Origin of the sequence: Streptomyces sp. P9-2B-2 (genome assembly GCF_030406865.1) — a bacterium.
GTDB lineage: Bacteria > Actinomycetota > Actinomycetes > Streptomycetales > Streptomycetaceae > Streptomyces > Streptomyces platensis.
Genome location: NZ_CP129126.1, coordinates 5539914 through 5597584, shown reverse-complemented (window position 1 = coordinate 5597584; position 57671 = coordinate 5539914). Strand labels below are relative to the sequence as shown.

46 protein-coding genes, 1 pseudogene and 1 riboswitch (2 of these 48 cut by a window edge) are annotated in these 57671 nt (G+C 72.5%); of the genes and pseudogenes, 23 read left to right on the top strand and 24 right to left on the bottom strand.

The genetic code is table 11. The annotated features are described in order from the left end of the window. Nucleotides 1-328, top strand: the 3' end of a protein-coding gene (locus QT196_RS24650) for an SWIM zinc finger family protein (protein ID WP_290355701.1). The gene continues 1034 nt to the left of window position 1, outside the view; the window shows 328 of its 1362 coding nt (coding positions 1035-1362); its start codon lies beyond the left edge, outside the window; the stop codon is at nt 326-328. Nucleotides 329-396: 68 nt separating this feature from the next. Next, nucleotides 397-2199, top strand: a complete 1803-nt coding sequence (locus QT196_RS24645) for a DUF5691 domain-containing protein (protein WP_290355700.1) — start codon at nt 397-399, stop codon at nt 2197-2199. A 96-nt stretch (nt 2200-2295) separates the two neighbouring features. On the opposite strand, the gene QT196_RS24640 is transcribed toward QT196_RS24645, so the two are convergent. Continuing rightward, entirely contained in the window at nt 2296-2754 is a 459-nt protein-coding gene (locus tag QT196_RS24640) for a cobalamin B12-binding domain-containing protein (RefSeq protein ID WP_042147443.1), read from the bottom strand. 372 nt (nt 2755-3126) lie between these two features. On the opposite strand from QT196_RS24640, the gene QT196_RS24635 reads away from it, so the two are divergent. Both QT196_RS24635 and QT196_RS24630 read left to right on the top strand, forming a co-directional pair. After that, complete coding sequence (locus tag QT196_RS24635) at nt 3127-4059, top strand: alpha/beta fold hydrolase (RefSeq protein ID WP_290355699.1); 933 nt, start codon at nt 3127-3129, stop codon at nt 4057-4059. A gap of 257 nt (nt 4060-4316) precedes the next feature. After that, nucleotides 4317-6077 carry a peptidoglycan DD-metalloendopeptidase family protein gene (locus tag QT196_RS24630; protein WP_290355698.1) on the top strand — a complete coding sequence of 587 codons (1761 nt, stop codon included), beginning with the start codon at nt 4317-4319 and terminating at the stop codon, nt 6075-6077. A 57-nt stretch (nt 6078-6134) separates the two neighbouring features. Here QT196_RS24630 and pcrA read toward each other — a convergent pair whose 3' ends face one another. Continuing rightward, nucleotides 6135-8636 (bottom strand): DNA helicase PcrA, encoded by a 2502-nt coding sequence (pcrA, locus tag QT196_RS24625; protein ID WP_290355697.1) that lies wholly within the window; start codon nt 8634-8636, stop codon nt 6135-6137. 290 nt (nt 8637-8926) lie between these two features. Next, a riboswitch (cyclic di-AMP (ydaO/yuaA leader) is annotated at nt 8927-9111 on the top strand. Between the two features lie 7 nt (nt 9112-9118). Here pcrA and QT196_RS24620 point away from each other — a divergent pair. Continuing rightward, on the top strand, nt 9119-10279 hold the full coding sequence (locus QT196_RS24620; protein ID WP_290355696.1) for a C40 family peptidase: 1161 nt from the start codon (nt 9119-9121) through the stop codon (nt 10277-10279). A 119-nt stretch (nt 10280-10398) separates the two neighbouring features. Here QT196_RS24620 and QT196_RS24615 read toward each other — a convergent pair whose 3' ends face one another. Next, nucleotides 10399-10752: a hypothetical protein gene (locus QT196_RS24615; protein WP_168481005.1), complete on the bottom strand. Its 354-nt coding sequence runs from the start codon at nt 10750-10752 to the stop codon at nt 10399-10401. 324 nt (nt 10753-11076) lie between these two features. Between QT196_RS24615 and QT196_RS24610 the strand changes: the two genes are divergently transcribed. After that, a complete protein-coding gene (locus QT196_RS24610) occupies nt 11077-12249 on the top strand; it encodes a C40 family peptidase (protein WP_290355695.1) in 1173 nt (390 codons plus the stop codon). A 155-nt stretch (nt 12250-12404) separates the two neighbouring features. Here QT196_RS24610 and QT196_RS24605 read toward each other — a convergent pair whose 3' ends face one another. The 4 genes from QT196_RS24605 to QT196_RS24590 all read right to left on the bottom strand — a co-directional run bounded on the left by QT196_RS24605 (nt 12405) and on the right by QT196_RS24590 (nt 17740). Continuing rightward, nucleotides 12405-13529 (bottom strand): alpha/beta hydrolase-fold protein, encoded by a 1125-nt coding sequence (locus tag QT196_RS24605; RefSeq protein WP_168481003.1) that lies wholly within the window; start codon nt 13527-13529, stop codon nt 12405-12407. A gap of 185 nt (nt 13530-13714) precedes the next feature. Continuing rightward, nucleotides 13715-14425, bottom strand: a complete 711-nt coding sequence (locus tag QT196_RS24600) for a response regulator transcription factor (protein ID WP_085926938.1) — start codon at nt 14423-14425, stop codon at nt 13715-13717. Nucleotides 14426-14514: 89 nt separating this feature from the next. Next, nucleotides 14515-15813, bottom strand: a complete 1299-nt coding sequence (locus tag QT196_RS24595) for an ATP-binding protein (protein ID WP_168481002.1) — start codon at nt 15811-15813, stop codon at nt 14515-14517. A gap of 130 nt (nt 15814-15943) precedes the next feature. Beyond that, nucleotides 15944-17740 carry a serine/threonine-protein kinase gene (locus tag QT196_RS24590; protein ID WP_290355694.1) on the bottom strand — a complete coding sequence of 599 codons (1797 nt, stop codon included), beginning with the start codon at nt 17738-17740 and terminating at the stop codon, nt 15944-15946. A gap of 250 nt (nt 17741-17990) precedes the next feature. Here QT196_RS24590 and QT196_RS24585 point away from each other — a divergent pair, with 250 nt between their 5' ends. After that, the gene (locus tag QT196_RS24585; RefSeq protein ID WP_290355693.1) at nt 17991-19430 is read left to right on the top strand and encodes a PspC domain-containing protein; all 1440 of its coding nucleotides are present in this window, start codon (nt 17991-17993) and stop codon (nt 19428-19430) included. Beyond that, nucleotides 19427-19666: a hypothetical protein gene (locus QT196_RS24580; protein ID WP_290355692.1), complete on the top strand. Its 240-nt coding sequence runs from the start codon at nt 19427-19429 to the stop codon at nt 19664-19666. The genes QT196_RS24585 and QT196_RS24580 overlap by 4 nt, the downstream gene beginning before the upstream one ends. A gap of 91 nt (nt 19667-19757) precedes the next feature. Here the strand turns inward: QT196_RS24580 and QT196_RS24575 are convergent, their stop codons facing one another. Beyond that, a complete protein-coding gene (locus QT196_RS24575; RefSeq protein ID WP_168480998.1) occupies nt 19758-20303 on the bottom strand; it encodes a TQO small subunit DoxD in 546 nt (181 codons plus the stop codon). 308 nt (nt 20304-20611) lie between these two features. Then, nucleotides 20612-21889, bottom strand: coding sequence for a hypothetical protein (locus QT196_RS24570; RefSeq protein ID WP_168483949.1), 1278 nt, complete (start codon nt 21887-21889; stop codon nt 20612-20614). 406 nt (nt 21890-22295) lie between these two features. On the opposite strand from QT196_RS24570, the gene QT196_RS24565 reads away from it, so the two are divergent. Next, the gene (locus QT196_RS24565; protein ID WP_290355691.1) at nt 22296-22988 is read left to right on the top strand and encodes a hypothetical protein; all 693 of its coding nucleotides are present in this window, start codon (nt 22296-22298) and stop codon (nt 22986-22988) included. A gap of 9 nt (nt 22989-22997) precedes the next feature. Beyond that, nucleotides 22998-23756, top strand: coding sequence for a DUF4239 domain-containing protein (locus tag QT196_RS24560; protein ID WP_168480997.1), 759 nt, complete (start codon nt 22998-23000; stop codon nt 23754-23756). A 99-nt stretch (nt 23757-23855) separates the two neighbouring features. Here QT196_RS24560 and QT196_RS24555 read toward each other — a convergent pair whose 3' ends face one another. Then, nucleotides 23856-24746 carry a class II aldolase/adducin family protein gene (locus QT196_RS24555; RefSeq protein WP_266734022.1) on the bottom strand — a complete coding sequence of 297 codons (891 nt, stop codon included), beginning with the start codon at nt 24744-24746 and terminating at the stop codon, nt 23856-23858. Nucleotides 24747-24783: 37 nt separating this feature from the next. Here QT196_RS24555 and QT196_RS24550 point away from each other — a divergent pair, with 37 nt between their 5' ends. Further along, a complete protein-coding gene (locus QT196_RS24550) occupies nt 24784-25281 on the top strand; it encodes an SRPBCC family protein (protein ID WP_266734024.1) in 498 nt (165 codons plus the stop codon). Between the two features lie 88 nt (nt 25282-25369). On the opposite strand, the gene QT196_RS24545 is transcribed toward QT196_RS24550, so the two are convergent. The 4 genes from QT196_RS24545 to guaA form a co-directional block, all read right to left on the bottom strand. Further along, entirely contained in the window at nt 25370-26311 is a 942-nt protein-coding gene (locus QT196_RS24545; protein WP_290355690.1) for an ornithine cyclodeaminase family protein, read from the bottom strand. Then, entirely contained in the window at nt 26308-27441 is a 1134-nt protein-coding gene (locus QT196_RS24540; protein ID WP_290355689.1) for a pyridoxal phosphate-dependent aminotransferase, read from the bottom strand. The genes QT196_RS24545 and QT196_RS24540 overlap by 4 nt, the downstream gene beginning before the upstream one ends. Nucleotides 27442-27446: 5 nt before the next feature. Then, the gene (locus QT196_RS24535; protein WP_168480992.1) at nt 27447-28091 is read right to left on the bottom strand and encodes a PAS domain-containing protein; all 645 of its coding nucleotides are present in this window, start codon (nt 28089-28091) and stop codon (nt 27447-27449) included. 137 nt (nt 28092-28228) lie between these two features. Then, complete coding sequence (gene guaA / locus QT196_RS24530; protein WP_168480991.1) at nt 28229-29815, bottom strand: glutamine-hydrolyzing GMP synthase; 1587 nt, start codon at nt 29813-29815, stop codon at nt 28229-28231. 242 nt (nt 29816-30057) lie between these two features. Here guaA and QT196_RS24525 point away from each other — a divergent pair, with 242 nt between their 5' ends. Next, nucleotides 30058-30360 (top strand): chorismate mutase, encoded by a 303-nt coding sequence (locus QT196_RS24525; protein WP_168480990.1) that lies wholly within the window; start codon nt 30058-30060, stop codon nt 30358-30360. Between the two features lie 889 nt (nt 30361-31249). Next, entirely contained in the window at nt 31250-32341 is a 1092-nt protein-coding gene (locus QT196_RS24520) for an LPXTG cell wall anchor domain-containing protein (RefSeq protein ID WP_168480989.1), read from the top strand. A 71-nt stretch (nt 32342-32412) separates the two neighbouring features. On the opposite strand, the gene QT196_RS24515 is transcribed toward QT196_RS24520, so the two are convergent. The 3 genes from QT196_RS24515 to QT196_RS24505 form a co-directional block, all read right to left on the bottom strand. After that, entirely contained in the window at nt 32413-34170 is a 1758-nt protein-coding gene (locus QT196_RS24515) for a GMC family oxidoreductase (protein ID WP_290356716.1), read from the bottom strand. A 288-nt stretch (nt 34171-34458) separates the two neighbouring features. Next, nucleotides 34459-36156 (bottom strand): succinic semialdehyde dehydrogenase, encoded by a 1698-nt coding sequence (locus QT196_RS24510; RefSeq protein ID WP_266734033.1) that lies wholly within the window; start codon nt 36154-36156, stop codon nt 34459-34461. A 130-nt stretch (nt 36157-36286) separates the two neighbouring features. Then, a complete protein-coding gene (locus tag QT196_RS24505; protein WP_290355687.1) occupies nt 36287-38242 on the bottom strand; it encodes a serine/threonine-protein kinase in 1956 nt (651 codons plus the stop codon). A gap of 403 nt (nt 38243-38645) precedes the next feature. On the opposite strand from QT196_RS24505, the gene QT196_RS24500 reads away from it, so the two are divergent. Next, a complete protein-coding gene (locus tag QT196_RS24500; protein WP_266734037.1) occupies nt 38646-39683 on the top strand; it encodes a hypothetical protein in 1038 nt (345 codons plus the stop codon). A 73-nt stretch (nt 39684-39756) separates the two neighbouring features. On the opposite strand, the gene QT196_RS24495 is transcribed toward QT196_RS24500, so the two are convergent. After that, nucleotides 39757-41229: an MDR family MFS transporter gene (locus tag QT196_RS24495; protein ID WP_168480986.1), complete on the bottom strand. Its 1473-nt coding sequence runs from the start codon at nt 41227-41229 to the stop codon at nt 39757-39759. Nucleotides 41230-41825: 596 nt separating this feature from the next. On the opposite strand from QT196_RS24495, the gene QT196_RS24490 reads away from it, so the two are divergent. Both QT196_RS24490 and QT196_RS24485 read left to right on the top strand, forming a co-directional pair. Then, nucleotides 41826-42488, top strand: a complete 663-nt coding sequence (locus QT196_RS24490; protein WP_168480985.1) for a response regulator transcription factor — start codon at nt 41826-41828, stop codon at nt 42486-42488. Further along, a complete protein-coding gene (locus tag QT196_RS24485; RefSeq protein WP_290355686.1) occupies nt 42482-43831 on the top strand; it encodes a histidine kinase in 1350 nt (449 codons plus the stop codon). Before QT196_RS24490 ends, QT196_RS24485 begins: the two co-directional genes overlap by 7 nt. Before the next feature lie 48 nt (nt 43832-43879). On the opposite strand, the gene QT196_RS24480 is transcribed toward QT196_RS24485, so the two are convergent. After that, nucleotides 43880-44254, bottom strand: coding sequence for an STAS domain-containing protein (locus tag QT196_RS24480; RefSeq protein WP_042147378.1), 375 nt, complete (start codon nt 44252-44254; stop codon nt 43880-43882). Nucleotides 44255-44719: 465 nt separating this feature from the next. Between QT196_RS24480 and QT196_RS24475 the strand changes: the two are divergent. After that, nucleotides 44720-45256: pseudogene (locus QT196_RS24475) on the top strand (sigma-70 family RNA polymerase sigma factor); the annotation flags it as partial. 182 nt (nt 45257-45438) lie between these two features. Next, nucleotides 45439-46770, top strand: coding sequence for a zf-HC2 domain-containing protein (locus QT196_RS24470; protein ID WP_290355685.1), 1332 nt, complete (start codon nt 45439-45441; stop codon nt 46768-46770). 197 nt (nt 46771-46967) lie between these two features. Here the strand turns inward: QT196_RS24470 and purU are convergent, their stop codons facing one another. From purU to QT196_RS24455, 3 genes are all read right to left on the bottom strand, one after another. Then, nucleotides 46968-47858 (bottom strand): formyltetrahydrofolate deformylase, encoded by an 891-nt coding sequence (purU, locus tag QT196_RS24465; RefSeq protein ID WP_168480981.1) that lies wholly within the window; start codon nt 47856-47858, stop codon nt 46968-46970. Between the two features lie 32 nt (nt 47859-47890). Beyond that, nucleotides 47891-48349, bottom strand: coding sequence for a hypothetical protein (locus tag QT196_RS24460; RefSeq protein WP_085926913.1), 459 nt, complete (start codon nt 48347-48349; stop codon nt 47891-47893). A gap of 209 nt (nt 48350-48558) precedes the next feature. Next, complete coding sequence (locus QT196_RS24455; RefSeq protein ID WP_290355684.1) at nt 48559-48681, bottom strand: hypothetical protein; 123 nt, start codon at nt 48679-48681, stop codon at nt 48559-48561. Between QT196_RS24455 and QT196_RS24450 the strand changes: the two genes are divergently transcribed. After that, nucleotides 48680-49867: an ABC transporter substrate-binding protein gene (locus QT196_RS24450; protein ID WP_290355683.1), complete on the top strand. Its 1188-nt coding sequence runs from the start codon at nt 48680-48682 to the stop codon at nt 49865-49867. The two genes, QT196_RS24455 and QT196_RS24450, sit on opposite strands and share 2 nt — an antisense overlap. Nucleotides 49868-49906: 39 nt before the next feature. On the opposite strand, the gene QT196_RS24445 is transcribed toward QT196_RS24450, so the two are convergent. After that, nucleotides 49907-51673, bottom strand: coding sequence for a hypothetical protein (locus QT196_RS24445; RefSeq protein ID WP_290356715.1), 1767 nt, complete (start codon nt 51671-51673; stop codon nt 49907-49909). 272 nt (nt 51674-51945) lie between these two features. Next, on the bottom strand, nt 51946-53340 hold the full coding sequence (locus tag QT196_RS24440; RefSeq protein WP_168480979.1) for a transcriptional regulator: 1395 nt from the start codon (nt 53338-53340) through the stop codon (nt 51946-51948). 450 nt (nt 53341-53790) lie between these two features. Here QT196_RS24440 and QT196_RS24435 point away from each other — a divergent pair, with 450 nt between their 5' ends. From QT196_RS24435 to QT196_RS24420, 4 genes are all read left to right on the top strand, one after another. Further along, nucleotides 53791-54462, top strand: coding sequence for a bifunctional DNA primase/polymerase (locus QT196_RS24435; RefSeq protein WP_168480978.1), 672 nt, complete (start codon nt 53791-53793; stop codon nt 54460-54462). A gap of 260 nt (nt 54463-54722) precedes the next feature. Further along, entirely contained in the window at nt 54723-55478 is a 756-nt protein-coding gene (locus tag QT196_RS24430; protein ID WP_168483946.1) for an ABC transporter ATP-binding protein, read from the top strand. Then, complete coding sequence (locus tag QT196_RS24425; protein WP_168480977.1) at nt 55475-57112, top strand: transporter; 1638 nt, start codon at nt 55475-55477, stop codon at nt 57110-57112. The genes QT196_RS24430 and QT196_RS24425 overlap by 4 nt, the downstream gene beginning before the upstream one ends. 114 nt (nt 57113-57226) lie before the next feature. Then, nucleotides 57227-57671, top strand: partial view of a hypothetical protein gene (locus tag QT196_RS24420; protein ID WP_290355682.1) — the 5' portion only. It continues 1676 nt past the right edge of the window; the window shows 445 of its 2121 coding nt (coding positions 1-445); it begins with the start codon at nt 57227-57229; its stop codon lies beyond the right edge, outside the window.

Genomic DNA, 57671 nt, shown 5'->3' with positions numbered 1-57671 from the left:
GACCCACGGGCCGGTACCCCCCGGCGGTGGTATCGACGCCGCCCTGGCCGCGTACGGCGACGCGCTGCGCGACGACCCGTGGCTGGATTCCTGGCCGGTGGTGCTCAGCGAGGTCACCCCGATACCGAGCCGCGACGGGGCGGGCTGGCAACTGGCCGACGCGGACGGCGAGTCGGCGCTCCCACTGGACCCGCGCTGCGTCGGCCGGACGAGCCTGTGGCAGCTCGTCGCCCTGTCGGGCGGGGCCCCGATCACGGTCTTCGGCGAATGCGGCCATCGCGGCTTCCTGCCGCTGACCGCCTGGGACCCCACCCCGGTGCCCCTGTGACCCGCGCCCCGGCCGTGACACCCCGGCCCACCCGGACGCCGTCCACCCCCGATGCCTGGAGGAAGGGCATGACGCGCACCACCCCGACAGCCGCACCCACCCCCACCACTTCACCCGCCCCCTCCACTTCGCCCCTCCCCGCCACTTCACCCGCATCCTCCGCCGTGGCCACCCCGGACGCCCCCGCCCCCTGGTCCGAGCTCGTGAGCGCCGCGCTGCTGGGGACCGAGCGGCGGACACCGCCGGTGGCGGCGCGGCCGGGGCAGGGCGCCGCGGCCGCGCTGCTGGACGCGGCCGCGGTGAGCACGGTGCGCCGCCGGGCCGCGCTGCGCCCCGCGTTGGCCGGTGAGCGGCCCGCTCCGGCCCCGGCCGACCCGCGGCCCCCGCTGCCGCCCGCGGCCCGCCGCCGGCTGTCCCTGCTGCTCGCCGACCGCGGCGCCGGCGCGGGCGGCAGCCGCCGTGGCACGGCCCCCGACCTCACCGAACTGCTGCCCCAGTGGCTGTCCGCCGCCGTCGACCACGGCTACCGCGCCCCGGAGGTCCTGCTGCCCGCGCTGCTCGACGCGGCCCGCGCCCGTACGGATCTGCGGCCCGCCGCGCTCGCCCTGGCGGGGCCGCGGGCCCTGTGGCTGGCCCGGCTCAACGCCGAATGGAAGTTCGCACTCCGGGGCACCGGCAGCCGGGCCGGGCTCCCCGGCGACGGTGACCCCGCGGCAATACGGCGCACATGGGAGGAGGGCCTGTTCGCGGAGCGGGTCGCCCTGCTGACCGCCCTGCGCCGCCAGGACCCGTCCGCGGGCCTGGCGCTGCTGACCACGACCTGGTCCACGGAACGGGCGGAGGACCGTCTGATGTTCCTCGACTCGCTGCGCGAGGACCTCTCGGCGGCCGATGAGCCCTTCCTCGAACAGGCCCTGTCCGACCGCAGCCGCAACGTCCGCGCCACGGCCGCCGAACTGCTCTCCACGCTCCCCGGCTCCGCCCTCGCGGCCCGTATGGCGCAGCGGGCGCACACCTGCATCGGCCTGGACCGTACGGCCGGCACACCGGTGATCGCGGTGGAGGCGCCCCATGAGTGCGATCCGGGGATGCAACGGGACGGCGTGGCCGCCAAACCGCCCTCCGGTAGGGGCGAACGGTCCTGGTGGCTGAGCCAGTTGGTGGAGGCCACACCACTGGACGGCTGGCACGCACGCTTCGGGGGCCGGGGCGCGGCGGCGATCATCGCGCTGCCGGTGGGCGACGACTGGCGGACGGAGCTGCACGATGCCTGGTGCCGCGCCGCCGTGCGCCAGCGGAACACCGACTGGGCACGGGCGCTGCTGGGCGCCCCGGCCGCACCGTCCCAGGCCGCCGAGGTCGCCCCGGCCGGCTCGTCACGGGACCTGACGAAGCTGCTGACCGTACTTCCCGGGGACGAACGGGCCCGGTGGGTGGCGGAGTTCATCGCGGCGCACGGCCTGTCCGAGGCCTTCCGGATGCTCGGGGTGTGTGCGGTCCCGTGGGCCGAGCCGCTCGGCGGAGCGGTGGTCGACGCCCTGGACATCGCCCGGGACGCGGGCAGCTACCCCTGGAGCTTCAGCGGGGTGATGGGCCTGGCCGAGCGCTGCCTGGACCCGGCCGCCGCGGACCGTCTCGACATGCTCACGGCCGTCACGGACGAGCCGGAGGGCGCCTCGCCCGGCTCCGGCGGCTACTGGTCCGAGGCCTTCCAGCGCCTCGTCGGCACCCTGCGCCTGCGCGCCACGATGCGTACGGAACTCACCCCGCCGCCTAACGGGGACGACGCCGGTGCCGGTCCCGGTCCCGCGCCCACCAACGCCGACGGAGCCACGCCAGGCCCCCGCGTACCAGAACCCCGCGTGCCATGACCGCGCCCACCAGGCCCGCCGCCCCGGGCCCCACAACGGCCCGGCCGCCGGGGGGCCGGGCCGCCGCAACAGGGGCCGCTCCAGCCCCCCGGTGTCTCAGACCGCCAGCGAGCGGACGTTCGCGTGGACCCACTCCACGATCGAGGCGGTCGTGGCGCCCGGCGTGAAGATCTCCGCGACGCCCTGGGCCTTGAGCGGGGCGATGTCCGCCTCGGGGATGATGCCGCCGCCGAAGACCTTGATATCCGCCGCGTCCCGCTCCTCCAGGAGGGCGATGACCTTCGCGAAGAGGGTGTTGTGCGCCCCGGAGAGGATGGACAGCCCGATCGCGTCGGCGTCCTCCTGGATCGCGGTGTCGACGATCTGCTCGGGGGTCTGGTGCAGCCCGGTGTAGATCACCTCCATACCGGCGTCGCGCAGCGCCCGCGCGATGACCTTGGCGCCCCGGTCGTGCCCGTCCAGGCCCGGCTTGGCCACGACCACACGGATCGGCCCCGACCTGCCCGCCGCGCCCTGGCTCCCCGCTTGCGCTCCGTCATGCCGAGCCACACTCATCACTGCCTCCAAGCCATGCACGGCACTGTGGTGCCGCCGAGCCGACAATCGATCGCGCGACCGCGATCCGGCGGCCACGAGCGTGAACGAACGTTATCGCCAGCATCCCGTACCCAGCCGTTTCGTGACATCCGGGGAGGGGGAAATCACACATGGGACACGTTCGCTACGCGCCGCGTCCCGCGTGTCGTGCCGCCGGAGCCGGGCGGCGCAGGGCGCGGGCCGGGCGCACGGGGAGCCACCGCCGGGCCACCGAGCCGCCGGGCACGCATCAGCGCGATCAGCCGCCTGCCCGTCATCGCCGCCCAGGGCTTCCCACGAGGGCATACGGGGGTCGACGCCGCCTTCCGCGTGCCGTTCGGGAGGTCGGCCATGCAGGCCCTGCCCTTTCTCTCCGCACCTCTGCTGATCGCGCGCCTGGTTTCCACACCGTTCCGGTGCGCGCGCCTGCTCCCCAACCGCGCCTCTTCGCTTCTCCTGCGCAGCGCGGTCGTGGACCTGGCGATCCTCGCCGGCCATCTCCTGCTCTATCCGACCGGCATCTCCCAGGAACGCCCCCTGCCACTGCCCGCACCCCACCCCGCGGCCGGGCCCCCGGAAGGGCTCCTGGAGCCGGGGATTCCGCAGCCCGCCCCCGGCGCGCCCACGATGCTGCCGACCGAGGGCCGGGCCCATCCGCCGGTCCTCCTGCTCCACGGCTTCATCGACAACCGCTCCGTCTTCCTGCTGCTGCGCCGCTCACTGCACCGGCACGGCTGGCGCCATGTCGAGGCGCTCAACTACTCCCCGCTGACCTGCGATCTCCGTAAGGCCGCCGAATTGCTCGGCCGCCATGTGGAGGAGGTCTGCGCCCGGACCGGCCATCGCCGGGTGGATCTCGTGGGCCACAGCCTCGGCGGGCTCATCGCCCGCTATTACGTACAGCGGCTGGGCGGCGACATCCGCGTCCGTACGGTGGTCACGCTCGGCACCCCGCACTCCGGTACCCGTATCGCGCCCCTGCTGTCGGCGCACCCCCTCGTCCGCCAGATGCGCCCCGATTCCGAGGTGATAGCGGAGTTGGCGCGCCCGGCGCCGAATTGCCGCACGCAATTCGTGGCTTTCTGGAGTGCGGAGGATCAGGTGATGGTTCCGGCCACAACAGCGAAAATCAGTCACCCTGATTTGCTCGCGTACAACGTGCATGTCGCCGGTGTCGGACATCTCGCCCTGCCGGTCAATGGCACCGTCGCCGCCGGAATACGAGAAGCGCTGACCGCGGCGGAAACGGCGGAAGGAGCCGCGGACACCATTTCGGTGGCCTGACCGGCCGGCCGCGACGACCTGCCAGGCGTCCGCGGAAGGCCGTCACGACGCCGCATCGAGGCCGCATCGACGACATGATCTTGACGTGGAGTCGAACAAACATCGAACGAGGCGCCAAGAGCTCGCATGGGGACTGCCGAAAGGCGGCCAAATGCCCGATCTGGCCTAGCCCAAAACCAGTTGAAGATTGTCGCCGTCGCGTACCGCCGGGTACAGTCGCCGCTAATTCTCCTGCTGCCGAGGCGAAAGAGAAGTTGGTGAACGACCGTCACCCCTCGGAGGCCCAGCCTCCGACCGGCTCTCCTGCCGACGCCTCGTATGCGCATTACCCGGCTTACGACTCCTATGCACAGCAGGCCCCGGCCGGCGTCGCCGAATACGGCAACGGCGACCCCCTCTTCGGCTCGCTCCCCGGCTCGTACGAGACCGGTATGTACGACACCGGCACCTATGACACCGGGATGTACGACACCGGTACGCACGCGGCGGGCGCCTACGGCATGAGCGTCTACGGCACCGGCAGCCACGGCGCCGACACCTATGACACGGGGACGTACCCGGCGGGCGGCGGCTACGCCACCGGCGCGTACGACACCGGCGGCTACGCCTCACCCCAGTGGGACACCGGCGCATGGGAGACCGGCGGGTGGGGCACCGGCGTCTATGCCGCCGTCGACCCGCAGGTGTCCGACGCGGGCTACGACCCGTACGCGCACACCACCTACGACGCCTCGGCGCACGACGCGACCGCGTACGCCCCGTCCGGGCACGAGACAGCCGGTTATGACGCCACCGCGTACGGTCACGGCGGCTACGACACCGGGAGCTACGCCACCGGCACGTATGACACCGGCAGTTACGCCACCGGCGCGTACGAGGCCGCCGACGCGTTCGACGCCTTCGACCGGCAGGCCAGCGCGCTCCAGGAGACCGCGAGCTACGAGGCCACCGCGATCTGGTCGACCACGGACCAGGACCTGATCGCCAATATCCCGGCGCAGGCCGGACCGCCCCCGACCGACACCCTCCAGTGGGACCGCGCCACTTGGGACGAGGCCGGGCACTTCAGCAACGGCGGCCCCGACAGCGACCGGCCCGCGCACGACCCGTACGACACCGGCCGGACCGAGGCCGACGAGCACTCCCCCGGCGACGCCGAGGGCTACAGCGAGGCCGCGGCCGTGGCGGACGCCATGACGCAGGCCATGCCGATCACCCCCGCGGCCCCCGCCCCGGCCGGCCGGCGGGTCGCCGGGCCGGACGCCGGGAAGGCCGTCCGCGGCCGGGGCCGGCGGCGTACGGCGAAGCGGTCGGCGCTGCTGACCGTCGCGGTGCCCTCGGTCGCCGCCATGGGCGTGTGCGCCGCGGCCGCCGCTGCCGTCACCGATTTCGGCGGCGCCGACAAGGACGAGGCGACCACCCAGGCCGCGCCCGACGCCGGGGCCGTCAAACCGGCCGCGGCCAACAACAAGCTCGACACCCAGCTCGCCGGACTCAGCGCCAGCGCCGACGACTTCCGCGACCGGGCCAGCCGTACGCAGGAGCGGATCGACCTCAAGGAGCGCCAGGCGCAGGAGCGCAAGCGCAAGGTGGAGGAGGCTGCCCGCAAGGAGGCGGCGCGGCCCAAGTTCCTGCTGCCGGTCAAGCAGCACGGGCTGAGCGCCCAGTTCGGCCAGGCCGGGGTGAACTGGATGTCGCTGCACACCGGTATCGACTTCCCGGTCAGCTACGGCACCCCGGTCATGTCCGCCACCGACGGCACCGTGCGCACCCAGTGGAACTCCGCCTACGGCAACATGGCGATCGTGACGGCGCCCGACGGCACCGAGACGTGGTACTGCCACCTCAGCAGCACCAAGATCCGCTCCGGGTCGGTCAAGGCCGGTGACCAGATTGCCTATTCGGGCAACTCCGGCAATTCCACCGGACCGCATCTGCACTTCGAGGTGCGTCCCGGCGGCGGCGCGGCGGTCGACCCGCTGCCGTGGCTGCGCGACCACGGCCTCGACCCGAACTGACCTCCGACGGCTCCGTCGAAGCCCCCGAGGTATGTCCCCGGGGGCTTCCGGCTTTCGTTACAGCTTCTCCACCGGCGCATACCGCAGCAGCAGCCGCTTGGGCTTCTCGCCGCCGAAGTCGATCGTCGCCTCGGCGTTGTCGCCGCTGCCCTTGACGCCGACGACCGTGCCGAGGCCGAAGCTGTCGTGCGTGACGCGGTCGCCGATGGCCAGCGAGGCCGCCGGGCGGTCCTGGGAGCGGCGGGTCGCGAAGCCGCTGGGGCCCTTGGCGCGCGACGACGAGAAGGAGGAGCCGAAGCCGCCTCCGCCGCCCGCCGACAGGCCGCCCATGGAGGCGGAGGGCGTCGCCGGGCCCGTCCGCTTCCACTCCACGTAGTCGACCGGGATCTCCTCCAGGAACCGGGAGGGCGGGTTGTACGAGGGCTGGCCCCAGGCGCTGCGCATCGTCGAGCGGGTGACGTAGAGCCGCTCGCGGGCGCGGGTGATGCCGACATAGGCCAGCCGGCGCTCCTCCTCCAGCTCCTTGGTCTGGCCCAGCGAGCGCATGTGCGGGAAGACGCCGTCCTCCATGCCGGTCAGGAAGACGGTCGGGAATTCCAGGCCCTTGGCGGTGTGCAGCGTCATGAGGGTGATGACGCCGCTGCCTTCCTCGTCCTCGTCCGGGATCTGGTCGGAGTCGGCGACCAGCGCGACCTGCTCCAGGAAGTCCGAGAGGGTGCCGGGACCCGGGGCGGCAGCCCCCTCTGTCGCGGCCTCGCCGCGGTCCTGCTCGAACTCCAGGGCCACGGCGGCGAGTTCCTGGAGGTTCTCGATCCGGGTCTCGTCCTGGGGGTCGGTGGAGGCCTGGAGCTCGGCGAGGTAGCCCGTACGCTCCAGGACCGCTTCCAGGATGGTGGCGGGGCCGGCGCCGGACTCGACGATGGTCCGCAGCTCCTCCATGAGGACGTTGAAGCGCTTGACGGCGTTGGCGGACCGGGCCGCCATGCCGTATGCCTCGTCGACCCGGCGCAGTGCCTGCGGGAAGGTGATCTTCTCGCGCCCCGACAGGGCGTCGATCATCGCCTCGGCGCGGTCGCCGATGCCGCGCTTGGGCACGTTCAGGATGCGGCGCAGCGGGACGGTGTCCTCGGGGTTGCTGAGCACCCGCAGATAGGCGAGCACATCGCGGACCTCCTTGCGCTCGTAGAAGCGCACCCCGCCGACGACCTTGTAGGGCAGCCCGACCCGGATGAAGATCTCTTCGAAGACCCGGGACTGGGCGTTGGTGCGGTAGAAGACGGCGACATCGCCGGCCTTGGCGTCCTTGGCGTCCGTCAGCCGGTCGATCTCGTCGGCGACGAACTGGGCCTCGTCGTGCTCGGTGTCGGCGACATAGCCGGTGATCTTGGGGCCGGCGCCGGCGTCCGTCCAGAGGTTCTTGGGGCGGCGGTTCTCGTTGCGCTCGATGACGGCGTTGGCGGCGGACAGGATCGTCTGCGAGGAGCGGTAGTTCTGCTCCAGCAGGATCGTGGTCGCGTCCGGGTAGTCCTCCTCGAACTGGAGGATGTTGCGGATCGTGGCGCCGCGGAAGGCGTAGATCGACTGGTCGGCGTCACCGACGACGCACAGCTCGGCGGCGGTTTCCGCGGGGCCGACCAGTTCGCGCACGAGGGTGTACTGGGCGTGGTTGGTGTCCTGGTACTCGTCGACGAGGACATGGCGGAAGCGGCGGCGGTAGTGCTCGGCGACGTCCGGGAAGGCCTGGAGCAGATTGACCGTGGTCATGATGATGTCGTCGAAGTCCAGGGCGTTGGCCTCGCGCAGCCGTGCCTGGTATATCGCGTACGCCTCGGCGAGCGTCTTCTCAAAACCATCGGCAGCGGTGCCGGCGAAGGTCTCCTCGTCGATGAGCTCGTTCTTGAGGTTGGAGATCTTCGCGCTGAAGGACTTGGGCGGGTAGCGCTTGGGGTCCAGATCCAGATCGCGGCAGACCAGGGCCATCAGGCGCTTGGAGTCGGCGGCGTCGTAGATCGAGAAGGACGAGGTGAAGCCCAGCTTCTTGGACTCGCGGCGCAGGATGCGGACGCAGGCGCTGTGGAAGGTGGAGACCCACATGGCGTTCGCGCGCGGGCCGACCAGCTCCTCGACGCGCTCCTTCATCTCACCGGCGGCCTTGTTGGTGAACGTGATCGCGAGGATCTGGCCGGGGTGTACATGGCGCTCGGCGAGCAGATGCGCGATGCGGTGGGTCAGCACCCGGGTCTTGCCGGAGCCGGCACCGGCGACGATCAGCAGCGGACCGCCCGTGTGCACCACGGCGGCCTTCTGCTCGTCGTTGAGCCCCTCCAGCAGCGCCGCCGGGTCGATGGCGGGGCGGGCGGCGCCGTCGCGGTAGTACGGCTCCCTGGGCGCGGGCGCGTCGAACCTCCCGCCGAAGAGGTCGGCGGGGATCTCCTCCGGGGCCGGGCCGTGCTCGTCCTCCGGGGCCGGGCCGTGCTCGTCCTCGGGGGGCGGGGGGTGCTCCTCCTCGCCCTTGTGGCCGAGGTCCGCCAGGAAGCTGTCGTCAAAGAGGCTGCTCATCGCCCACCGAGTCTAGGCCGCCGCACTGACAGTCCGCCGCGGAGTGGCGGATTGCGCGCCACCACCGGGCGGCCCCCCGCGCAGCGCCAGGTCAGGAGGCCGGCGGCCGGGCGCCGGGCGGGCGGCGCTTCGTCTACCCGAATCCGACATCTGCCACAACAACCCCCGCATCGCGTTCAGGTCACGAAAAGGTTTCGGGCATATCGAACATCAGCCTTCACAGAAGCCACACGAGTTGGCTAACGTCCTCGCTCAGGCAGCCCGCCTCCCCGCGAACGACAGGTTCGCACGGGCCGCCGACGCCGAGTCCGGCCCTGCCCTCAGGCACCCGGAGCCGGGGACCCACCAGCACCACCGGGGTGAATCGATCCGTACGGCCGTCGCCAGTGGACGTCCGGACCGTAGGGCAAGCCTTCCGTCAGCGACACCGCCCGAACCCGACAGCTAACCCGGTAGGCGGTCCACGGAAGGAGTTGCCGGCCTTGGCGTCGCATCGCAAGCCGCGCACCAGCGTTCTCGCCTCACCCACAGGCCGCCGTACGGCGGCCGGCCTCACCACCGCCGCCCTCGCCTCGGTCACCCTGCTCTCGCAGTCCGCCGAAGCGGCCCCCAGGGCGCCCAAGCCCACCGTCGAAGAGGTCAAACAGAAGGTCGACGACCTCTACCACCAGGCCGAAGTGGCCACCCAGAAATACAACGCCGCCAAGGAGCGCGCCGACGGCCAGCGCCACACCGTGGACAGTCTGCTCGACGCCTCCGCCAAGCGCGCCGAGAAGATGAACGAGTCCCGGCGCCTGTTGGGCACCTTTGCCTCGGCGCAGTACCGGACCGGCGGCATGAACCCGACGGCGCAGCTGATGCTCGCCAAGGACCCGCAGCAGTTCGTCGACCGCAACCACCTCATGGAGCGGCTGACCGGCCGGCAGAAGCAGGCCGTCACCGACTACCAGGAGCAGCAGGCGGCGGCCACCAAGCAGCGCGCCCAGGCGACCCGCAGCCTGGAGCGGTTGCAGGAGTCGCAGGCCTCCCTCAAGGAGTCCAAGCGCTCCGTCCAGGACAAGCTGGCCGAGGCCCGGCAGCTGCTGTCCCGGCTGACCGCGCAGGAGAAGGCGCGGCTGGCGGAGCTGGAGCGCCAGAAGGAGGCGGCGGCCAAGCGCCGGGCCGCGGAGGAGGCGCGCAAGCAGCAGGAGCGGGAGCGCCAGCGGCAGCAGGACGGCGGCGGCTCGACGGGCGGCTCCACCGGTAGTGGCTCCACGGGCGGGTCCACGGGCGGCTCCACGGGCGACTCCACCACCAGCAAGGGCGCCAAGGCGCTCGCCTTCGCCCGCGCCCAGATCGGCAAGCCGTATGTCTGGGGCGCGACCGGACCCACGTCCTACGACTGCTCGGGGCTGACCCAGGCGGCGTGGAAGGCGGCGGGTGTCGATCTGCCGCGGACGACCTGGGACCAGGTCAAGGTGGGCCAGCGGGTGGCCACCAAGGATCTTCAGCCCGGCGACCTGGTCTTCTTCTATAACGACATCAGCCATGTCGGCATGTACCTGGGCGACGGGAAGATGGTCCACGCTCCGAAGCCGGGCGCCAGCGTCCGGGAGGAGTCGATCTACTACATGCCGATATACGGGAGCGTCCGCCCGGGCTGACCCCGGCCCGCTCCCCCACCAGACCACCCCCCACGGTCAACCCCCCACACGCCACCGCGCGGCCGTCGCCTCCGGATTCGAAGGCGAGGACCGCGCGGTGTGCCGTAGTGGGGCGCTCGTCAGGTCCAGAGCACCGCGATGAAGATGTTGGCCACGGTCAGGCCGCCGACCGCGCCGAAGAGCGCCTTGTCGACCGTCTCGTCGTCCCGCTTGACGTAGACCAGCGCCAGGATCACCACCAGGACGGCCATCTTGATGCCGAGCTTGATGTTGTTGAGCGGGTGATCCTGGGCCTGGTTGAGGCCGACCAGCACGATGCCGGTGACCAGCATCGTCAGCGCGCCGTGCAGCATGGCCGGCACGAAGCGGGCGGTGCCCGCGCTCATCGCCTTCATCTGGGTCAGAAAGCCGCCCAGCAGGGAGGCGATGCCGATGATGTGCAGGCCGACGAAGATATTGGTTACTACGTCCATAGTGCTGGATCGTAGCCGCCGTATAGCACGGCCCTTCGGGCAGGGCGCCCACTATCGCCGCTTCGGTCAGGCCAGGCCGGTCCCGGCCGTACGGCCATGGCGCCGCGGTCACCCGCGTACCCGCCGCGGTCGAAAGCGGACAATGCCGGGCAAGCACACTCACTGCCGCGACACCCAGGCTTAGCGTCCTCCTCCAGGCGGCCGACTCCCCGCCTCGCCGGTCTCCCACCGGCGTTCCGTCGGCCGCCCCCGCCGAGAGGTGCGGCGGCGGTCCGTTGCCCCCGTGACGGACCGCCGCCGGACCCGCGGCTCGAAGGGAAGGAAGTGACGGCCACCGTGGCCTCGCACCGCAAGCCCCGGCAGCATCCGCTCGCCTCCCTCACCGGTGGCGGCTCGCGCAGCGCGCGCACCGCCCGTACGGCCGCCACCCTGGCGCTGGCCGGCGCCGCCCCCACGTTCGGCCTCGCACAGGCCGCAGCCGCCCCCCTCACCCCCGACTTCGACGCCGCCGGCCACGCCGCACACCGGCTCACCCCCGCCCAGGTAAAGAACCGGGTCGACGCGCTGTACCAGGAGGCAGAGGTGGCCACGCAGAGCTACAACGGTGCGAAGGATTCCGCCGACACGGCACGGGAGGAGCTGAGCAGGCTCCAGGACGAGGCCGCCCGCAGGACCGGGAAGCTGAACGCCGCCCGCGCCGAACTGGGCGCGATGGCCGCCGGCCAGTACCGTTCCGGCGGCATCGACCCGACCGTACGGCTGCTGCTGTCCGCGGACCCGCAGCGCTATCTGGACGGCGCCGCGGTGCTGGAGCGTACGGGCAGCCATCAGGCGACCGCCGTGGCCGGTTACGCGCGCCGGCTCGGCAGCGTCCGGCAGGTCCGGCAGCGGGCCGAGGACACCGTGGAGCGGCTGGCGGACACCGAGGCGCAGCTGAAGAAGCACCGGGTCACCGTCGTACACAAGCTGGACGCCGCCGAGCAGTTGCTGTCCCGGCTGACCGCGGAGCAGCGGCAGCGGATGACGGCCCGGGACGGCGCACGGAGCGGGCCCGGCCAGGGCCGTACAGGCCAGGAGGACGGCCACGGGGGCGGCACGCTCAGCCGGCTTCCCGGCGCGGTGGGGGCCGCCGCGGCGCAGGCGCCCAACCCCCGCGCCGCCCGCGCCGTCTCCTTCGCCTACAGCGCCCTCGGCAAGCCGTACGTCTGGGGCGCGACGGGGCCCGCCGGCTACGACTGCTCGGGGCTGACCCAGGCCGCCTGGAAGGCCGGCGGGGTCGCCCTGCCCCGTACGACCTACACCCAGATCAGCTCCGGGCCGCGGGTCGCCCGCTCCCAACTCGCCCCCGGTGATCTGGTGTTCTTCTACTCGGGCATCAGCCATGTGGGGATCTACGTCGGGGACGGCCGGATGATCCACGCGCCACACCCGGGAGCGCCTGTACGGATCGCGCCGATCGACCAGATGCCGTTCGCGGCGGCGACCCGGCCCGCGTAACGGGGAGGGAGTGCGCGGCGGGAGTGCCGGACTGCCGGGCGCGGAAAGGGATTCGGGCCTTGGCGGCCCCGGTGGCGATCTTGCCGGTGGCGTCCCCGGCCCGGTCCCGGGTGCGGTCCCGGTTGCGGCGAGGGCCCGGGGCCGTCCCCGTGTGGTCACGCCCTGAGCTGTGTCCCCAGCCAGCGGAAGATCTGCGGGACCTGGTGCTCCCAGACCGCCGTGGTGTGGCCGCCCGCGTTCGCCGGGATCAGCTGCACCGTCACCGTCGTCGGGAGCTGCGCGAACTGCCGCAGGGCGAGGCCGGACTGGTAGCCGTCGCGGGCCGCGCCCGACACATACAGCGCGGTACGCGGCGGCTTGCCGGCCGCGTTGGCCGACTGCAGGATGTGCAGCGGGTTGGACTCGGTGCGCAGCTTGGGGTCCTTGCCGGCCAGCGAGTCGCGCTCCAGCGCCGGGTCGTTGTAGCCGGACATGGCGACCGCGGCACGGTAACGGTCGGGGTGGGCCAGCGCGAGCTTGGTGGCGCAGTGCGCACCGGCCGAATACCCGGCCAGGGCCCAGGAGTCGGGCTTGTCGCCGGCCCGGAAGTTGTCAATGATCATCTTGCGGACGTCGACGGTCAGCCAGCTGTCGGCGTTGACCTTGCCGGGGAGGTTGACGCATCCGGTGTCCACACCGGGGAGCAGGTTGGTCCGGGGCGCCACCAGGATGGCCGGCTTGACCGCACCGCTCTGCATCAGCGGCATCAGCTGCTCGGCCGCGTGCAGCGAGCCCAGCCAGGACTTCGCCGAGCCGGGGTAGCCGGGCAGCAGCTGGACCACCGGGAACTTCTTGGTCCGGTAGGCGGGGTCGTTGTACTGCGGCGGCAGCCAGACGTACACCTCGCCCCGCACCCCCGAGATCTTGCCCTGGAGGTCGGTCATCTGGACACCGGCGCCCACCTTGGGGTCGTCCGCCGGGCGGAAGCGCTGGAGCTGCTTGGGCTCATGCGCGACCTGCCGGCCGCCCATGCCGTCGGGGCCGAGGTCGCGGGCCGCCTCGACATGGCTGTCGGTGCCGAGCAGATCACCCCAGGTGTCGTAGAGGCTGTTGGCGTTGTTGACCAGGACGAAGACCACGGTGATGGCCGTGACCTGGGCGAACAGCAGCATCAGCAGCCGGGCGGCACCGCGCACCAGAGGCGGCCCGGCTATTCGGCCCCAGAGGGCGAAGGGCAGCACGACCGCGACGATCAGCAGCATGAGCGAGGTGAGGAAGAAGGGCGTGCCCGTCAGGCTCATCGGGATCTCGCTTCCAGGACAAACTACGCGAAGGACGTGGGGATGGTTCCGGCCCCGCCTTCGGCAGTGAGCCTCTCCGCGCCTTTAGATGCTGATCCGCGGGATCCTGGTTGCCCTTCTATGGCGCTTTGTTACCCCCTCGTCATGAAGCGGTGCGCGCGCCCGCCCCGTACTGCTTCCGCAGGTCAGACCAGCCGCCGGGCCGCGGCCCACCGGGTCAGCTCATGGCGGTTGGAGAGCTGGAGCTTGCGCAGCACCGCGGAGACATGGGACTCGACGGTCTTCACGGAGATGAACAGCTGCTTGGCGATCTCCTTGTAGGCATAGCCGCGGGCGATCAGCCGCAGGACCTCCCGCTCGCGCTGGGTGAGGCGGTCGAGGTCCTCGTCGATCGGCGGGGCGTCCGACGAGGCGAAGGCGTCCAGGACGAAGCCGGCCAGCCGCGGGGAGAAGACCGCGTCGCCATCGGCGACCCGGAAGATCGCGTCGACCAGGTCCGTGCCAGTGATCGTCTTGGTGACATAGCCGCGGGCGCCGCCCCGGATGACGCCGATGACGTCCTCGGCCGCGTCGGAGACGGAGAGCGCCAGGAAGCGGACCGGGCGCTCGGCGTCGGTCATCATCGCGGCGCTGCGGCGCAGCACCTCGACGCCGCCGCCCCCGGGGAGGTGGACGTCCAGGAGGACGACCTCGGGGCGGGTGGCCGTGATGACCGTGAGCGCCTGGTCGACGTCGGCCGCCTCGCCGACGACCTCGACGCCGGTGCGCCCGGTCTCGCCGATCTCGGCCTGGACGCCCGTACGGAACATCCGGTGGTCGTCGACCAGCACGACCCGAACGGTCCGGCCCTCGGCCGCCCCGCCGGTCCCGTCCTGCTGTGCGTCCTCGCTGCTCATCTCTTCCGCCCGTCCCTCGGTGTCTGCCCCGTCATCATCCCGTGCCCCGGCGCGCGCTGTCGCCTCCGGCCGCCCCTCGCCCGGCCCGGTCATATCTCGCGCTCCGCCGCCGCGCGCTCGATTTCCAGCTCGACGACCGTGCCGCCCTCGGGGGCGGACCGGAGCCGGGCGGTGCCGCCGTGGCGTTCCATACGGCCGATGATGGACTCCCGTACGCCCATCCGGTCCTCAGGGACCGCGTCCAGGTCGAATCCGGGGCCGCGGTCGCGCACCGAGACGAAGACCGTACGGCCCTCCACTTCGGCGAACACCTGCACCGCGCCGCCCTCGCCGCCGTATTTCGCGGCGTTGACCATCGCCTCGCGGGCGGCCTGCATCTGGGCGCCCAGCGGCTCGTCCAGCGGGCAGTCGCCGACGACCACGACCTCGATGGGGACTCCGTGGTGGTCCTCCACCTCGGCGGCGGACTTGCGGACCGCCTCCGCCAGGGTGGCCGGCTCCTCGTCCTCCTCCTTGCCGCGGCCCTCGGGCTTGTAGAGCCAGGCGCGCAGCTCACGCTCCTGCGCGCGGGCCAGCCGCGCCACCTCCCGGGGGTCGTCGGCATTGCGCTGGATCAGGGTGAGGGTGTGCAGGACCGAGTCATGGACATGGGCGGCCACTTCGGCGCGCTCCTGGGCGCGGATGCGCATCAGCCGCTCCTCGGAGAGGTCCTGGGCCATCCGCACGAGGTAGGGGCCCGCCAGCAGCGCTATGCCGACGACGACGGCGAGCGCGGCCTGCAGCACCGAACCGAGATGGCGCACCGAGCCCTGAAGCACGACGATGCCCGTCACCCCGACGCCCACCAGCAGCACTCCGGCCGCACCGCGCACCATCGGCAGCAGGCCCTTGCGGCGGCCGAGCTCCAGCCACTGGGCGCGGCGGGAGTTGTCCGCCTGCCGCCACACCAGGGCGACACCGGCGCCGATCAGCAGCACCGGCCAGAGATAGCCGTCGGCCCGGCCCAGCTGGAAGCGGGAGGCGACGATCGAGGCTCCGATGAGCAGCGTGATCAGCGCGAAGACCTGGCCCTTGTCGGGCCGGTGGCGCAGCAGGCGGCGCCTGCCGTCGGCCGGGGCGGGCTGCCGGTGCTCCACGCCTCCGACGCCCAGCGGGACGAAGAACCAGAACGCGGCATACAGCAGGGCGCCCATCCCGTCGGCCATGAACAGGGCCACGAACACGATCCGCACCCAGGAGACCGGCAGTCCGAGATGCCCCGCGAGCCCCCGCGCGACGCCACCGAGCAGCCGCCCGTCGGCGCTGCGGTAGAGCTTGCGCACAGGCGGGTCGTCAGGGTCCGGCGCCGGGGCGTAGCCCGTCTCGGCGCGGGGTGGGGCGCTGGTCATGTCCCCGATCGTCACACGGTTCCCGGACCCGGGGCATCAGGGTCGTCCCTGAACCTGTCCCTGAGGTTTCCGGGGAGAGGTCAGGGCCGGGGCCGTCGACTGCTCGCGCGGCACCGGGCGGCCCGGCACCTCAACTCAGCGGGCCGGTCCTGCGGAAGCCGTCCTTCACCGTCGAGAACACCTTCTCGTACCTCGCCCAGTCGGCCTCCGGTGCGGACACGTAGATCGCGTACTCCTTGCCGCCCTCGCGGCCGAAGCCCAGGTCGATCCCCCGGAAGGTACGGGCCCGGCCGCCAAAGGTGAACTCCCAGATCGCGGCCGGATCGTCCTGGAAGACCGTGGGCTGCAAGCGCAGATTCCGGTACACGGGGTACTTCCGCTTGAAGGCCTTCTCCACCTCCTTGAAGTGCTGCACCTGGTCCCCCGAGGAGAAGTCCAGGACGCTGACGGTGAGCTGCGCGAGCTCCGAGGTGTAGACGATCTGGCGACCGCCGTCCTGGGGCTTGCGCGTCCAACCGTCGGGGAGCGGGAAGGTGACGCCAAGAGCGGTCTCCTTGACGCTGTGGTAACCGTCGGGAAGGGGCGGCGGCGGCCCGATGGTGTGGGCGGGGGCCTTGGGGAGCTCGGGGGTGGTGCTCTTGTTCGCCGTCGCCTTGCTGGAGCCACCGGATTCGGTGGGGTGCATCAGGTACCAGGTCGTGCCCGCGCCGCCGCCGGCGACCAGCACCCCGATGACGCTCCAGACCACGATCCGGGCGTGCTTCTTACGGGGCGCCGTGCTGCCGGGCAACACGTCGGCGCGGTCGGTGGACCGTCCGGCGCCGGTCACGTCCGGAACGGCGACCGGGCCGGTCAGGGCCTCGCCCCCGGTGACCGGAACAGCGCCGGCCCCCACACCCGTTACCGCGCCCGTACGCGCCCCGTTGCCGGTGCCGCGGTCCGAAGTGGCCGCCACCTCGCCCGTATCGTGCACGGGGCGGGTGGGCGCCTCCGACTCGCCGTCCGGGGTGGCCCGCTCGGGGCGGCGGCCCCGTCCGACCGTCCCCAGGGTCATCGTCGACCAGCCCATCAGCGCGGTCTCCGCGTCGGCTTCGGCCGCGCGCAGCGCCAGCTCGACGACCTCGGCCGTCGGCCGTTCGGCCGGCTCCTTGGCGAGCAGCGCCTCGATCAGCGGGGCCAGCGTCCCGGCGTTGCGGGGCGCCACCAGGGGGTCCATGGCGATCGCGTACGCCGTCTCGACCGCGGTGGGCTTCCGGAACGGCGAGCGTCCCTCGACCGCCTGATAGAGCGTCGCCCCCAGCGCCCACAGGTCGGAGGCGGGGCCCGGGGTGCCGCCCTTGACGCGCTCGGGCGCCAAGTAGTCGATGGAGCCCACCAGCTCGCCCGTCTTGGTGAGCGTGGAGGCGCCGGTGGCGACCGCGATACCGAAGTCGGTGAGGACGACGCGGCCGTCCTCACCGAGCAGCACATTGCCCGGCTTGACGTCACGGTGCAGCACACCGGCGGAGTGTGCGGCCCGCAGCGCCGCCACCATGCCGCGTCCGATCCGGGCGGCCTCGCGCGGCTCCACCGAACTGTCGATCCGCGCGGCCTCCTTGATGGCGTCGCCGAGCGTTGTGGAGGGGACGTACTCCATGACGATGCAGGGCATCCCGGCGTCGTCCACGACGTCGTGGACGCTCACCACATTGGGGTGATTGATGCGCGCAGCTGCCTGGGCCTCACGGGTGGTGCGCTCATAGCGCGTTGCCAGTTCGTCCTCGTCCAGCTGCGGTGAGACATGCAGACGCTTCACCGCGACCTGACGGCCGAGCAGTTCGTCCCGGGCCCGCCAGACGGTACCCATACCGCCCTGGCCTATCCGCTCAACCAGGCGATACCGCCCGGCGACCAGTCGCCCCTCGTCCACCGACGCCGCCTCCGTCACCGCACGCCCCTCCGGAAACCCGTACGTATCCAGGGCGCAACGATAGTCGCCGATGCGGCCGGACAGCCCCCCGGCCACCACCCGTCCACATCTGTTCTTCCCCCCGGGCACGGGCGCAGGGGCATATGCGCGCGCGCGAGGGGTTTCGGGACCCCCCTGGGGCATCTCAGGGCCGCCCTCACCGGATCTCAGGGATGTGCCAGGGTTTCCACGGATGTCGCGGCGCTGCCGCCCTTGTCACCATGGCCTCATGAACGATGCAGCCCACATCGAGGAGTCGGCGCCCGCCGGCCCCGCCTCGCATCCGCCGCTGCGCCGCAGCCGGCGGCACAAAGTGATCGGCGGAGTCTGCGCCGGGCTGGGCCGGCAGTGGGATCTCGACCCGGTGATCTTCCGGGTCGTGCTCGCCGTGCTCTCCGTCGGCGGCCTCGGGCTGATCGCCTATGGCTTCGCCTGGCTGCTCATCCCGCTCGACGGCGAGGACCAGAACGAGGGCCGCCGGCTGCTCTCCGGCCGGGTGGAAGGCGCCGCGCTGACGGCCCTGCTCTTCGCGCTGGTCGGCTGCGGACTGTTCCTGACGACCCTCGCCAAGGGCAGCATGATGTCGTTCGCCATCATGCTGACGCTGGCGGTGGCCGGTTCCGCCTATTGGTCGCGCCGGCGGCGGCTGGTGGAGGCCGAGGGCCCAGAGGCGATGGACACCGCCACGGCCCAGGCGGTGGCCGACGCCCCGCCCGAGACCAAGGCGCCGCCGGTGCCCGCCAGTCCCTCCTGGTGGCGCGCCCAGCGCTTCGGGGAGGCTGCGGGCCCGAGCTATCTGTGGGGGCCCGACAACACCCCGCTGCCCCTCGACCTCAGTTACCGGGGCGAGCACGGCACGGCCACGGCCCCGTACGGGCACGACGGCCGGTCCGACGCGGGCCGTCCGCCCGCGCCGCCGACCTGTGCGCCGCGGGCCCCGCGCCGGGGCCGCCGCGTCGGACGCCCGATCGGGGGCTGGACGTTCCTGCTCGCGCTGTTCGCCGGTGGCGGCACCGCGGTCGCCGTCTCCCGCCATGACGGCCTGGTGCCGTCCCTCCAGGCGGGCCTGGCGTGCGCACTGGTCGTCTTCGGCCTCGGCCTGGTGCTCAGCGCCTGGTACGGACGCACGGGCGGCGGCACGGTCTTCATGGTGGTGCTGACGGCCCTGCTGCTGGCGGGCTCGACGACGCTGCCCGACACCATCACCACCCACTGGCAGAAGCTCACCTGGGCCCCCACCACGCTCAGCGCCGTCCGGCCGCAGTATGAGCTCGGTTCGGGAGAGGGGGAGTTGGACCTCACCGGCCTGCCCCTCAAGGCGGGCCGCACGGTCCACACCGGCGCGGAAGTGGGCGCCGGCCGCCTTCAAGTGACCTTGCCGCACGGGGTCACCGCCCGGCTCCATGTCTCGCTCGGCCTCGGCGACATCCAGCTGCCCGGCGAATCGCCGCACGACGTGGACCTCATGGCCGGACGGCGGACGGTGGACCTCCCCGCCGACGGCCTCAAGAAGGGCGAGAAGCCGCGCGGCTCGGTGGAGCTGAACGTCGATCTCGGTGCCGGCCAGGTCGCCGTCACCCGCGCCGAACCGGCCCCCGCACCACCGGCACCCGCCCCGCAGGCCCCCGCCGCGCCGACCGCCCCGACCCCTGAGGGAGCCCACCGGTGAAGCGCCACCCCTTCGAACCGGCCCGCCTGATCTCGGGCCTCACCGCCCTCACCCTCGGCACGGCCTACGGCCTCGACGCCCTCGGCCTCTGGCACGCCCCCGGCCCATGGCTCTTCCTCACCCTCCCGGCCGGCCTGCTGCTCTCCGGCATCACCGCAGCCGTCTGGACCAGGGCCCGCCGCCCGCACCACCCGCACCACCCGCACACCGACCGCACCTCCTCGAAAGGCGCGTGACACGACTACCGACGGCACCACCACCGCGCCCCGGCACCACCGCCCTCGCCCCGGCCCTCCCGCACCGCCCCAGCCGCCTGCGGGACAGCCCTCAGCCGAACAACTGCGCCCCGTGCCGCTTGCGGCGGTTCGCCAGGGCGGCGTCCAGGGAGAACCTCGGCGTACCGGCCAGCAGGAGCGGGACCCAGGCCACCAGGTAGGCGAGGTCGTTGCCGTAGTAGTAGGGCGTGGTCGCCCAGCTCACGGTGAGCCACAACGTCAGCGAGATCAGCGCACCGCCGAACGCCGCCAGCCGCCCCAGCAGCCCCACCAGAGTCCCGAGTCCCACCGCCAGTTCTCCGGCCGCGATGGCATAGCCGAAGCCCACCGGACTCTTCTGTGCGATCTCCACGAGCTGCGGCAGCGCCGCCGCGTCGTGGACCTGGCGCAGCATCTCGCCGAGCGAACCCGCGCCACCGGCCGCCAGGAACGCCGGATCCGTCAGCTTGTCGATGCCCGCATAGAGGAAGGTCGCCCCCAGAAAGAGCCGCAAGGGGAGCAGGGCATGGCGCGCCAGCTGCGCCCGCAATCCGGCGCCGGCACCCTCGACGCCCGCCCCTCCCAAGTCGGCACCGATCGTACGATTCGCGTGCACCATGACGTCCGCCTCTCCGTTGCCACCGGGCGCAGACGATTGTGCCCGCGCCCGCGCCTCCTGGGGAGATACGTACGGACGTGCGCGAGAGGTTCAACGGACCGATGCACTTCAGGCCACTGCGCCACACAGAATCGTCACGCAACGGCGCTCCGGCAGCACCGGGCGGCATCGACCGCCCATGATCCGCGGGTCCCGCCCGCCATCCGCAGGGCCCGCCCATGATCCACCGGCCACGCCACACACTCCGGCACCACCGAACCGCCGAACCCGCCATCCCCGCCAACCCCACCGAACCGGCCCACCACCGCCTACTCCACGACGTCGATCACATACCCCTTCGTCTCCACGCCCGCCGCCGTGACCACGCGGACCTCCACCCGGCCGGGCTCGACGTCGACCGGTACCGGGACCGTGAGGACGCCGTCCGTCGGGTTGGTGAAGCCGCCGGCCACCGGGACCAGCGGGACGGGGACGTGTACGTCGCCGATGCGTACGACGGTCCGGGCGAGCCGGTCGGGGGTCCCGGCGCCCGGCGGGACGAAACCGGCGCCGCGGATCTCGATGTCGTCGCCGGTACGGACCGGCGCGGCGAGATCGCCCAGCTCACGGGAGCGGACGACCGAGAGGATCACCGGCCGCCCGCCCGCCACCGCCTTCCCCCACAGATAGGTCGCCCCGGAGAGCGCGAGGAGCACCACCAGGCCCCAGGGGAGCTGCGGCAATTGCGCCGGGTGCCTGGCCAGCCGTACCAGCGCGCACCCCAGCACGGCCGCGTTCACCAGGACGTACTGCACGTCCAGGAGGCTGCCCCGGCCCGCGTCGTCCGTCAGCAGATCGGCGGCCCGCGGCCGCTCCGCGGGCACCTTCTGGAGCCGGCCCGACCGCACCCGCGAGGCCACCAGCCCGTAGGCCAGCACGGCCACCGCGCACCCGAGGGCGAGCGCCACCAGCAGTGCGCCGGAGGGTGCGAGCGCCACGCCCTGGAGCAGCGGGCGCCGCTCGTCCGGGCCCGCGGCCGTCCCCTGCTGCACGACCACCGCCAGGACGGCGTACAGCACCGCGGCCGCCCAGCCCGCCGCGACCGTCCGTGAGGTGGACAGCCGCCCGTCCTCGCCGATCAGCGGCGCCAGCGCCCCGCCGTGCGCCCGGTGCCACCAGGCCGCCGCGGTCAGCCCCAGCGCCAGTACGAGGGCCGCGGCCAGCCCCGCCGTACGGGCCGCCGTCCAGCCGGTGCCGAGGGCGGTCAGCGCCTGTCCGAGCAGCAGTGCCACCGCCGCGCTCCAGACGGCGAGCAGGGTGCGCCACCGTACGGCCGCCAGCCAGGCGGTCTTCCCGGCCGCGCGCCGCAGGGCGACCTCCCGCGCGGACAGCGTGAGTTCGTCGGAGACCCACTGCCGGGCCGCACCGGCGGAGCGCGCCAGTCCGGCCGGCACCCCGCGCCCGGCGGCGAAGTCCTCGCGGAGCGCGACAAACGCGGCAACCGCCTGCTGGTGCCCCGCCCGGGCGCCGTGCGGGCACCGTCCGCACCGGCACTCGCCGCCGGCGGCGCGCTCCGCGCCCTCCCCCGGCTCGCCCGTTCCGGCCATCCCGCCCGCCGCTTCCACCGACACGTCCGTTACCGCCCGCCACCGCTGATCATCAACTTGAGTTCTCCGAAGGCGAATTGTGCCGCACCCCGCAGGAGGCGCCTCAAACGTCCAGTTGGTGGCGGGTGGCGGGCGCAGCGCTGTGTTGACGCCCGCCCGCAAACGGGCTCAGCCCCCGCGCCCGCCGCCCACACAGCGGAGCCCGGCACCTCCCCAACGTCACCTCCACACCAGCAGCTGAGCGACGGCACCCACGCACCGAGCAACCCGCGCCCCGCACAGGGGAATTCGCGGCTCCCGTACACCTGACCGGCGCACCGGCTGGGGAACCAGGACATGTCCCCCATTCGGGCGAACCGAGCCACCGCGAAGGCTGAGCGGCGGGCGCGTGGCGCAAGCTCTCGCCGTGCGTCAAATAAACGGAGTTCACGGATCGCACAGCCGCGATGACCTGGACGGACCGCCTGCGCCGCGACGGCCGGACGGACCGCGCCCCGGCGGTCCCGGGCTGCGGACCGCCGCCGCGTTCCTTCTGCTGGCCGGGATCGCCGCGCTGCTCGCCGTCGCGCCCGCGGCCACCGCGCTCGACCGGCCCGACCGCCCGGTCACCGGCGACAATTGCGCCTACGCCGGAACGGCGCCGCCGGTGGACGTACCGACCGACTTCCCCATGCCGCGCGGCTGGCACTTCCCCTGCAGCCGGGCCAAGCCCCCGCCGACGCCCTCCCACCGGCCGGCCCCGCGCCCCCACATCCCCAGGCCCGCACCCCCACCGCCCCGGGCCCATACCCCCCGTCCGGCACCTCCCCCGCCACCACCGCCACCGCCACCGCCCCCGCCGCCCACTCCGCGCGCCCGTCCCTCGGCGCCGCCGCCCCCGCCGAAGCCGAAGCCGAAGCCCCCGCCCGTCGTCCGCCGCCCCGCGTCACCGCCGCCCGTCCTGCCCCGCAGCTACGCACGGCCGTCCCACCGGCCGCGCGAAGGGCGCTCCATGGTGACCACGACCCTGCTGCTCACCGCCCCGGCCGTGCTGGCCGGCGCCGCCCTCCGTCCCCGTTCGAGCTCCTCGTCCGGTTCCGCCGGGCGCCGTTCCTCGTAGGAGGTCTCCATGTCGCAATGGCTGGTGCTGACCCTCGCCATGGCCGCTGCCTGCGGCGTCGTCCTGACCATCACGGTGCTCAAGGAGCGCCGGATCACCGAGGACGACGACCCGTCCGAAACGCCCGATGTGATCGAGTATCTGACGATGATGGTGGGGGTGGTGTACGCGATCGTGCTGGGGCTGGCGATCGCCGGTGTGTGGGAGGCCAGAAGCGCGGCCGAGGACACCGTACGGACCGAGGCGCAGGCGCTGCACGAGGTCAGTGCGCGGGCCCGGGCCTACCCCGCGCCGGTGCGGGACCGTATCCGCGCGGATGTCGATGCGTATGTGAGCCATGTGGTGCACAAGGAGTGGCCCGTGATGGCCGAGAAGGGGGAGCTGACCGGGCGCGGTACCGAGCTGCTGACGAAGGTCCGGGCGGATGTCACCGACTACCGTCCGCGCAATGACTTCGAGGGGCAGTCGTACCAGCCCCTCGTCGACCAGGTCGCGGTCGCCGACGGGGCCCGCACCGCGCGGGCGAACGCGGCCGAGTCGACGCTGCCGGGGGTGGTGTGGTTCGGGCTGATCATCGGGGGCGCCATCTCGATCGGCGTCATGTTCACCCTGCAAATCCGGCGCTCGGGGCGGGAGTTGCTGATGGCGGGCCTCTTCAGCGCGCTGATCGCCTTTCTGCTGTTCCTGGTCTGGGATTTCGACGCCCCGTTCAGCCGCGGCATCTCGGCGACGGCCTCCCCGTTCTTCGACCTGTTCCCGCATCCGTGAGGCGGGGTGCCCTGCGGGACCGCCGTACGCCCCGCACGGCACCCACCCTCGGCCGCCGGGCCGCCCGGCCACCCGGCCGCCCGGCCACCCGCGAGCGCCTTAGTCGAAGAGGTCCGACTCACTCCGCACGATCTGCTGGTACAGCGGCTGGTAGTTGATCCAGGCGACCAGGTCGTTGCCCAGCTGCTCGCGTGTGTGGACGGCGTTGTGGTGGTCGATCAGCACCGGCTTGCCGGCGGCCTTGGCGGTCAGCTGGACCTGGCAGGACCGCTCCATCGTGAGGAACCACCACGCCGCCGCGTCCACCGAGTCGCCGACCGTCAGCAGCCCGTGGTTGCGCAGGATCACCGCCTTGTGGGGCCCGAGGGCGGCCGCGATGCGCCGTCCTTCCCCCTCGTCGACCACCACGCCCGTGTAGTCGTCGAAGAGTGCGTGGTCCTCATAGAACGCGCAGACGTCCTGGGTGATCGGCTCCAGCAGCTCGCCCAGTGAGGACAGTGCCCGGCCGTAGGTGGAGTGGCTGTGCGCCGCCGCGATGACGTCGGGGCGGGCCTGGTGGACCTGGGAGTGGATGGCGAACGCCGCCTGGTTGACGTGGTAGCGGCCGTCGACGACCTTTCCCTCCGCGTTCACCATGATCAGATCGCTGACCCTGAGGTGCCGGAAGGACATCCCGAAGGGATTGACCCAGAAGCAGTGCGGGAACTCCGGGTCGCGCACGGTGATATGGCCCGCGACGCCCTCCTCGAAGCCATGGCGCCCGAAGAGACGCAGCGCCGCGACCAGGCGCTCCTTGCGGTAGCGCCGCTCGCCCTCGACGGTCGCATGCGTCGGCGGCATCGCGAAGTGCAGCTGATCGGTGGGTATGGGCGTCGGCTCGGGCATCGCAGCCCTCCTCTGGCACGTACGGCGTGATGCTCGATGCGGAAGGTACCTTCCGCTACGGCAGGTAAACAGGGCCGCGACCGGCGCACTTCCCACTGCCTGCATGATGAGGGCACCAGGACCGGCAGCAGAGGGGCACACCATGAGGGCCATATCGGTCAGCAGGGACATCGTCGCCACACCGCGGGAGCTCTTCGACGTGCTCCGGGACCCGGCCCGGCACGCCGAGCTGGACGGCTCGGGAATGCTGCGCGGCCGCCCGCAGGGGCCGTCGCCGCTGGGTCCCGGCGACCGGTTCAGCATGGGGATGGCACAGGGCCGGATCGCGTACCGGTCGGTGAATGTCGTGGTGGAGTACGAGAAGGACCGGCTGATCGCCTGGGAGACCTGGGGCGAATTCCGCGGCCGGCGGCTGGTCGGCGGCCAGCGCTGGCGCTACGAACTGACGCCCGTGAACGGCGCGGACGGCACGGACGGCGCCGGGGACGGGAGCGCGGGCACCACCCGGGTCACCCACACCTTCGACTGGTCGCGCGCCCGGCTCCCCCGTCTCATCGTCGAACTCCCCGGCTACCCACGACGGATGGGCCCGGCGATGACCACGACGCTGGAGCGGCTGGCCTCGGCCGTACGGGGCTGAGCACACGGCTCCGCCGCACCGCCGTCCCCGCGCGGGCCACTACGGAGGACAGGGCCGTGGCACGGCCAGGGGCCCGGCTCCCGGGCGTTCACTCCCGGAGCCGGCCGAGGACGGCCGAGGCGAGCGCCGCGTCGAGCGCTCCGACACCGGTGAGGTCGGCGACCGTGATGGCGGTGTCCGGCCGGTCGACGGGCGCCTTGAGCAGCAGGCCGGCCGCGATGGCGCCGTCCTCGGCGGCGGCCCCGGCGCGGACCGCGTGGCCGAAGTCGCCGTGGTCGAGGCACTGGGCATGGTCGTCGGTGGCGATCAGCTGTGCGCGGTGGAAGAGCGCGGGCGGCAGCTCGTTCTTGTGCGGCATGTCCGTGCCGATGCCGGTCACATGGGCACCCGCGCGTACCTGGTCGGCATCCAGAACGGGGGACCGGGCCGGCGTCGCGGTGATGATCATGTCGGCCCGGGCCGCCTCCGCCGCTCCGGCGGGCCGGGCGGCCAGGCCGTGCGCACCGAGTGTGTCGCACAGGGCTTGGGCCTTGTGCGCAGTGCGGCCGTGGACCAGCACCAGGCCCACCGGCCGGAGTTCGGCCAGCCAGAGGGCCTGGAGGCGGGCCTGTTCGCCGGTGCCGAAGACGGCCAGCGTGCCGGCGGCGGGGCGGGCCATGGCGTGGGTGATCAGCGCGCCCGCGGCGGCGGTGCGCCAGGCGGTCAGCAGACCGCCGTCATCGAGGAGCGCGCGCGGCTGTCCGGTGCGGGCGCTGACGACGCAGACCAGACCGTGGTTGGCGGAGAGACCGCGCGCCGGGTTGCCGTAGAAGCCGGTCGCGATCTTGACGGTGAAGTCGGCGGCGCCGGTGATCCAGCCGGCTTTGACGTGGCAGTCCCCGTCGGCCTCGGGGAAGTCCAGATGCAGCGGCGGCGGCACCTGGGTACGGCCTTCCGCATGTGCGATGAGCGCGTCACGGATGGTGTCGAGGACCAGCCGCGAGGTGGTGGCCCGTTCGATGGCCGCCGCGTCGAAGACGGCGAGCGTCATCGGCGCGCCCGCATCCAGTCGGCGAAGGCCGCCAGGCCCTCTTCCGCGTTGCGGCGGCCGATGCCGATGCGGAAACGGTCGGCGGGAGTGGCGGTGAGTTCGGAGCGGTAGATGCTCGCGGGCAACAACAGGACGCCGGCTTCCTCCACCAGGCGGGTGCAGAAGTCCTCCACTCCGTCGGCGCCGAGGTAGCGGGGGTAGGCGACGCATCCGCCGTCCGGCCGCTGCCATGCGAAGTCGTCCGCGAACTCGGCGAAGAAGGCCTCGAAAGCCGGCAGATTGGCCGCGATCAGGGCCCGGTTGCGGTGCAGGATCGTCTCGCGGGCCTTCAGCGCGATACGGGCCAGGACCTCGCTGGGCGCGGAGTTGCAGATGGTGGTGTAGTGCTTGGCCCGCTCCAAACGGGCGCGCAGCGCGCGGTCGCGGCAGGTGATCCAGCCGATGCGCAGCCCGGGAAGCCCCAGGGACTTCGAGGTCACGTTCAACGACAGTGCGCGCTCCGACACATCGGCGGCGTGCGGCAGGATGCGGGCCGGGTCACGTTCCAGGCCGCGGTAGACCTCGTCGCTGAACAGGTGGATGCCGCGCTCGTCGCACAGGCGGGCCAGGGCGAGGAAGTCAGCCGTGCCGAGGATCTTGCCGGTCGGGTTGTTGGGGAAGTTCACCGAGACGACCCGGGTATTGGGCCGGATCGCGGCCGCCACCTCGTCGAGGTCCAGGGCCCAGTCCCGGTCAGCGTCGAGAGCCACGCCGGTGACCTCGCACAGCGCGAGCGGCACGGTCTCGGCTGCCTGGTAGTTCGGGGTCACCACCACCGCATGGTCACCGGCGCCGAGCAGCACATTCATCGCCAGATACAGGGCTTCCTCGGCGCCCGCGAAACAGATGACGTCGTCCGCGTCGGCCTGCTCGTGGGTCTGGGCGATCACCTCGCGCAGGGCCGGGTCGCCGAAGGTCTCGGTGTAGCCCAGGGACAGGTTCTCGAAGGCTTCCCGGTCCGTGTCGTCGGCCAGCCCGAGCAGCTCGCCGAGCGTCATGGTCTGGACGTCGGAGGCGGTCAGGTGGTGGCGGGCGGTGAACTCCCAGCGGGAGAAGTACGTTTCGAGGCGGAAGTCGGGCAGCCGGGTCATGGCGGTCAGTCCTTTGTGCTGGAGGCTCGGAGTTCGGCCAGCAGGCCGTAGACGGTGGACCGGGACACCCGCAGGGCCCCGGCGACGACCGGCGCGGCACGGCGCACGGCGAACACCCGGGCCTCGTCCAGCAGGCCGAGGACGGCCAGGCGGTCCTGGCGGGTCATGCGCTCGACGGGACGGCCCGTTTCGCGGACGTGGCTGCCGATGATGTGCTGGATGCGCTCGGCCCAGTCCTGCTCGAACAGCGGCTCGGGGCGCTGCACGGTGGGCGCGCCGAAGGCGGACAGGACCGCCGCGGCCTGTTCCAGCGGGGTGCGGTCCAGATTGATGCACAGCACGGCCGACGGCCGCTCGTGCGCATCCCGCAGGACCGCGCTCACCGACGACAGCCGGCGGCCGTCCGCGAGCAGCTTCTCGTACGGGCCGTAGACGCCCTGCGGCGACGGGTCGAGCTCGTCCAGTTCGCCGAGCAGGGACGGGTCCCCCGGGCCGCGGGAGCCCATGGGGTTCCAGATCTCCAGGACCCGGTCGGTGTCCGGATCGTGCAGCACCACCTCGGCGTACGGACCGAGCAAGCGCGCGACGGCCTGGCACACGGGCGCCCACATCCGCACCCGGGGGTCCTGGGCCTCTTCTGTATCTCCCATGCTTGGACTGTACGTCCAGACTGGACAGAAAGTCCACGGGCGGCGCCGCCCCCGCCAACGACAACGCCGCCGCTCAGCAGGCTGAGCGGCGGCGTCATCAAGCGACCGGCGGGATCACCCCGGCCCCATGGGTGGGATCACTCCCACTCGATGGTGCCCGGGGGCTTGCTGGTGACATCGAGGACGACGCGGTTGACGTCGGCGACCTCGTTGGTGATGCGGGTGGAGATCCGGGCCAGGACCTCGTACGGCATCCGCGTCCAGTCCGCGGTCATGGCGTCCTCGGAGGACACCGGGCGCAGCACGATCGGGTGGCCGTACGTCCGGCCGTCGCCCTGGACGCCGACCGAGCGGACATCGGCGAGCAGGACCACCGGGCACTGCCAGATCTCGCGGTCCAGACCGGCCGCGGTCAGCTCCTCGCGGGCGATGGCGTCGGCCTCGCGCAGCAGGTCCAGGCGCTCCTTGGTGACCTCGCCGACGATGCGGATGCCCAGGCCGGGGCCGGGGAACGGCTGGCGGTGGACGATCTCGTCCGGCAGGCCGAGCTCCGAGCCGACCATCCGGACCTCGTCCTTGAACAGCTGGCGCAGCGGCTCGACGAGCTGGAACTCGATGTCGTCGGGGAGCCCGCCGACGTTGTGGTGCGACTTGATGTTGGCGGTGCCCGTGCCGCCGCCGGACTCGACGATGTCCGGGTAGAGCGTGCCCTGGACCAGGAAGGCGACTTCCTCGCCCTCGGCGCCGGCCTCGGCGACCAGCTCGGCCTGGGCCTGCTCGAAGACCCGGATGAACTCCCGGCCGATGATCTTCCGCTTCTGCTCGGGGTCGCTGACCCCGGCCAGCGCGGCCAGGAAGCGCTCCTCGGCGTCGACGACCTTCAGCTGGACGCCGGTGGCGGCCACGAAGTCCTTCTCGACCTGCTCCGACTCGCCCTTGCGTTGAAGGCCGTGGTCGACGTAGACGCAGGTCAGCTGCTCACCGATGGCCTTCTGCACGATCGCGGCGGCCACCGAGGAGTCCACGCCGCCGGACAGCGCGCAGATGGCGCGCTTGGTGCCGACCTGGGCGCGGATCGCGGCGACCTGCTCCTCGACCACGCTGGTGGTGGTCCAGCTCGGCTCGATGCCCGCGCCGCGGTAGAGGAAGTGCTCCAGCACCTGCTGGCCGTGCGTGGAGTGCATGACCTCGGGGTGGTACTGGACGCCGTAGAGCTTCTTCTCGTCGTTCTCGAAGGCGGCGACCGGGACCACGTCGGTGGACGCGGTGACCGTGAAGCCCTCGGGGGCGGCGGAGCAGGCGTCACCGTGCGACATCCACACCGGCTGTTCGGCGGGCGTGCCCTCGAACAGGGTGGAGCCGGGGCGGGAGACGGTCAGCGGGGTACGGCCGTACTCACGGGCGCCGGTGTTGTCGACGGTGCCACCGAGGGTGGTGGCCATGAGCTGGAAGCCGTAGCACATGCCGAAGACCGGGACACCGGCTTCGAACAGCGAACGGTCGAGGCTGGGGGCGTCTTCGGCGTAGACCGACGAGGGACCGCCGGAGAGGATGATCGCCTTCGGGTTCTTGGCGAGCATCTCCGCCACCGGCATGGTGGACGGCACGATCTCGCTGTAGACCCGGGCCTCTCGGACCCGGCGGGCGATGAGCTGGGCGTACTGTGCGCCGAAGTCGACTACGAGGACGACGTCCGGGGCAGCGGCAGGGGGCGCTGATGGCACTTCGGCGGCCTTCCGGCGGTGTGGAGCAGGGGTTGGACTTTCGATTCTAACGGGCTCATACTGAGCCCCATGAACAAGCAGCTGACCTTCGTCTTTACCTATGGCACCGGCCCAACCGGCTGCCATGGTCGTGCTGCTTGATCCACTGACGAGCAACTTCCCAGGCGCCCCGGGCCGAAAGGTCCGGGGCGCCTGCGTCTGTCCGGACCCCCCTCGGCTCCGGGGCCACCCGCCCCCAGGAGATGACGGACATGAGCACCCCCACCAGCACCGCCCCCGACACCGGCGCCCGCTCCCCCGAGGCCGCCGGGATCATCACCGACGCCCGGCAGCGGATCGACGATCTCGACGGCCGGATCATCGGCCTCGTCCAGGAACGGATGGCCGTCTCGGCCGTCATCCAGCACGAGCGCGTCACCTCCGGCGGACGGCGGGTGAATCTCGCCCGCGAGATGGAGATCCTCGCCCACTACAGCGACCAGCTCGGCAAGCCGGGCACCGCACTGGCGATGACCCTGCTGGAGCTTTCCCGGGGCCAGATCTGAGGCGGCCCCCGGGACAGCAGCGTGGCCGGTTTTGGCTGGTGTGCGGTCGGTTTCGGGGCCGGGCGGGCGCGTGAAAGCACGCACGCGCCCCGGCGCAGCTGCCGGATCTGAGTTCGGTTGCCGACTCACCCATACGGCGCGTGACCGGCCGCCGCGAGGCTTCGTTGTTCCCGGTGCCACGCCAGCCAGGCGCGGCCTGCACGACTACGCGTAGACGCCGCCCCACGGGCGGAAACCCGGAGCGATGAGACGCCGGCCGCCAGCCGCGGTCCGCGTCGTGGGACCTCGCTCCGTGCCGTGGCCGGTCAGCAGGGGACAGCAGCCCGGTCACATCCGATGGGGTGGTCGGTCCTGGGGACGCCCGGGACCGACCGCATCCGGTCGAAACGGTTGCGCCAGGTGAGGCGTATCCAGGACGATGCTTGACGAACGACGCACCGCGTCCGGTAGGGACCGTGGACTGCCATGGGTCCGACCGCCGCGGGCTCCGCACCATCGCGCACCACCCCGAAAGCCAGCGGCGCTACCCCCCCCCCCAGCGCCGCCCCTCGGTGCCGGCGCTGCCCTGACGCCGGCACCGAAAGCCAAGGGCCCCGTGGCCGTCCGCAACCCCCCTCGCGGATGGCGTCCGGGGCCCTTCGCTGTGCCCGGGGTGCGCCCGGCGCACGCCCGCCGCCGGGCGAATGCTGTGCACTGCCTGTGCGAAGCCTGTGAGACTGCTGTGACAGGCGTGACCGGCATCACGACGGCTTTTCTGGTTGAGTGGACAACCTTTTTTGGCCATGGCCGGTCATGTACCTGCAATCGCACGGCCATCCCGCGCCCCACCGCGACGGCCCGCAACCACTTGTGCCGGAAACCGGCACTTTGGACCCGAGAGGTCTTCTCGATGAAGCTTCGCCGTGCCCTGACGGCTGCCGCCGCGACGGCCGTCATAGCCCCCGCCGCCCTGCTGGCGGCCCCTGCCGCGTACGCGACCGGCCCCGAGACCGAGGCCGGCGCGAGCGCCGAGCCCACGCCGGGCACCCCTGGCTCGGAGCAGACCGACGCGCCCACCACGCAGCCGGAGACCCCGGCCGCCGGTGACGAGAACGCGACGGACGACACCACGCCGGGTGACACCACCCCCGGCGACGACACCAAGCCCGGCGAGGAGACCGGCGGCGGTGACGGCACCGAGCCGACCACCCCGGCCACCCCCGGCGGCGACACCAAGCCCAGTGACTCGCCCAAGCCCTCCACCTCGGCCAAGCCCACCGAGCCGAGCGAGCCCGGTGACGAGGACGAGTGCACGGTCGATGACGCCGCCATCAAGGTGACCGTCGCCCATCTGCCCTCCAAGCTCGTCGCGGGCGGCGGCTGGAAGGGCTTCAGCGTGCAGCTGGCCAACACCACGGACCAGACGCTGGACGAGGTCTACCCCGTCATCTACGCGGTGCCGACCGGCGACATCGACCACCCCAAGTCGCAGCTCGACCTGGAGTACCAGAACCCGGACACCGGCAAGTGGACCTCGTTCGACGAGTGGACCGACGGGGAGTACTTCGGCTGGTTCCAGCTCGACGCGCACCAGACCGCCGAGCTGAAGATGCGGATCCGTGCCGACAGGGGCGCCACGGCCGGTGACGGCTTCGCGCTGGTGGCGGGCGACTACCAGAACCAGGACGGCTCCTGCGGCTGGTCCGAGGAGCAGTGGTACGACTTCACCGTCCTGTCGGCCGGCAGCAACCCGGGCGAGATCCCGCCGGCCAAGCCCGGTAAGCCCGGCAACAAGCCCGGTACGCAGGGCGGCGGGAAGCCGGTCGGCACCGGTAAGCCGAAGGACGGTATGGACAAGCTGCCGGTGACCGGCAACCTGGCCGAGACCGGTGCCTCCTCCGCGCTGCCGACCCTCGGCCTCGTGGGCGGGGTCGCCATGGTCGTGGGCGCGGGCGCGATCTTCGTCGTCCGCCGCCGCAAGACGGACGGCGCCGCCGCGTAACGGCAGGCGCAGAGAAGGAGGGCCGCACCCGGCGGGGTGCGGCCCTCCGTCGTCCGTACGGAGAAGACGTCCTAGGTGAGCGACTTCTTCGGCGGGACCGGTGGGACGGCCAGGAAGGGCAGGTTCAGCGCGCCGAACGCCTTCTGGGGGACGGCGGGGCGGACCGGCTCGACCGGGGCCAGTCGGCGGTACGCCCGGCCCGGGGCGGGGCGGGGGTCGGCCTCGCCCTTGTTGGGCCACAGCGACATCGCGCGCTCGGCCTGCGCGGTGATCGTCAGGGACGGGTTGACGCCCAGGTTGGCGGAGACCGCGGCACCGTCGACCACCGAGATGCCCGGGTGGCCGTAGAGGCGGTGGTAGGGGTCGATGACCCCATGGTCGGCGTCGGCGCCGATCGGACAGCCGCCCAGGAAGTGCGCGGTCAGCGGCGTCCCCATCAGCTCACCGACATTGCTGCCCGCGAAGCCGTTGATCTCCTGCGCGAGCAGGGTGGCCGCCTCGGTGGCCTCGGGGATCTGCTCGGGGTTCGGTGCGCCGTGGCCCTGGCGGGCGGTGAGCAGGCCCTTGCCGAGGCCGTCCGGTTTGCAATAGGTCGTCAGGGAGTTGTCCAGCGACTGCATCACCAGGCCGATGATGGTGCGCTCCGACCAGCGGCGGTTGGAGAGCGACCGGAGCAGCAGCAGCGGATGCCGAAGACAGTTCGCGGCCCAGCGGGTGGCCCGGGAGCCGCGGCCGTCGACGGGCACCTGGAGGATGGACATCGCGCCCATCGCGTTGGAGCCCTTGCCGTAGCGGACCGGCTCGATATGGGTGTGCGCGTCGGGGTGGATGGACGAGGTGATCGCGACCCCGCGGGTGAAGTCGGCCTTGGTGCCGTGCCGTTTGCGGTAGCGGCGGTTGTCGGTCTGCGCGCCCACCAGCGCCTCGGAGTTCGTCCGGGTCAGCTCGCCCAGCCTGCCGGAGATGCCGGGCAGCAGTCCGCTGTCCTTCATCTTGTGCAGCAGGGTCTGGGTGCCGTAGGTGCCGGCGGCGAGGACGACCCGGCGGGCGGTGAAGGTGCGGCCCCGGCCCTTGCGCTTGTTGTCGGTGGGGAGGGTGGCGACGGCGAAACCGCCGCGGGAGTCCTCGGTGACGGTGACGACGGAGGTCATCGGGTGGATCACGGCACCGGCCCGCTCGGCGAGGTGGAGGTAGTTCTCGTTGAGGGTGTTCTTGGCGCCGTGCCGGCATCCGGTCATGCACTCGCCGCACTCCGTACAGGCCTTACGGGCCGGGCCCTGACCGCCGAAGTAGGGGTCGGGGACCTCCACGCCCGGTGCCGCCTTCGACGTCCCGTCCGCGTCCTCACCGTCCCCGAAGAAGACCCCCACCGGCGCCAGATGGAAGGAGTCGCCGACGCCCATCTTGTCGGCGGCCTCCTTGAGGTGGACGTCGGAGGGCGTCATCGTCGGGTTGAGGCGGACCCCCAGCATCCGCTTGGCCTGGTCGTAGTAGGGGGCCAACTCCTCCTGCCAGTCGGTGATATCGCCCCACTGCCGGTCCTCGAAGAACGGCTTCGGCGGGACGTAGAGGGTGTTGGCGTAGTTGAGCGAGCCGCCGCCGACGCCCGCCCCGGCCAGCACCATGACGTTGCCGAGCAGATGCACCCGCTGGATGCCGTAGCAGCCGAGCGCCGGGGCCCACAGGTAGTTGCGGATGTCCCAGGAGTTCTTCGGCAGGGTCTGCCGGGTGAAGCGGCGGCCGGCTTCGAGGACGCCGACGCGGTAGCCCTTCTCGGTCAGCCGCAGTGCGGAGACCGAGCCGCCGAAGCCGGAGCCGACGACGAGCACGTCGTAGTCGTAGCCGTCGGCGCTCCGGGGGTCCTGGGCGCCGCCGGTGTCCTGGGCGTCCCGGCCACCGTTCGCGTCCTGGTTCCGGGCAGAGTTCTCCTGGGGCACTGGCTCTCCCTGCTGTGGTTAGGGGGTGTCGTTCGGATCAGGGCGGGCTCGCGGGGTCTGGCACGCGCACCTGCGGCGTTGTCGTCACTCGCCGACGCTCCGCGTCGACTCCCTCCTCCGCCTTGCAGCTGCACGCACCAGACCCCGCTCCCTGATCCGCCCTGATCCGACCGACACCCCCTAGCGGAGTCGGAACGCCTTCATCGCGCGCAGGCTGCGGCTCATGAACTGTGCGTACTTCTCGTCGGTCATGCCGAAGGACGGGGCGAGCGGCATCAGCCGCTGGTGGGCGACGGTCTGTGCCTCGGTGTACTTGAGGATGCCCTCGGAGCCGTGCCGGCGGCCCAGCCCCGAGTCGCCCATACCGCCCATGGGTGCCTGCACGCTGGCGTAGCCGGCGGCGTAGGACTCGTTGACGTTGACGGTGCCGGTCCGCAGCCGGGCGGCGACCGCACGGCCGCGGCGGCCGTCCTTGGTCCAGACGCTGGAATTGAGTCCGTACGGGGTGGCGTTGGCGAGCGCCACCGCCTCGTCCTCGTCGCGGAAGCGGTAGATCGAGACGACCGGGCCGAAGGTCTCCTCGTCGCAGACCGCCATCGGGGCCTGGACGCCGTCGAGGATGGTCGGCTCGTAGAACAGCGGGCCGATGTCGGGACGGGGGCGGCCGCCGGCCACCAGCTCGGCGCCCTTGGCGACGGCCTCCTCGACATGGCGGGTGACGGTCTCCAGCTGGCGCTCGCCGACCAGGGAGCCCATGTCGGCGCCGTAGGCGAGGGCGTTGCCCAGCCGCATCGCCTTCGTCCGGGCGGCGAAGCGCTGGAGGAAGTCGTCGGCGATGGACTCGTGGACGTAGAGCCGCTCGATGGAGATGCACAGCTGTCCGGCGGAGGCGAAGCAGCCGCGGACGGCGCCCGCGGCGGCCTTCTCCACGTCGGCGTCCTGGAGCACCAACATGGCGTTCTTGCCGCCGAGTTCGAGGGAGACGCCGACCAGCCGGGCGGCGGCGCCCTGGGCGACCTCGCGGCCCGTACGGGTCGAGCCGGTGAAGGAGACGTAGTCGGCGTGCGCGACGACGGCGGGGCCGACGACCGGGCCCTCACCGATCACGACCTGCCAGACGTCCTCCGGCAGCCCGGCCTCGATCAGCTGCTCACGGGCCCACAGCGCGGTCAGCGCGGTCTCCGTGTCGGGCTTCATGACGACGGCGTTGCCCGCGACGAAGGCCGGCAGGGCATCGCCGACGGACAGCTCGAAGGGGTAGTTCCAGGGGGCTATCTGCCCGACGACGCCCCGGGGCTGGCGGAGTTCGGTGACCTTGGTGAGGGTCGGTACGACGCCGGTGCGGGCCTTGGGCTTGAGGTAGGCGTGCGCCTTGCGGCCGTAGTGGCGGGCGGTGACGGCGACCGCCTGGAGCTCCTCGTGGGCGTGCAGCCGTGCCTTGCCGGTCTCCAGCTGGATCAGGTCGAGCACCTCGGCCTGGCGGCGCAGCACCAGGTCGTGGAAGCGGAGCAGGACCGCGGCACGCTGCTTGGCCGGGACCTTCGCCCAGCGCTCCTGGGCGGCGCGGGCGCGCTCGAAGGCGGTGGCGACGTCCTCGGGGGTGGACTCCGGCAGGTCGGCCAGCTTCTCCCCGGTGAAGGGGGTGTGGTTGGCGGTACGGCCACTGCCCACCACACCGCGCGTGAGCCGGGCGGCGATCTCGGGGGTGACCACCTCCGCCGCGGTGCGGGCGCCCGCGGGGGTGGGGGCGACCGGGTTGCCTGCGGCGGGGGCCACGTCGGGCGCGGTGGCCACGGCGGCCGCGGGGGCGTCCGTGGGGGCCTCGGCGGGGGCCTCCGCGGCGGAGGCGGCTGTTCCGGTGTCCTGCGAGTCCGTCATGCGGGCGAGCGTATTCCTCCCCCGGCGCTTTGTGTACCCGGCAGTAATGAGTTTTCACGCGGCACGCACAATCGCGCCAGTGTCCGCTGGCCGCAAGGGCGCTGGTCTGGGACGACCGGAAGGCCCGCGGTCACGTCCCGGGCAGCCGGAACGCGTCGACCGCGGTGTCGAAGTGCCGCTTGGCCTCGGTGCGTGAGGCGAGCGGGGAGGAGATCCACACATCGATCATCCGGCCGCCCTCGTCCCAGCTGAGGTCGTAGGTGTACCGCGCGCCGCCGTCCTGGGCGCTGCCGTCCCAGACGAACTCCCAGAGTCCGGCCTGGAGCCCGTTGTGGGTGGTCTCGGTGACCTGCCCCTGGCGGTAACCGCGGTAATCGGCGGGGCCCTTGGCATGCGCCGCGCGCATCGCGCCCAGCGGTCCCTCCGGCACCTGCCGCTGAAGCTGGATGCCGATCCGGAACCGCTTGCCCTGGGAGTAGTAGTAGACCCGGTCGTTCTCGTAGGAGCGGGTGAAGCCCTCGGGGACGGCGAGTGCGAAACCGGCCGGGTCGTGGACGAGGCGGTAGCCGGTCGGGATCTTGCCTGCGCCCCCGGAGGCCGGTGGTGCGGTGACGGTGGGTTCCGCGGTGCCGGAGTCGCCGCCCTTCGCGGGCCCGCTGTCCGAGGCCTGCTGGGACCGGCTGGGCTTGCCGCCCGTGCCGGTGCCGCCGTCGGCTCCGCCCTGGTTCATCAGCAGTACGGCGATGCCCGCACCGGCGCCGCCGATCACCACCGCCGCGAGCGCGACCAGCAGGGCGGTGCGGGCGCGGCCGGTGTGCGGGCGGGCGGCCGCGGCCAGGGCCCGGTCGTCGAGCGCGTCCCGGATCGGCATGCCCGGGGTGCGGCCGCCCGTACGGCCGCCGGGTCTTCCGGCGCCCCCTAGGGCACGGCCTTGAGCGGCCGGGCCCGGGGGCGGCGTACCCGCGACCGGCGGGTCCTCGCTGGACGGGTGCTCGCCGGGCGGGGGCTCACCGTGCAGACCGCCGCCGGGATCATCGTGCAGGGGGGCGTGGACGTCGGGCCCGTGGTAGCGCGGGGTGTTCGGGCCCCCGGGGAGCGGGCCGCCCGCCACGGCCTCGGCGGCAAGGCCCGCGGCACCGGCTCCGTGACCGCCGTGACCGCCGTGATCTCCGTGACCGACGTGGCTGCCGTGCCCGCCGTGCCCGCGCCCGGACCCGTGCCCCGGCGGCCCGCCCGCCCCTCGTTCCGGGGCGCGGCCCGACTGGAGATAGCCGCGCAGCAGCCGCTCCGTCTCCGCGACGCCCAGCCGCCGCTCCGGCTCCCGGTCCAGCAGGCCGTCGACGACGGCGTGCAACGGGCGGGCGGATTCCGGGAGTTCGATCTCGTCGTACACCACCGCGTGCAGCACCCCGGCCATCGAGTCGCGGCGGAACGGCGAGGCACCGCTGAGCGCCGCACACAGGAGCACCCCGAGCGACCAGAGGTCGGCCTCGGGGCCGGTGCCGTGCCCGGCCATCCGCTCCGGCGCGGTGTATTCGGGCGAGCCGACGAAGCCGCCAGCGTCGGTCAGCGTCGTGACGCCGGGCACCTGGGCGATACCGAAGTCGGTGAGCACGACCCGGCCGCTGCCCGACTCCATCAGGACGTTGGCGGGCTTGATGTCACGGTGCAGCACCCCGCGGGTGTGCGCGGCGCGCAGCGCGCCCAGCAGCGCGACGCCGATCCGGGCCGCCTCGCGCGGCGCGACGGGTCCGCCGCTCTGGAGCCGGTCGGCCAGCGACGGGCCCTCCACCAGCTCCATCACGATCCACGGCCGGCCGTCCTGCTCGACGACGTCATGCACGACGATCACATTGGGATGCTTGATCTGCGCGACGGTCCGCGCCTCCCGCATCGCCCGTTCCCGCTGCACCAGCGCCTCGGGTTCGGCCGTTCCCTCGTCCAAGTGCAGTTCTTTCACCGCTACTTGACGCCCCAGCACTTCGTCGGTGGCCCGCCAGACCGTTCCCATTCCGCCGCGGCCCAGCCGTATTCCCAGGCGGTACCGGCCACCGATCAGTCGGCCCTCGCCCCCGAAGATCCCCATGGCCCCATCTTGCCGCACGGGCGCCCTTCCGGCAGGGGCGGCACCCCTCGTCCGGCCATGGTCACGCACACCCTGCCGCTGACCTGGTCCGCTGTGATCCACCGCCCTCATGGAGGCAGTTGCGGCAAGCGTCGTGGCCGTCTTGGGCAGCCTGCCGGGTTCCGGAATCAGCCCAAGAGGCCATGTTCCGGGGCCAGATGGTGACCGATGACCGGGTATACCTGACCGCAGGGAACGGGTTTCCCTCACGGGCACGGCGCGGCAGGTGCACTGATCAACCGGGCGGGAGCCGGACGACACGGGGTGGAACCTCCACCGGCTCTCCCGCCGTCCTTGACACAGTGAGGCTGTTGTACGGGAACTGCCGGTACGGCGGCCACGAGAGGTAGATCGGGGGTCGGTCATGGTGATGCAGGACGGTGGAACGGTGGATGTCCGCCCGGGTCCCGATCCGCGCCGGGCCGCCCCGGAGCACAGCGGCGCCTATCTCGCGACCGGGCTGTGCCTGACGCTGTACGCCGGGGTGCTGGGCGCCTGGACGGTCTTCGGCATCACCCAAGGGGACGGCAGCACCTGGGACTTCGTCGAGGGCCTGTTCAATCCGGGCGCCTCCCCCACGACCCAGATCCTCGGCCCGTACGAATGGGCCTTCACCGCCGCGTTCCTGGTGATCGCCGTCCTCATGCTGGCCCAGCGGCGGGTGGCACGCTCCGCGGCGCTGCTGTCCGGTTTCGTACTGCTCGCCCTCTCGCTGCGCGAGGGCGTGGGCCTGCTCCATGCCGCCTACCGCCACCAGTACACCAACGACCCGCTGGGCAGCTGGGCGCTCGCCACCCGCGGGCTGGGGGTGGTGGTGGCGCTGGTCGTGCTGTTCTCGCTGTTCCCGGCCACCGAGCGGCAGCCGGACGCCGGGCCGCCCGCGGCCGGTCCCGATGCCCAGTGGCGCCGTCTGTCCCGGATCTGCGGGGTGCTGTTCCTGGTCATGGCGCTGGCCGAACTCGGCTGGGCGGTCCGCGACATGACGGCCACCGGGACGGACACCGGCCGCTATCTGCGCGGGGTGGTCGACGGTTCGGTGCTCGGCGCCCTCGATCTCGCGGCGTCCGCCGAGTTCACCACCGTCGGCTCGGTGCTCGTCCTGCTGATCCTCGGGGTGCTGGCCCTCCGGGGGCGCCGGGAAGTCCGGGGCGCGCTGCTGGTGTTCGCGGCGCTGGAGCTGTACATGACCGTACGGACGGTGGTCTGGCTGACCGTCTCCGACTTCTTCAACCGCTCCTTCGAGACCACCGAGGGCGCCCTCTCGATGGCCACGACGGCCTACGGCCTGGCCGCCATGACCTCGGTCGTCGTCCTGGCCACCGGCCGCGGCTTCGGCCCGTACGACGGCATCCGCCCGGAGGGCATCCGGGCGGCGGCGGTGGGACGGGAAGGGTGGCTGTGAGGGGCGTACGGGCCGTCGGGCTGCCTGCGCGCCGGTGTGCGGAGCCCTGGGGGCCGAGCTCCGCACCCCGCCCTCATGACCCGATGGGCTGCTCCGTGGCGCTGTCGTGCTCCGGGGCCTCGGTGGCGGCGATCCGGCGCGGCAGTTTCGCGGCCACGAGGATCGTCACGACGGTGAGGCCGGCGGCGACGGCGAAGGCCAGCTGCATCCCGCTCAGCGCCGCGGGCGCGGCGGCCACGCCGTCGGCGACCAGCTGACCGCTGCGCGCGGACATCACGGTCACCACCAGCGCGGTCCCGAACGCCGCGGCGACCTGCTGCAACGTCCCGAGCATCGAGCTGCCGTGGGAGTACAGATGCGGCGGCAGCGCGCCCATGCCCAGCGTGAAGACGGGGGTGAAGGTCGCCGCCAGGCTCACCATCAGCAGCGTGTGCAGTCCCAGCACCTGCCAGTACGGCATCGTCATCGAGACCTGGGTGAAGCCGCCGAGGGAGAGCACCATGCCGATCGAGCCGGGCAGCACCAGCGGCCGGCTCCCGAACCGGTCGAACAGCTTCCCCACCGTCGGTCCGAGCACTCCCATGGCCAGCCCGCCCGGCATGACCAGCAGGCCGGTCTCCAGCGGGCTGAGTCCGCGCATGTTCTGGAGGTACAGCGGCAGCAGGATCATCGACCCGAGCATCGCCAGGAAGCCGACGGAGATGAGGGCCAGGGAGAGGCCGAAGGTGCGGTGCTTGAGGGTGCGCAGGTCCATCAGCGGCACACCGGTGCGTTGCAGCTTGAGCTGGCGGATGACGAAGACCGCGATGGCCGCGACCCCGGCGACGACGATCCCGGCGCCGAGCCCGACCCGGTCGCCGCTTTCGCCGAGGAGGCTCAGGCCGTACACCAGGCCGCCGAAGCCGAACGCGGCCACGGAGACGCTGAGCCAGTCGATGGAGCTCACCTGCGGCTCACCGATGTTGTCCATCTTGCGCAGCCCGAACACGGTCACCAGCGCCGCGATCGGCAGAACGACCACGAACAGCATGCGCCAGGAGCCGAGCTGGAGAACCAGCCCGGACACGGCGGGTCCGAGCGCGGGCGCCACCGAGATCGCCAGGGTGACGTTGCCCATCACCCGGCCACGGTCGTGCTCGGGGACCACGATCATCAACGTGGTCATCAGCAGCGGCATCATCACGGCGGTGCCCGCGGCCTGCACGATCCGGCCCATCAGCAGCACCTCGAAGGAGGGCGCGACGGCGGACAGCGCGGTCCCCGCGAGGAACACGCCCATCGCGATGGCGTAGGCCTGGCGGGTGGTGACCCGCTGGAGGAACCAGCCGGTCACCGGAATCACCGCGGCCATGGTCAGCATGAACGCGGTGGAGACCCACTGCGCCGACTGCTCGGTGATGTGCAGCGAGTCCATCAGCCGCGGGATGGCGTTGACCAGGATCGTCTCGTTCAGGATCACCACGAACGTGGCGAGCACCAGCAGCCGCACCACGGTCGGGATGCGGCCCGCCTTCTCGGCTGGTCGTTCTTGAATTGCAGCTGTCACGGCAGCACCTCGCTGGGGTTCCTGATCACAGTCGCCTCGCAGCCAGGGGCTGTCGGCACGAATATGGGCGGTGGATTGTCGGTAGAGACCGCTACGCCTGGCAGAACTCATCGGTCGGCCCGAGTCTTCCGCACCCTCGCGCCGATTTCATCCGATTTTATGCCTGCCCACGAGGACATCCATCGACGGCACCATGGCCGGTGGCCCACGTTTCGGCGACGCCCCACCACGCCGGGAACCCGCTTCACCAGCGGCTTTGAGGGCGGGACAGACCGCACTTCGGCGGTGCGGGGGAGATCCCCCTCCGGAACGCCCCCGCACGCCAAAGGCGGCCGCCGCGTGTGGGGGTCGCGGCGGCCGCCGATGTGAACTGCACCGCGTCCTGGGCTCGGGGCCTCTTCAGTGGTGCAGCATGAGAACCACTCTGCCCGTGGGGGACCCCCCGCGGCATCCTCCAGAGGTCGCGGGCTCACCCCCGCCGCTCGGCGGGGGTGCGGGTCCGTCGCAGGGCGGGCCCGGGTGACAGGGGAACGGAATCGCGCAGCGCCGGGTGGTTCCGCGAATGCGGGTGGGTGCGAAGGAGAAAGGGGCGGCCGGTGATCCGTGTCGCTGTGGTGGACGACGAGCGGCTGGTCAGATCGGGACTGCGGATGATTCTGGGGACCGCCCCGGACATCGAGATGGTCGCGGACTGCGGCGGCGCCGAGGCCGTGGAGACCGTGCTGCGCTGTGCGGCCGATGTCGTGCTGCTGGACATCCGTATGCCGGACGTGGACGGGCTGACCGTATTGCGCGGGCTGCGCGCCGCCCCGGAGCCGCCCGCGGTGGCGATGCTGACCACCTTCGACGCCCAGGAGTATCTGACCGCGGCGCTGCGCGAGGGCGCGGCCGGGTTCCTGCTGAAGGACTCCGATCCGGAGCAACTCGTACGGGCCGTACGGACGCTGGCGGAGGGCGGGAGCGTGCTCGATCCGGGCGTCACACGGGCGGTGATCGGCGGCTATCTGACCGCCGAGGACCAGGCGTCGGCGGCGCGGGCGGTCAGCGGGCTGACGCCGCGGGAGTCGGAGGTGCTCGCCCTGCTCGGCGAGGGCCTGGCCAACGCCCAGATAGCCGGGCGGATGGGGCTCGCCCCCAGTACGGTCAAGGACCATGTGCGGGCCCTGCTGGGGAAGTTGGGCGGGATCAACCGCATCCAGGCGGCCATCGTCGCCGACCGCGCCGGACTGGTGACGGGCGATCCCCGGGGGGCATGGTGAGGGCCCGGGGCGGGCGGAGCCGGCTGCGGGCCCGCGCGGAGCGGGCGGTGGCCCGCGGGGAGGCGAAGGGGCGGGCGCTGGGGCGCGGGGCACCGGTGCGGCGGCTGCGCGCGCTGGTTCCCGTGGTGGTCCCGGTGCTGCTGGCGATCGCCGACGCGATGCTGGTCAACGGCCTCGAACTCGACCTGGAGGTCGGTGTCTCGATGCTGGCCGCGGCGGCCCTGTTGGTGCGCCGCCGCTTCCCGCTGCTGGTGTTCCTCTTCACGCTCCCCGGGCTCTACATCGGCTACATCTGGTTCGCGCCGATGATCGGGCTCTACACCCTGGCCGTCCGGCGGCCCGGCCGGGCGCGGCTCGGCATCTGTGCGGTGCTGCTGATCGCCGCGCACTTCTTCCCGTATCCGATCACCGATTTCGAGCTCACCGTCTACCGCGAGAACACCCTGGTGCTGATCGACGCCTGCGTCACCTCGGCCGCGCCGATCGCCCTGGGCCTGCTGGTGCGCACCCGCCAGGAACTCGCCTCCCGTGTCGAGGACCTGACCCGCAGCCTGCGCCGGGAGGACCGGCTGCTCGCGGACCGGGTCAAGACCACCGAACGGGCCCGGCTGGCCCGTGAGATGCATGACGTGGTGGCCCATCAGGTCAGCCTGATCAGCCTCCAGGCGGGGGCGGTGCAGGTCAGCACGGAGGACCCGGAGGCGCGCGCGGGTGCCAGGACGATCCGGGAGCTGTCCGTGCGGACGCTGGAGGAGCTGCGGCACATGGTGGGCGTACTACGGGCGGACGGCGGTGAGGCGGCGGAGGCGCACCGCCTGGCGCCGCAGCCGGACTTGACGGAGCTGCCGCGGCTGATCGAGATGAGCGCGCTGGATGTGACGTACGAGGGCGGGGTGGTGGCCGGGCCGAGCGGCACCAAGACGGTGGAGCGGGCGGCGTTCCGTACGGTCCAGGAGGCGCTCACCAACATCCGCAAGCACGCACCGGGGGCGCGGGTCCGCGTACGGGTGGATCCGGTGGACGCGGTGCTGAGCGAGGGTTCCAAACGGGCCGCGGGTTCCGGACGGTCAGGTGGTTCCGGACGGTCAGGTGGTTCCGGACGGTCAGGTGGTTCCGGACGTGCCGAGGGGGCCGGGGAGAGCCGTGCGGCGCACGGGCTGCGGGTGGAGATCCGCAACGGGCCGCCGGACGCGGCGGCGACGGTTCCCGCGCTTCCCGGGGGCGGGCACGGGCTGGTGGGGCTGCGCGAGCGCGCGCAGAGCCTCGGGGGGACGCTGGAGGCGCGTCATACCTCCGACGGCGGCTTCGTCGTACGGGCGGAATTTCCGTACGGAGCGGGGTGAATCAGGCAGGGGTGGGCGTACGGGGACGGAAGGCGTGCCCGGACGCGGTCAGGCGGAGAGCGGTGCGGCGGCCTCGTCGACGGCGGTGTGCAGGTCCGGGTAGACCTCGAAGAGTCGGCGCACACCCAGGGCGGCCAGCACCCGGTTGACGTGCGAGCCGTCCACGGCGCCCTGCGCGGGGAGGATCAGCCGCAGCCGCCCCTGACAGGAGCGCATCAGCCGACGGGCGGCGATCAGCACACCGACCCCGCTGGAATCGCAGAAGCGCACCTCGGAGAGGTCGAGGACGACCGATCTCCGGCCGTCCGCCACCGCGTCGTGCACATGCTGGCGCACCGCGGGTGAGGTGACCAGGTCCATCTCCCCCGACACCTGGAGTACGGCCCACGGGCCCTGTTCGTCCTCTGCCACCTTCAACGACACGCGCTCGAAGCCTTTCGCTCGCTTTCGGACCGGATGGGCCCGGCTGCATCCGGAACTCATCCTTCCCCGCCTCGACTGCCCGGCCTCTCTCCCCTGAAACTCTTCCGAATCCTTGGCGCAACAGGCAGTCGGCCTAAGGCTATGCCCCAGCGGCCGCACCCTTTCGCCAGCATCCGGTCACACACGGATAACACATCACCGTATGTGGACACGAACGATCGGCATCGATCGGCTGTGATCGGGCAGTATCGCCACAAAGCGAGGCCATCCGCCGGGAGGTCCTTACCATCCCCGTCCCCGCCGGGCTCGGTTTGCCGCAAAGGAGCGTGCGTTGTCAGACCCGCGCATTACATTCGGTGGCACGGTGGTTTCTGTGATCGTGCGCACAGCTCCGGGCGTGCGTGCGGGTGCGGAAGTGACGGCTGAGGAGTGAGCCCGGAGGCGACGGGCAGGGATGGGGTTCCAATGGGACACGACGCGCCACCGCGCTGGGACAGGCGGATGCAACAGCGGCTCGCCCACGGCGAGGCCGCGGCGCTGGGCGAGCTCTACGACCGCTTCGCCTCGCTCGTGCACAGCCTCGCCCACCGTGTCCTGGACGACGAGGACGCCGCCGACCGCCTCACCCGCGAGGTGTTCACCTACATCTGGGAACACCCCGATTCCTACGACCCCAAGCAGGGCCCGCTGCGCTCCTGGATCGCCGGTGTCACCCGCCATCAGGCCGTCCAGCGGCTGCGTCAGACCGAGGCGGCCTCGGCGCGCGACTGCGGAGACGGTGCCCCGGCGCCCGCCGAGATAGAGCAGAAGATCCGCGAGGCCTCCACCGCTGCCCGCGCCGACTACATCGTCACGTCCATGCCCGCGCCCCTGCGCGCCGCACTGGAACTGGCCTACTTCCAGCGCCGGGACTACCGCCAGACCGCCGCCGACCTCGGCGTCACCGAGGACGAGGCCCGCCGCCGGCTCCGGCTGGGCCTGCAACTGCTCTCCACCGCCCATCACCACCACGCCCTGCCGCCCGGCCACCGCGCCTCGTACACCGCCCGCGGCACACGCCCCTCCCCCGCGGCGCCCACCGCGCCACCGGGGCCGCACGCTCCCCGCGGCCCTTTGCCGTCGCACTCCCAGCACACCGGCCCGGGATCCTCCGCACCACCCGGCCCTGGCCATGGACGGTCGCGGTGACGGGCCCCGACGAGTGGGACGGCCGCGAGCTGCCCGGCAGCCCCGGTGAGCGGCCGCGGATACCCTCCCCGCGCTCCGCAGCCGAGGACCACGGCCCCCTTCCGGACACCCCGCCGGTGCCCGTCCGCGACCCGGCGGGCGACACCGCCGCGCCCCTCCCGGACGCCGGGCCCGGGTCCGAGCCGCCCGCGCTCCAGCCGCTCCCGGACCCGGATCCCGCCCCGCCGCACCGGGTCCTCAAGTCGCTGCTCGGCGCCTGGGCGCTGGCGGCCTGCTCCGCCGACGAGACGGCCGCCGTCGAGGCGCATCTGACCGACTGCGCCTCCTGTGCGGACGAGGCGCTGCGGCTGCGCGATGCCGTCGGGCTGCTGCACCCCGCCGACAGCCTCGACCTCGATCCGCTGCTGCGCTCCCGCGTACTGGAGGGCGCCCTGGGCCGGCGGCCGGCCCGTATCCCGGTGCCGGACTGGGCGACGCCGTACGACGCGGAGACCGCGAAGCTGGATGCGCTGCTGCATGACATGGGCGAGGCGGAGTGGCGCGCTCCGGTGCGGCTGCGGTGGTTCGAGGGCGACCGCCCGGTCGAGCGGGAGAGCACCGTCGCCGGTGTCATGGGTCATCTGATGGCGGTGGACGGCCTGGTCGCGACGGCCCTCGGGCTGACCGACCCGCTCGGCACCGCCGCCCCGCCCGGCACCCCGGACCCTCTCATCCGTACGGAAACGTTCTGGCGCGCGGCGGATGAGACCCGGCGTCCGCTGACCGTCCACGCCCCGTGGCGCGACCAGAGCTACGCCCTGATGCGGCAGGTGTCGTTCGCCGGCAGCAGGGTCGCCGAACTCGCCGTCCCGTATGGCGACTTCCGGCTCGCGCTGCGCGACTCGTTCCTGGACCGCGCCTTCGAGTGCTGGGTGCATGCCGGCGATATCGCGGAGGCGGTGGACTACCCGTATGTGCCCCCGGCCGCCGCGCATCTCCACCAGATGGTCGACCTCGCCGCCCGGCTGCTGCCCAGTGCGCTGGCCGACCGCCGCCGGGCCGGGCTCGCCGCGCCGCCGCAGCGGCTGGTCGAGGCGGGCGCCCCGGGCCGTACGCTCCATCTGGAGGTCGAGGGCAACGGCGGCGGCCACTGGTACATAGCGCTGGACTCACCGGCCGCCCTGGGTACCCCGGAGCGCACGGTCGCGCATATCGCCCTGGACAGCGCCGAGTTCTGCCAGCTGGCCGCGGGCCATATCTCCCCCGAGGAGGCCGCCGCGGGCCAGAACGGCGAACGCGACGCGATCCGCGAGGTCCTCTTCGCGACGGCGTCGCTGTCCCGGCTGTAGCTGTCGCGTTGGTGGCTGTCCTGTTGGTGGCTGGCCGCTGTCCCGCTTGTAGGGGGCTTCCACCAAGGGGGCGTCGAACGGTTCCCTTAGGGGGGTCCGAGCGCCCCCTCGGGGCCCACAACGGGACGGGGGTGGAGGGTATTCCCAGGTGACGGGCATTCCCGGATGGAGGGTGTCCAGGCGGCAGCGAGCCGCGCTCAGGCGAAGACGACCGTGCGGCTGCCGTTCAGCAGTACGCGGCGTTCGCTGTGCCACTTCACGGCGCGGGCGAGGGCCTGGCACTCCACGTCGCGGCCGATCGCCACGAGCTGGTCCGGCGTGACCTCGTGGCCGACCCGCTCGACCTCCTGCTCGATGATCGGGCCCTCGTCGAGATCGGCGGTCACATAGTGCGCGGTGGCACCGATGAGCTTCACCCCGCGGGCGTGCGCCTGGTGGTACGGCTTGGCGCCCTTGAAGCTCGGGAGGAAGGAGTGGTGGATGTTGATGATCCGGCCGGACAGCGCCTTGCACAGATCGTCGGAGAGCACCTGCATATAGCGGGCGAGGACCACCAGCTCGACGTTCTCCGCCGCCACCAGCTCCAGCAGCTGCGCCTCGGCCTGCGCCTTGGTGTCGCGGGTGACCGGAATGTGGTGGAACGGGATGTCGTACGAGGCGACCAGCTCGGCGAAGTCCGTGTGGTTGGAGACCACGGCCGCGATCTCCACCGGCAGCGCGCCGATCCGGGAGCGGAACAGCAGGTCGTTGAGGCAGTGCCCGAACTTGGACACCATCAGGACGACCCGCATCTTGTCGTCGGCCCGGTGGATCTGCCAGTCCATGCCGAAGGAGTCGCCCACCGCCGCGAAGCTGGCCCGCAGCTTGTCGACGCTCACCGAGGCGTCGGCGCTGAAGTGGACCCGCATGAAGAACAGCCCGGTGTCGTGGTCGCCGAACTGCTGGCTGTCCTCGATGTTGCAGCCGGTGATGAAGAGGTAGCTGGACACGGCGTGCACGATGCCCTGCTTGTCGGGGCAGGACAGGGTGAGGACGTACTGATCGTTCCGACCGTGCTGTCCGGACTGGGTGGGCTGCGACTCGCTCATGACCTCATAGGGTCGCACACCTGCCGAGCAGGTCAGGCCGGGGCATCCGCCTGACCGGTCATGATGGCCAGCACCTCCAGCGAGCGCGGCGCGGCATCGGGGTCCTCGCCGTCCGCCGTCGCCAGCTGCACATGGGCCTCACGGGCCGCCCGTACGGCCTCCGGCCAGCCCTGGTGCGCCATGTACGCGGTGACCGGGGCGTCCGCACCGACCTGGTGCATGATCCGCAGCACCCGCAGCACGGCGGCATCGACGAGCTGCGCCTCCTGGGCGTCCCGGAAGATCGTGCCGACGTACTTCTCGGCGGACCAGTTGTCCAGCCAGGTGTCCTCGACGAGCCGGTAGACGGCGTCGGTGACGTCTCCGTACCCGGGGCGGCCGGCCAGCCAGGTCTCCTGCTGGAAGGCGGGGTCGGAGAGCATGTGCAGCGCGGAACGCACATTGCTGCGCCAGCGCCACCACGGCATGTCGTTGAGTGGCATGCCGCCCATGGTGGTCGAGCGGCGGCCGCGACGGGAAGACTTCTCCGAACCTTGCACAGTATTGGATCGTACGTTCCGTGCGGATGATCTCAAGCGGGCCCCCGGAGTTCACCTTCACGTCACCATCCGTTGCCTTGCCGTCACTCGACCGTTCCTGGCGGGACGGAAGGCTGCGGTGTCATGACCGGACGGCGACGCTCCTCCCCCCGCCTTTCTTCTCACGCCCCCGCGGTCGGTTCGGCGGTGGCATTAACGGCGGTCATCGCGTCGCTGCTCTCGGGCTGCGGCTCCCTCCCCGGAGCCTTGGGGGATTCCGGGGAGAAGGACCCGGTCACGGTCATGACCTGGGCCCCCGAGGACACCAAGGCGACCAATATGCCGGGTATGCCCGCCATGGCGCAGGCCTACGCCCGCTGGGTCAATTCCCGGGGCGGCATCAGGGGGCATCACCTACGGGTGCTGACCTGCAACGAGCGCAATGACTCGGTGTCCGCCGCGCAGTGCGCCCAGCGCGCCGTGGACCGCGGCGCGGTCGCCGTGGTCGGCTCCTACAGCCAGTTCGGCCGCTCGTTCATGTCGCCGCTGGAGGTCAAGGGCGTCCCCTTCATCGGCGGCTACGGCGCCTCGGACGAGGAGTTCGAGAGCCCGCTGTCCTACCCCGTCAACGGCGGGCAGGCCTCCCTGCTCGCCGGGAACGGCCGCCAGTTGGCGCGCGACTGCCGGCGCGTCGCGCTGGTCCGCCCGGACACCATCCAGGGCGACCAGATGCCGTCCCTGCTCAACTCCGGCCTGGAGAACGGCAGTCGGAACCCGGCCAAGGACATCAAGGCACCCGAGGACGGTACCGACTACTCGTCCGCGGTGAACCGCGCCCTGGACGGCGTGGGCGCCGACCCGGCCGTCTACGGCAAATCGAAGGCCGGCGGTAAAGCGGACGGCTCCTGTGTGACCGCCTCGCTCGGCGATCACACCGATGCGTTCTTCGACTCGTTCCGGCGGCTCCAGGAGGACAGCCCCCGGGTGCGGGTCGCCTCCGTGCTCGGCAGCGTCGGCCAGGCGCTGGTGAACCGTACGGGCGGCAGGTCCGGGCCGCTGGAAGGCGCCGAGATCACCGGCTGGTATCCGGCCGCCGGAGACTCCCGCTGGGCGCCGATGCGCAAGGTCATCAACGACTTCGCGTTCAACGACAACCGCATCGACCCCGCCGACCAGGGCGCGCAGACGACCTGGATCGCCTACACGGTGCTGCGGTCGATGATCGAGCAGCTCGATGACCGGGGCGTCGAGGACATCACCCCGCACGACCTCCAGACCGCGCTGGACCGCGGTGACCGCGCCGTCGACACCGGCGGGCTGACCCCGAAGCTGCGCTGGCGCGAGGACGACATGCTCGCCGTCCAGGACTTCCCCCGCATCGTGAACGGGACAGTGACCTACCAGGTCGTGCGGGACGGCGAGTTGGTGTCCGCCCAGCACGGCTTTGTGAACGTCACCAAGACGCTGGAACGGCGGCGCGCGGACAGCTGAGCGGGACGGGCCGCCCGGCGGCGCCCGCCCCGGCCCGGCTCAGAGCTGCTCGGGACGGCGCTCCGTCAGCCCGTACTTCTGGGCGAGCGGGTTCCAGATCTCCGCCGCCTGCTTCTTGGCGAGGGTGGCCTGCCCGCTGGCCGTATTGCCCTGGGCGGTCTGCCGGGTGACCCGGGCCTTGCCCTTGTGGCAGCCCTTCTTGCCGCCGACCTGGCCGGCCCAGGCCGCGTAGTGGTTGTCCGCGGACGCCGAGGACTGCCAGGCCTTGGTCAGCGCGGCGGTCAGCCGGTCATGGTTCGGGATCTTGTCGACGGGCAGCTGCTGGAGCCGCTTCACCAGGTCGTTGCGCTGCCCGGCCGCGGCCCGCAGGTCCTTGGCCGCGCCGCCGAGGTCGTGGCAGGTCCTGATGCCGTTGACGGCATTGATCACCGAGGAGCGGCTGTTGTTGCTGTCGCCCAGCAGCGCGTCCAGCCCCTTGGCCTGGGCCTGGGCCGGGTCGGGGGCCGGCTTCTGCTTCTCCGGCTCCTTGGCTGCCTTGGTCGTGTCGGCCCCGGAGTCCTTCTTCTTGGTGGTGTCCTCGCTGCTGCCGCCGCTCAGCGCCCAGCCGAGGCCGAGGCCGGCGCCCGCGAGCGCCACGATGATGATGCCGACGATCGCGGCCGGGGCGAGCCGGCGGCGTCCGCTGCCGCCGTCGTCGTCGTACGAGGCGGGCTGGTCGTAGCCGCCGCCGGGCGGGAACTGCTGTCCGTAGCCCTGACCCTGCTGCCCGTACGGGGGACGGCCCGGGTCCTCGAAGCGCGGCAGCTGCGCGGTGGAGTCGGGGGCTGCGGCCGGTCCGGCCTGGCCCGGTGCGCCCGGCCCGTCGCGGAACAGGCCGTCGAACTCGGAAGGGGTGGGGCGGTCGCCGGGCGCGCCGGGGCGCACGCCGTACGGCGCGCCGGGCGGCGGGGGCGGACCACCGGCGCCCACCGGGGCGATGAGCTGGGTGGCCTCGGCGTCGCCCGCGCCCTGGGCGCCGGGCATCGGCTGGGACTGCGGCATCGGCCGGCCCTGGGGGCCGCCCTGGTTGGGCTTGATCGCGCGCAGCATGGTCGTGGACTCGTCGGGCGTCTCGGGGCGCGAGGCCGCCTCGGGCGGCAGCGGTGCGCTGCCGGGGGCGCCGACGGGCGGAATCAGCGCGGTGGCCTCCGCGTCGCCCGAGGCGGGCGGCAGCGGCGCACCGGTCTGCTGGGTCGCCCGCACCAGCTCGCCGGACGGGCCCAGGGGCTGCTGCCCGTAGTGCTGTTGAGGCTGCTGGGCCTGCGGCGGCTGCTGGCCGTACGGCTGCTGGGCCTGCTGACCGTATTGCTGCTGCGGGATCTGCTGGCCGTACGACTGCGGGCCTTCGGGCGGCAGCGCGCCGGGCGCACCCTGGCCGGGCTGTGCGCCGGGCGGCAGCAGCGCCGTCGCCTCGGCGTCGAAGCCGGGCTGCGGCTGCTGCTGGGGCGCCTGCTGCGGTGCCGAGGGCGGCATGGCCGGGTGCTGCTGCCCCTGGGGCGGCGCCGGGAAACCCTGGCCGCCCTGCGGCTGCTGCGGCTGCGGGGCCTGCGCCGGGGCGTAGTCCTGCTGCGGTCCTTGCCCGTAACCCTGCTGCGGGCCCTGGCCATACCCCTGCTGCGGGGCGGGCTGGCCCTGGGCGGACGCCTCGCCGTACGGCTGCGGGGCGGCGGCCTGCTGGCCGGGTCCCCAGGGCTGGCCCCACGGCTGGCCGGCCGGCGGCGCGGCCTGCTGGTCGGGCACCCACGGCTCACCGTTGGCGGGCAGCACAATGCCCTCTCGCGCGGGACCGGCCGCAGAATTCTGCGGGTCGTGACCCTGTCCGCTCTGCGTCACCGTGACTCCTACCAACGTGCAGACCTACGGAATCGTCGGCTGCACGCTACCGGGTCGCAGCAACGTTCGACCACGTCGCCTGGTCACCGCCCCTGCCCGCCCCCGGAACCCCGGGGCAGGCCCCGCTGCCTGGGCTTTCCGTCGCGCCACGACAAAACCCGACGTCGCACGACATAGCAGTCGTCACCCCTGTGGTGAGGCGCTGATCACGCCGCCGTGGCCCGCAATTCCAGCCGCGCGCTGAACTCCCGCACCACCGGTTCGTCCCGATATGGCTCCAAACGCAGCTGAAAGTCCTCCAGATACTCCGCGCCACGGTCCGAACGCAGTCCGCTCAGCAGGTCCACCGCCTGGGTGCCCGTATGGCAGGCCTGTTCCACCTCGCGCTGCTGCACCTGCGCGCCGGCCAGCAACAGCAGACCGATGGCCCGGCGCCGGGCCCGGCCGGCCGGATGCCCGTCCAGCGCCTCCTGCGCCCGCTGCGCGGCGGGCGCCGGCTGCCCCAAGTCGCGGTGGCAGTGGGCGAGTTCATCGGCCAGGTAGGCCGGGTCGAAATGGGAGATCCAGATCGGATCGTCACCCGCGTCGGCGGCCGCCTCGGCGCGCTCCAGGGCGGCGACCGCCCGTCCGGCCACCACCTCGAAGGCCCGCCCGTCGCCCATCAGCGCGTGTCCGCGCGCCTCCGCGGCGCAGAACATCGCCTCCGCGCGGGGTGTGACATGCCCGCGGGCGCCCTCCTGTGCGGCGCGCGCGAGCTGGGCGATCTCCCGTGGATTGCCGAGCGAGGCGGCGAGATGGCTCATGCTCGCGGCGAGGACATAGCCGCCGTAGCCGCGGTCCCCGGCCGCCTGCGCGAGCCGCAGCGCCTGGATGTAGTAGCGCTGGGCGAGGCCGGGCTGACCGGTGTCGACGGCCATGTAGCCGCCCAGTTCGGTCAACCGCGCGACGGCGGCGAAGAGTTCGCGGCCGACGGACTCCCGGTACGAACCGGCCAGCAGCCCGGAGACCACGCTGTTGAGGTAGTGCACGACGACCGGCCTGACATGTCCGGCGCCGAAACGGTGGTCGAGCTCGCTGAGCGCCGTGGTCATCGCGCGGACCGCCTCGACGTCCGAGATCCCGACCCGGGCACCGGCGTTCCGGGCGACCTGGGTGTCCGCCCCGGTGATCAGCCAGTCGCGGCTGGGCTCCACCAGGGCGGACGCCGCGACCGTGGAGCCACTGAGGAAGTCGCGCCGGCCGACATCGCTGCGCCACAGCTCACAGACCTGCTCGATCGCCCCGAGGACGGTCGGCGAGAACTGCAACCCCACCCCGGACGCGAGGTTCTTGCCGTCGGCCATCCCGATCTCGTCGATGGTGACCGTGCGCGCGAGCTTGCGGCCCAGCGCCTCCGCGATGACGGCCGGGGCGCGGCCCCGTGGTTGCTGGCCGCGTAGCCATCTGGCCACGGAGGTCTTGTCGTAGCGGAGGTCGAGACCGTGTTCCGCACCGCACATGTTGACGCGGCGGGCGAGGCCCGCGTTGGAACAGGCGGCTTCCTGGATCAGCGTCTGGAGCCGTTCGTTGGGCTGCCGTGCGACGAGTGGCCTGGCGGCCATGCTTGTACCCCCTGAGTACCGCTGTGCGTTCACCGCCGAACGCCGTTACCCGTGATCGATTCCCCAGGTATATGCCGGATATCCGAGAGATCCTGAATATGCGCGATAGGTGGGATCGTTGTGATATGCGCTGTACCGAGGATGCTCGGTCCTGAGCGCTTTTGCGCCAGGTCCGGTGCCTCCTCGGTGCCAAGCGCCGTTCACGGGTGGGAAGGCTGCGCGGTGTCGTGCACAGATCGCGGCGCCGCCGTGCCGGGCTCCCCCCGGGTGCACCGCGGACTGCCGCCGGGCGGTCCCTCCGCCCGTCACGCAGGTGGCTACCCGCTCCTCGGGCCCCGCCCGCATACGCGCCCCCACCGGTGCACCCATGCGCCCCACGTGCGAGAACGATGCGCCCTGAGGTCCACCCCTGAGCCGTAACCCTTGGTGACGACGGAAGTTGTCCTCAGCGTGGAAAAAACCATCGGAGTCACACAAGCCCCACACATTCCCCTACAGCGCGGCGAGCAGCTGATAGACACTGCGGTGCGTTACGCGGAAGAACGGCACTGGGACGTGTTCCCCGGCGCATGGCTGGAGCACGACGGTGAGACCCCGCGCTGTTCGTGCGACGCCGCCGACTGTGCCGTACCCGGCGCGCACCCCACCGGGCCCGGCTGGGCCGGACAGGCCAGCGGCAGCGCGACCGCCGTCCGCCGGATGTGGAGCAAGCAGCCGCGCGCCTCGATCCTGCTGCCCACGGGCCGGACGTTCGAGGCGCTCGACGTGCCCGAGACCGCGGGCTGTCTGGCGCTGGCCCGTATGGAGCGGATGGGACTGGCCCTCGGCCCGGTCACCCGTACCCCCGCCCGCCGGATGCTCTTCCTCGTGCTCCCCGGCGCCTCGGTGAAGGTGCCCGCCCTCGTACGCACCCTGGGCTGGGCGCCGGCCGCGCTCGATCTGATCTGCCGCGGCGAGGGCGAGTACATCGCCGCACCGCCGACCCGGGTGGGCGCGCACGGCATGGTGCAGTGGGCGCGCCGCCCCACGCCCGCCAACCGCTGGCTGCCGGACGCGGAGGACCTGATCAGCCCGCTCGCCTATGCCTGCGCACGGGACGCGGCCGCCCTCCGGGCACGCTGATCCCGGACCGGTCCGCTCCCCTTGTCCCCAGGTTGTCCACAGTCCCGCCCCGTCCCGGAATCCGCCCGTATCGTGGGATGCCGGACGGGGGCCGGGACCGGCCCCTGCGGGGACGTCGAAGGGCAGGACCGGTGGCGAACGAGCCGGAACACATCGAGGAGCGGGGCGCGGCGGCACCGCCGCAGCGCACCACGGCCACTTCTCCAGGCGGGCCGGCCGCGGCCCCCGGGGGCGGTGCGGCCGGTCCGCCCGCCGTCCGCATCCAGGGCCTGTGGAAGAAGTTCGGCGAGCAGATCGCCGTCAACGGCATCGATCTGACGCTGCCCGCCGGCCGCTTCATCGGACTGGTCGGCCCCAACGGCGCGGGCAAGACCACCACCCTCTCCATGGTGACGGGCCTGCTGCGGCCGGACTCCGGGGTGGTCGAGATCGTCGGGCACGACGTCTGGCAGGACCCGGTGTCCGTCAAGTCCCGGATCGGGGTGCTGCCCGAGGGGCTACGGCTCTTCGAGCGGCTGTCGGGCCGTGAACTCCTCGGCTACATAGGGCGGTTGCGCGGTCTGCCGGGCGACGAGGTCGACAAGCGGGCCGCTCAGCTGCTGGACGTGCTCGATCTGGCCGGCTCGCAGCACAAGCTGGTGGTGGACTACTCCACCGGTATGCGCAAGAAGATCGGGCTGGCCGCGGCGCTGCTGCACAACCCCGAGGTGCTCTTCCTCGACGAGCCCTTCGAAGGCGTCGACCCGGTGTCGGCGCAGACGATCCGCGGCGTACTGGAGCGCTACACCACCTCCGGTGCGACGGTGATCTTCTCCAGCCATGTGATGGAGCTGGTCGAGTCGCTCTGTGACTGGGTCGCGGTGATCGCCGCCGGGCAGATCCGGGCGGACGGCCCGCTCGCGGAGGTGCGCGGCGCGGCCCCCTCCCTCCAGGACGCGTTCCTCGAACTCGTCGGCGCGGGCGACCGGGGCGCGGGAGCGAACCTGGACTGGCTGGGCGGTGGCGGCGCCCGATGAGCACCGAATCCGCCGCGGCGGCCGTACGACCGGCCGCCGCGCCGTCCCTGACCGCCGTCTTCGTACGGCTGAAGCTGACGCTGCTGCGCAACGGGCTGCGCCAGTCGACCGGGCGCACGCTGGCGTATGTCTCCTCCGTCCTGGTGGGCCTGCTGTTCGCCGCGGGTGTGGTGACGGGGCTGATCGCGCTGCGCGGCAACGCCCATGTCGGCGCGCTGGTCGTACTGCTGACCGGGATGCTCACCCTGGGCTGGGCGGCGATGCCGCTGTTCTTCCCGGCGAGTGACGAGACCCTCGATCCGACCCGGCTGGTCATGCTGCCGCTGCGGCCACGGTCGCTGATCGTCTCGCTGCTGGTGACCTCGCTCGTGGGCATCGGCCCGGTCGTCACCCTCGCGCTGGTGACCGGCTCGGTGATCGCCGTGGCCGACGGGGCGGCCGCCGCGGCCGTCGGCGTGGTGGCCGTGGTCCTGGTGGTGCTGGTGTGTGTGTCGCTGGCGCGGGCCGTCGCCACCGCCTCGGTACGGCTGCTGACCAGTCGGCGGGGCCGCGATCTCGCCGTGCTGAGCGGTCTGTTCATCGCCCTGGGCGCCCAGGGCGTCAACATCGCCGCCCAGAAGCTGGGGCGGCCGGACGGTCTGGCCGTACTGGAGCCGCTGGGCGACATCCTGCGCTGGGTGCCGCCGGTCTCGGCGGTGGCCGCCGTCGACGACGCCGGGCACGGGGCGTACGGGCGGGCGCTGACCGGCCTGGGGCTGACGGTGCTGGCGCTGGTCCTGCTGCTGTGGTGGTGGCAGCGCACCCTGACCACCCTGATGACATCCCCGGACTCCTCCACCCTCCAGGCGGTGGAGAAGGACAGCGCACGGCGGGCCGACGGCGGGGAGCGGGGCCTGGCGCGGCTGCTGTCGCGCGGGCGCACCGGCACGGTCATCCTCCGTACGCTGCGCTACGGCTGGCGCGACCCCAAGTCGAAGATGGCATGGTCGACCGCGCTCGCCGCCGGACTGCTGGTGCCGGTCATCTCGTCCCTCCAGGGCAACGGCAGCATCTACACCGCGTTCTCGGCCGCCACGCTGCTCGGCATGCAGATGTACAACCAGTTCGGGCAGGACACCTCGGCGTTCTGGATGGTCGCCTCGACGATCTCGACCCCGCGCGACGCCTACCAGGAGCTGCGGGCCCGCGCACTGGCGCTGGCGCTGGTGGCCGTCCCGTACGTCACGCTGGTCGTCGTCGGCAGCGCGGCGCTCATCGGGCCGTGGTCGGCCTTCCTGGAGGTGTACGGGCTCTCGCTGGCGGTGCTGGGCGCGCTGCTGGCCACCGGGGCGCTGTCGTCGGTGTTCTTCCCGTACTCGATCCCCTCGGAGGGCAGCAAGAACGTCGCACCGGGACAGGGCGCGATCGCCTGGTTCAGCCTCTTCGGCGGGGTCGTGGTGGGTGCCGTGCTGTGCGCACCGCTGCTGGCGCTGACGATCTGGCTCCATGTCGCCGGTCTGCACCACCTGTTGTGGGTGCTGCTGCCGGTCGGCGCGGTCTACGGCGTGGGCATCGCGGAGCTGGGGCTGCGGGTGATGGCGCCGCGGGCCGCCCGGCGGCTGCCGGAGATTCTGGCGGCCGTCAGCAAGGGCTGAGCGCGCGCCGGCCGGTCGGCGGTAGCCCCGCCGGGGAGTTATCCACAGGCCGCACCGGCCGGCGCGCGGTGGCGGTAGCGTCATCCACGACCTGGACGAGGGGTGGTGGGGGCGGTGCGGCGCACCGGATGGGTGCTGGCGACGGGCTGGTTGGCGGTGCTGTTCTGCGCCGGGGCGGTGCAGGCGGCGCCGGCCGGCCCGCACGCGTCCGGCGACCCGACGCAGTACGCGTACCTCGCCGCGCAGCTCCGCGAGAGCCCGGTCTATGTCAGCGACCAGATCCCGCGCGAGGTCCCCCGCTCGACCGCGCCCGCCTTCGCCCGCGAGGCCCGGCGGCTGGGCGTTCCGGCGTACGTCATGGTCCTGCCGCAGTCCTCCTACGGCGCCGACGCGGACGGCCTGCTCGCCGGTGTCCACGACCGGCTGGGGCGCCGGGGCCTGTATGTCGCCCTGAGCGACTCGGGCCTGGACGCGGCGCAGACCTACGGCGTGGACCTGCCCGGCACGGCGGACGCCGTCTCCGAATCGGTGTACGCGATGCCGTACGACGCCACTCCCC

Excerpts from the sequence above, each read along its gene's own strand:
- QT196_RS24535 (WP_168480992.1), bottom strand. The coding sequence starts at position 28,091 with ATGGGAGATACAGAAGAGGCCCAGGACCCCCGGGTGCGGATGTGGGCG.
- QT196_RS24505 (WP_290355687.1), bottom strand. The coding sequence starts at position 38,242 with ATGGGGATCTTCGGGGGCGAGGGCCGACTGATCGGTGGCCGGTACCGC.
- QT196_RS24575 (WP_168480998.1), bottom strand. The coding sequence starts at position 20,303 with ATGGTGCACGCGAATCGTACGATCGGTGCCGACTTGGGAGGGGCGGGC.
- QT196_RS24550 (WP_266734024.1), top strand. The coding sequence starts at position 24,784 with ATGAGGGCCATATCGGTCAGCAGGGACATCGTCGCCACACCGCGGGAG.
- QT196_RS24615 (WP_168481005.1), bottom strand. The coding sequence starts at position 10,752 with ATGGACGTAGTAACCAATATCTTCGTCGGCCTGCACATCATCGGCATC.
- QT196_RS24520 (WP_168480989.1), top strand. The coding sequence starts at position 31,250 with ATGAAGCTTCGCCGTGCCCTGACGGCTGCCGCCGCGACGGCCGTCATA.
- QT196_RS24640 (WP_042147443.1), bottom strand. The coding sequence starts at position 2,754 with ATGAGTGTGGCTCGGCATGACGGAGCGCAAGCGGGGAGCCAGGGCGCG.
- QT196_RS24600 (WP_085926938.1), bottom strand. The coding sequence starts at position 14,425 with ATGAGCAGCGAGGACGCACAGCAGGACGGGACCGGCGGGGCGGCCGAG.
- QT196_RS24460 (WP_085926913.1), bottom strand. The coding sequence starts at position 48,349 with ATGGGCGGCATGCCACTCAACGACATGCCGTGGTGGCGCTGGCGCAGC.
- pcrA (WP_290355697.1), bottom strand. The coding sequence starts at position 8,636 with ATGAGCAGCCTCTTTGACGACAGCTTCCTGGCGGACCTCGGCCACAAG.
- QT196_RS24540 (WP_290355689.1), bottom strand. The coding sequence starts at position 27,441 with ATGACCCGGCTGCCCGACTTCCGCCTCGAAACGTACTTCTCCCGCTGG.
- QT196_RS24455 (WP_290355684.1), bottom strand. The coding sequence starts at position 48,681 with ATGACCGTGACCGGGTCCTTCTCCCCGGAATCCCCCAAGGCTCCGGGG.
- QT196_RS24595 (WP_168481002.1), bottom strand. The coding sequence starts at position 15,813 with ATGACCAGCGCCCCACCCCGCGCCGAGACGGGCTACGCCCCGGCGCCG.
- QT196_RS24525 (WP_168480990.1), top strand. The coding sequence starts at position 30,058 with ATGACGGACATGAGCACCCCCACCAGCACCGCCCCCGACACCGGCGCC.
- QT196_RS24585 (WP_290355693.1), top strand. The coding sequence starts at position 17,991 with ATGAACGATGCAGCCCACATCGAGGAGTCGGCGCCCGCCGGCCCCGCC.
- QT196_RS24440 (WP_168480979.1), bottom strand. The coding sequence starts at position 53,340 with ATGGCCGCCAGGCCACTCGTCGCACGGCAGCCCAACGAACGGCTCCAG.
- purU (WP_168480981.1), bottom strand. The coding sequence starts at position 47,858 with ATGAGCGAGTCGCAGCCCACCCAGTCCGGACAGCACGGTCGGAACGAT.
- QT196_RS24500 (WP_266734037.1), top strand. The coding sequence starts at position 38,646 with ATGGTGATGCAGGACGGTGGAACGGTGGATGTCCGCCCGGGTCCCGAT.
- QT196_RS24645 (WP_290355700.1), top strand. The coding sequence starts at position 397 with ATGACGCGCACCACCCCGACAGCCGCACCCACCCCCACCACTTCACCC.
- QT196_RS24510 (WP_266734033.1), bottom strand. The coding sequence starts at position 36,156 with ATGACGGACTCGCAGGACACCGGAACAGCCGCCTCCGCCGCGGAGGCC.
- QT196_RS24560 (WP_168480997.1), top strand. The coding sequence starts at position 22,998 with ATGTCGCAATGGCTGGTGCTGACCCTCGCCATGGCCGCTGCCTGCGGC.
- QT196_RS24570 (WP_168483949.1), bottom strand. The coding sequence starts at position 21,889 with ATGGCCGGAACGGGCGAGCCGGGGGAGGGCGCGGAGCGCGCCGCCGGC.
- QT196_RS24545 (WP_290355690.1), bottom strand. The coding sequence starts at position 26,311 with ATGACGCTCGCCGTCTTCGACGCGGCGGCCATCGAACGGGCCACCACC.
- QT196_RS24555 (WP_266734022.1), bottom strand. The coding sequence starts at position 24,746 with ATGCAGGCAGTGGGAAGTGCGCCGGTCGCGGCCCTGTTTACCTGCCGT.
- QT196_RS24635 (WP_290355699.1), top strand. The coding sequence starts at position 3,127 with ATGCAGGCCCTGCCCTTTCTCTCCGCACCTCTGCTGATCGCGCGCCTG.
- QT196_RS24425 (WP_168480977.1), top strand. The coding sequence starts at position 55,475 with ATGAGCACCGAATCCGCCGCGGCGGCCGTACGACCGGCCGCCGCGCCG.
- QT196_RS24605 (WP_168481003.1), bottom strand. The coding sequence starts at position 13,529 with ATGAGCCTGACGGGCACGCCCTTCTTCCTCACCTCGCTCATGCTGCTG.
- QT196_RS24450 (WP_290355683.1), top strand. The coding sequence starts at position 48,680 with ATGACCTGGGCCCCCGAGGACACCAAGGCGACCAATATGCCGGGTATG.
- QT196_RS24485 (WP_290355686.1), top strand. The coding sequence starts at position 42,482 with ATGGTGAGGGCCCGGGGCGGGCGGAGCCGGCTGCGGGCCCGCGCGGAG.